This window comes from Serratia marcescens (assembly GCF_029846115.1).
Classification (GTDB): Bacteria; Pseudomonadota; Gammaproteobacteria; order Enterobacterales; family Enterobacteriaceae; genus Serratia; species Serratia marcescens_L.
Genome location: NZ_JARVZZ010000001.1, coordinates 1,895,603 through 1,949,202, shown reverse-complemented (window position 1 = coordinate 1,949,202; position 53,600 = coordinate 1,895,603). Strand labels below are relative to the sequence as shown.

General features: G+C 60.5%; 61 protein-coding genes (2 of these 61 running past the window's edge). 24 read left to right on the top strand and 37 right to left on the bottom strand.

All coding sequences use genetic code 11. The features are described 5' to 3' along the window. From QDT79_RS09045 to QDT79_RS09015, 7 genes are all read right to left on the bottom strand, one after another. Nucleotides 1–779: the 5' end (the start) of a type I secretion system permease/ATPase gene (locus QDT79_RS09045; RefSeq protein ID WP_063991169.1), read on the bottom strand. Its footprint begins 1,000 nt before the window's first position; only the first 779 of its 1,779 coding nucleotides appear in the window; its start codon is at nt 777–779; its stop codon lies off the left edge, out of view. A gap of 72 nt (nt 780–851) precedes the next feature. Beyond that, nucleotides 852–1,421, bottom strand: coding sequence for a heme acquisition protein HasA (locus QDT79_RS09040; protein WP_033647344.1), 570 nt, complete (start codon nt 1,419–1,421; stop codon nt 852–854). A gap of 78 nt (nt 1,422–1,499) precedes the next feature. Next, nucleotides 1,500–4,199, bottom strand: coding sequence for a TonB-dependent receptor (locus tag QDT79_RS09035; RefSeq protein ID WP_308316416.1), 2,700 nt, complete (start codon nt 4,197–4,199; stop codon nt 1,500–1,502). Nucleotides 4,200–4,355: 156 nt separating this feature from the next. After that, complete coding sequence (locus tag QDT79_RS09030; RefSeq protein WP_107227169.1) at nt 4,356–5,309, bottom strand: FecR family protein; 954 nt, start codon at nt 5,307–5,309, stop codon at nt 4,356–4,358. Between the two features lie 76 nt (nt 5,310–5,385). After that, nucleotides 5,386–5,886 carry an RNA polymerase sigma factor gene (locus QDT79_RS09025; protein ID WP_063990895.1) on the bottom strand — a complete coding sequence of 167 codons (501 nt, stop codon included), beginning with the start codon at nt 5,884–5,886 and terminating at the stop codon, nt 5,386–5,388. A gap of 145 nt (nt 5,887–6,031) precedes the next feature. After that, nucleotides 6,032–6,232, bottom strand: coding sequence for a YaiA family protein (locus QDT79_RS09020; RefSeq protein WP_004940491.1), 201 nt, complete (start codon nt 6,230–6,232; stop codon nt 6,032–6,034). 47 nt (nt 6,233–6,279) lie between these two features. Beyond that, complete coding sequence (locus QDT79_RS09015) at nt 6,280–6,684, bottom strand: nuclear transport factor 2 family protein (protein WP_063990894.1); 405 nt, start codon at nt 6,682–6,684, stop codon at nt 6,280–6,282. Nucleotides 6,685–6,780: 96 nt separating this feature from the next. Between QDT79_RS09015 and QDT79_RS09010 the strand changes: the two genes are divergently transcribed. Further along, on the top strand, nt 6,781–7,524 hold the full coding sequence (locus QDT79_RS09010) for a helix-turn-helix domain-containing protein (RefSeq protein WP_063990893.1): 744 nt from the start codon (nt 6,781–6,783) through the stop codon (nt 7,522–7,524). Nucleotides 7,525–7,560: 36 nt separating this feature from the next. Here the strand turns inward: QDT79_RS09010 and aroL are convergent, their stop codons facing one another. From aroL to QDT79_RS08990, 4 genes are all read right to left on the bottom strand, one after another. Beyond that, on the bottom strand, nt 7,561–8,085 hold the full coding sequence (gene aroL, locus QDT79_RS09005; RefSeq protein WP_033637260.1) for a shikimate kinase AroL: 525 nt from the start codon (nt 8,083–8,085) through the stop codon (nt 7,561–7,563). A gap of 109 nt (nt 8,086–8,194) precedes the next feature. Further along, entirely contained in the window at nt 8,195–8,713 is a 519-nt protein-coding gene (locus QDT79_RS09000; RefSeq protein ID WP_308316415.1) for a GNAT family N-acetyltransferase, read from the bottom strand. A 53-nt stretch (nt 8,714–8,766) separates the two neighbouring features. Continuing rightward, nucleotides 8,767–10,890 (bottom strand): TonB-dependent siderophore receptor, encoded by a 2,124-nt coding sequence (locus QDT79_RS08995; RefSeq protein WP_308316414.1) that lies wholly within the window; start codon nt 10,888–10,890, stop codon nt 8,767–8,769. Then, the gene (locus QDT79_RS08990) at nt 10,883–11,998 is read right to left on the bottom strand and encodes an ABC transporter substrate-binding protein (RefSeq protein ID WP_107227164.1); all 1,116 of its coding nucleotides are present in this window, start codon (nt 11,996–11,998) and stop codon (nt 10,883–10,885) included. The genes QDT79_RS08995 and QDT79_RS08990 overlap by 8 nt, the downstream gene beginning before the upstream one ends. A gap of 219 nt (nt 11,999–12,217) precedes the next feature. Between QDT79_RS08990 and QDT79_RS08985 the strand changes: the two genes are divergently transcribed. Continuing rightward, nucleotides 12,218–12,679, top strand: a complete 462-nt coding sequence (locus QDT79_RS08985) for a GNAT family N-acetyltransferase (RefSeq protein ID WP_063990889.1) — start codon at nt 12,218–12,220, stop codon at nt 12,677–12,679. On the opposite strand, the gene QDT79_RS08980 is transcribed toward QDT79_RS08985, so the two are convergent. Continuing rightward, the gene (locus tag QDT79_RS08980) at nt 12,680–13,237 is read right to left on the bottom strand and encodes a class I SAM-dependent methyltransferase (protein WP_033642027.1); all 558 of its coding nucleotides are present in this window, start codon (nt 13,235–13,237) and stop codon (nt 12,680–12,682) included. 241 nt (nt 13,238–13,478) lie between these two features. Next, complete coding sequence (locus QDT79_RS08975; protein ID WP_063990888.1) at nt 13,479–13,763, bottom strand: YdgH/BhsA/McbA-like domain containing protein; 285 nt, start codon at nt 13,761–13,763, stop codon at nt 13,479–13,481. 309 nt (nt 13,764–14,072) lie between these two features. Between QDT79_RS08975 and QDT79_RS08970 the strand changes: the two genes are divergently transcribed. Next, nucleotides 14,073–15,248 (top strand): low temperature requirement protein A, encoded by a 1,176-nt coding sequence (locus QDT79_RS08970; protein WP_063990887.1) that lies wholly within the window; start codon nt 14,073–14,075, stop codon nt 15,246–15,248. 200 nt (nt 15,249–15,448) lie between these two features. Here the strand turns inward: QDT79_RS08970 and QDT79_RS08965 are convergent, their stop codons facing one another. Further along, the gene (locus tag QDT79_RS08965; RefSeq protein ID WP_308316413.1) at nt 15,449–16,810 is read right to left on the bottom strand and encodes an esterase-like activity of phytase family protein; all 1,362 of its coding nucleotides are present in this window, start codon (nt 16,808–16,810) and stop codon (nt 15,449–15,451) included. Between the two features lie 426 nt (nt 16,811–17,236). On the opposite strand from QDT79_RS08965, the gene aqpZ reads away from it, so the two are divergent. Beyond that, complete coding sequence (aqpZ, locus tag QDT79_RS08960; protein ID WP_025301712.1) at nt 17,237–17,932, top strand: aquaporin Z; 696 nt, start codon at nt 17,237–17,239, stop codon at nt 17,930–17,932. A gap of 55 nt (nt 17,933–17,987) precedes the next feature. On the opposite strand, the gene QDT79_RS08955 is transcribed toward aqpZ, so the two are convergent. Beyond that, nucleotides 17,988–18,758 carry a class I SAM-dependent methyltransferase gene (locus QDT79_RS08955; protein WP_063990885.1) on the bottom strand — a complete coding sequence of 257 codons (771 nt, stop codon included), beginning with the start codon at nt 18,756–18,758 and terminating at the stop codon, nt 17,988–17,990. 117 nt (nt 18,759–18,875) lie between these two features. Here QDT79_RS08955 and QDT79_RS08950 point away from each other — a divergent pair, with 117 nt between their 5' ends. From QDT79_RS08950 to QDT79_RS08940, 3 genes are all read left to right on the top strand, one after another. Further along, nucleotides 18,876–19,661, top strand: coding sequence for a helix-turn-helix transcriptional regulator (locus QDT79_RS08950; protein WP_038873182.1), 786 nt, complete (start codon nt 18,876–18,878; stop codon nt 19,659–19,661). Nucleotides 19,662–19,786: 125 nt separating this feature from the next. Then, nucleotides 19,787–20,533 (top strand): DUF2076 domain-containing protein, encoded by a 747-nt coding sequence (locus tag QDT79_RS08945; protein WP_107227163.1) that lies wholly within the window; start codon nt 19,787–19,789, stop codon nt 20,531–20,533. Nucleotides 20,534–20,628: 95 nt separating this feature from the next. Further along, the gene (locus tag QDT79_RS08940) at nt 20,629–21,177 is read left to right on the top strand and encodes a GNAT family N-acetyltransferase (protein WP_063990883.1); all 549 of its coding nucleotides are present in this window, start codon (nt 20,629–20,631) and stop codon (nt 21,175–21,177) included. Here the strand turns inward: QDT79_RS08940 and QDT79_RS08935 are convergent. From QDT79_RS08935 to QDT79_RS08915, 5 genes are all read right to left on the bottom strand, one after another. After that, a complete protein-coding gene (locus tag QDT79_RS08935) occupies nt 21,168–21,419 on the bottom strand; it encodes an ABC transporter ATP-binding protein (protein WP_130018550.1) in 252 nt (83 codons plus the stop codon). The two genes, QDT79_RS08940 and QDT79_RS08935, sit on opposite strands and share 10 nt — an antisense overlap. Nucleotides 21,420–21,505: 86 nt before the next feature. Beyond that, a complete protein-coding gene (locus QDT79_RS08930; RefSeq protein WP_107227161.1) occupies nt 21,506–21,958 on the bottom strand; it encodes a thiol-disulfide oxidoreductase DCC family protein in 453 nt (150 codons plus the stop codon). A 73-nt stretch (nt 21,959–22,031) separates the two neighbouring features. Then, the gene (locus QDT79_RS08925) at nt 22,032–22,361 is read right to left on the bottom strand and encodes a hypothetical protein (RefSeq protein ID WP_063990881.1); all 330 of its coding nucleotides are present in this window, start codon (nt 22,359–22,361) and stop codon (nt 22,032–22,034) included. A gap of 154 nt (nt 22,362–22,515) precedes the next feature. Continuing rightward, entirely contained in the window at nt 22,516–23,142 is a 627-nt protein-coding gene (gene ycaC / locus QDT79_RS08920; protein ID WP_033653308.1) for an isochorismate family cysteine hydrolase YcaC, read from the bottom strand. Nucleotides 23,143–23,260: 118 nt separating this feature from the next. Continuing rightward, nucleotides 23,261–24,142: a pirin family protein gene (locus QDT79_RS08915; protein ID WP_308316412.1), complete on the bottom strand. Its 882-nt coding sequence runs from the start codon at nt 24,140–24,142 to the stop codon at nt 23,261–23,263. A gap of 125 nt (nt 24,143–24,267) precedes the next feature. Between QDT79_RS08915 and QDT79_RS08910 the strand changes: the two genes are divergently transcribed. Continuing rightward, the gene (locus QDT79_RS08910) at nt 24,268–25,176 is read left to right on the top strand and encodes a LysR family transcriptional regulator (RefSeq protein ID WP_063990879.1); all 909 of its coding nucleotides are present in this window, start codon (nt 24,268–24,270) and stop codon (nt 25,174–25,176) included. Here the strand turns inward: QDT79_RS08910 and QDT79_RS08905 are convergent, their stop codons facing one another. Together QDT79_RS08905 and QDT79_RS08900 are read right to left on the bottom strand one after the other, a co-directional pair. Then, nucleotides 25,177–25,560, bottom strand: coding sequence for a VOC family protein (locus tag QDT79_RS08905; protein WP_308316411.1), 384 nt, complete (start codon nt 25,558–25,560; stop codon nt 25,177–25,179). A 2-nt stretch (nt 25,561–25,562) separates the two neighbouring features. Further along, on the bottom strand, nt 25,563–26,345 hold the full coding sequence (locus QDT79_RS08900; RefSeq protein ID WP_308316410.1) for a DeoR/GlpR family DNA-binding transcription regulator: 783 nt from the start codon (nt 26,343–26,345) through the stop codon (nt 25,563–25,565). 33 nt (nt 26,346–26,378) lie between these two features. Here QDT79_RS08900 and QDT79_RS08895 point away from each other — a divergent pair, with 33 nt between their 5' ends. Then, nucleotides 26,379–26,669: a hypothetical protein gene (locus QDT79_RS08895; RefSeq protein ID WP_242512579.1), complete on the top strand. Its 291-nt coding sequence runs from the start codon at nt 26,379–26,381 to the stop codon at nt 26,667–26,669. Further along, the gene (locus QDT79_RS08890; RefSeq protein WP_233221904.1) at nt 26,611–27,135 is read left to right on the top strand and encodes a hypothetical protein; all 525 of its coding nucleotides are present in this window, start codon (nt 26,611–26,613) and stop codon (nt 27,133–27,135) included. The genes QDT79_RS08895 and QDT79_RS08890 overlap by 59 nt, the downstream gene beginning before the upstream one ends. A gap of 35 nt (nt 27,136–27,170) precedes the next feature. Here QDT79_RS08890 and QDT79_RS08885 read toward each other — a convergent pair whose 3' ends face one another. From QDT79_RS08885 to QDT79_RS08870, 4 genes are all read right to left on the bottom strand, one after another. Next, the gene (locus tag QDT79_RS08885) at nt 27,171–27,434 is read right to left on the bottom strand and encodes a putative hemolysin (protein ID WP_004940597.1); all 264 of its coding nucleotides are present in this window, start codon (nt 27,432–27,434) and stop codon (nt 27,171–27,173) included. Nucleotides 27,435–27,483: 49 nt separating this feature from the next. Continuing rightward, nucleotides 27,484–27,972, bottom strand: coding sequence for a YjjA family protein (locus tag QDT79_RS08880; RefSeq protein ID WP_015376789.1), 489 nt, complete (start codon nt 27,970–27,972; stop codon nt 27,484–27,486). Between the two features lie 126 nt (nt 27,973–28,098). Next, on the bottom strand, nt 28,099–28,689 hold the full coding sequence (gene pagP / locus QDT79_RS08875) for a lipid IV(A) palmitoyltransferase PagP (protein WP_049202316.1): 591 nt from the start codon (nt 28,687–28,689) through the stop codon (nt 28,099–28,101). A gap of 174 nt (nt 28,690–28,863) precedes the next feature. Then, nucleotides 28,864–29,325: an adenine nucleotide alpha hydrolase family protein gene (locus QDT79_RS08870; protein WP_107227156.1), complete on the bottom strand. Its 462-nt coding sequence runs from the start codon at nt 29,323–29,325 to the stop codon at nt 28,864–28,866. 674 nt (nt 29,326–29,999) lie between these two features. Between QDT79_RS08870 and QDT79_RS08865 the strand changes: the two genes are divergently transcribed. Then, a complete protein-coding gene (locus tag QDT79_RS08865; protein ID WP_308316409.1) occupies nt 30,000–31,679 on the top strand; it encodes an alpha-keto acid decarboxylase family protein in 1,680 nt (559 codons plus the stop codon). 53 nt (nt 31,680–31,732) lie between these two features. Here the strand turns inward: QDT79_RS08865 and QDT79_RS08860 are convergent, their stop codons facing one another. Then, nucleotides 31,733–32,836, bottom strand: a complete 1,104-nt coding sequence (locus QDT79_RS08860; RefSeq protein WP_060423200.1) for a DUF1615 domain-containing protein — start codon at nt 32,834–32,836, stop codon at nt 31,733–31,735. Between the two features lie 178 nt (nt 32,837–33,014). On the opposite strand from QDT79_RS08860, the gene tehB reads away from it, so the two are divergent. After that, nucleotides 33,015–33,878: an SAM-dependent methyltransferase TehB gene (gene tehB, locus QDT79_RS08855; RefSeq protein WP_107227154.1), complete on the top strand. Its 864-nt coding sequence runs from the start codon at nt 33,015–33,017 to the stop codon at nt 33,876–33,878. Here the strand turns inward: tehB and QDT79_RS08850 are convergent. Both QDT79_RS08850 and ada read right to left on the bottom strand, forming a co-directional pair. Beyond that, nucleotides 33,873–34,586, bottom strand: coding sequence for a 2OG-Fe(II) oxygenase (locus tag QDT79_RS08850; RefSeq protein ID WP_107227153.1), 714 nt, complete (start codon nt 34,584–34,586; stop codon nt 33,873–33,875). The genes tehB and QDT79_RS08850 overlap by 6 nt on opposite strands. After that, nucleotides 34,583–35,638 carry a bifunctional DNA-binding transcriptional regulator/O6-methylguanine-DNA methyltransferase Ada gene (gene ada, locus QDT79_RS08845; RefSeq protein WP_063990871.1) on the bottom strand — a complete coding sequence of 352 codons (1,056 nt, stop codon included), beginning with the start codon at nt 35,636–35,638 and terminating at the stop codon, nt 34,583–34,585. Before ada ends, QDT79_RS08850 begins: the two co-directional genes overlap by 4 nt. 237 nt (nt 35,639–35,875) lie before the next feature. Here ada and leuE point away from each other — a divergent pair, with 237 nt between their 5' ends. Together leuE and QDT79_RS08835 are read left to right on the top strand one after the other, a co-directional pair. Beyond that, nucleotides 35,876–36,514 carry a leucine efflux protein LeuE gene (gene leuE, locus QDT79_RS08840; protein WP_107227152.1) on the top strand — a complete coding sequence of 213 codons (639 nt, stop codon included), beginning with the start codon at nt 35,876–35,878 and terminating at the stop codon, nt 36,512–36,514. A 159-nt stretch (nt 36,515–36,673) separates the two neighbouring features. Continuing rightward, nucleotides 36,674–38,173: an aldehyde dehydrogenase family protein gene (locus QDT79_RS08835; protein ID WP_308316408.1), complete on the top strand. Its 1,500-nt coding sequence runs from the start codon at nt 36,674–36,676 to the stop codon at nt 38,171–38,173. Between the two features lie 33 nt (nt 38,174–38,206). Here QDT79_RS08835 and feaR read toward each other — a convergent pair whose 3' ends face one another. From feaR to QDT79_RS08820, 3 genes are all read right to left on the bottom strand, one after another. Next, entirely contained in the window at nt 38,207–39,106 is a 900-nt protein-coding gene (feaR, locus tag QDT79_RS08830) for a transcriptional regulator FeaR (RefSeq protein ID WP_063990868.1), read from the bottom strand. Nucleotides 39,107–39,244: 138 nt separating this feature from the next. Then, on the bottom strand, nt 39,245–39,886 hold the full coding sequence (locus QDT79_RS08825; RefSeq protein WP_079656244.1) for a DsbA family protein: 642 nt from the start codon (nt 39,884–39,886) through the stop codon (nt 39,245–39,247). 107 nt (nt 39,887–39,993) lie between these two features. Further along, a complete protein-coding gene (locus QDT79_RS08820; RefSeq protein ID WP_063990866.1) occupies nt 39,994–40,398 on the bottom strand; it encodes an Exc2 family lipoprotein in 405 nt (134 codons plus the stop codon). A 192-nt stretch (nt 40,399–40,590) separates the two neighbouring features. Between QDT79_RS08820 and QDT79_RS08815 the strand changes: the two genes are divergently transcribed. Beyond that, entirely contained in the window at nt 40,591–40,839 is a 249-nt protein-coding gene (locus QDT79_RS08815) for a hypothetical protein (protein WP_019454278.1), read from the top strand. Here QDT79_RS08815 and QDT79_RS08810 read toward each other — a convergent pair. Then, the gene (locus tag QDT79_RS08810) at nt 40,836–41,603 is read right to left on the bottom strand and encodes an NAD(P)H-dependent oxidoreductase (RefSeq protein WP_308316407.1); all 768 of its coding nucleotides are present in this window, start codon (nt 41,601–41,603) and stop codon (nt 40,836–40,838) included. The genes QDT79_RS08815 and QDT79_RS08810 overlap by 4 nt on opposite strands. 84 nt (nt 41,604–41,687) lie before the next feature. Between QDT79_RS08810 and QDT79_RS08805 the strand changes: the two genes are divergently transcribed. Beyond that, a complete protein-coding gene (locus tag QDT79_RS08805) occupies nt 41,688–42,068 on the top strand; it encodes a winged helix-turn-helix transcriptional regulator (protein ID WP_038873124.1) in 381 nt (126 codons plus the stop codon). On the opposite strand, the gene QDT79_RS08800 is transcribed toward QDT79_RS08805, so the two are convergent. Continuing rightward, the gene (locus QDT79_RS08800) at nt 42,065–42,646 is read right to left on the bottom strand and encodes a flavin reductase family protein (RefSeq protein WP_107227148.1); all 582 of its coding nucleotides are present in this window, start codon (nt 42,644–42,646) and stop codon (nt 42,065–42,067) included. The two genes, QDT79_RS08805 and QDT79_RS08800, sit on opposite strands and share 4 nt — an antisense overlap. A gap of 174 nt (nt 42,647–42,820) precedes the next feature. On the opposite strand from QDT79_RS08800, the gene QDT79_RS08795 reads away from it, so the two are divergent. From QDT79_RS08795 to QDT79_RS08775, 5 genes are all read left to right on the top strand, one after another. Further along, on the top strand, nt 42,821–44,422 hold the full coding sequence (locus QDT79_RS08795) for an ABC transporter substrate-binding protein (RefSeq protein ID WP_063990863.1): 1,602 nt from the start codon (nt 42,821–42,823) through the stop codon (nt 44,420–44,422). A gap of 230 nt (nt 44,423–44,652) precedes the next feature. Beyond that, the gene (gene cybB / locus QDT79_RS08790) at nt 44,653–45,177 is read left to right on the top strand and encodes a cytochrome b561 (protein WP_079656961.1); all 525 of its coding nucleotides are present in this window, start codon (nt 44,653–44,655) and stop codon (nt 45,175–45,177) included. 53 nt (nt 45,178–45,230) lie between these two features. Then, nucleotides 45,231–46,517: a hypothetical protein gene (locus tag QDT79_RS08785; RefSeq protein WP_308316406.1), complete on the top strand. Its 1,287-nt coding sequence runs from the start codon at nt 45,231–45,233 to the stop codon at nt 46,515–46,517. Continuing rightward, the gene (locus QDT79_RS08780; protein ID WP_107227146.1) at nt 46,514–47,689 is read left to right on the top strand and encodes a hypothetical protein; all 1,176 of its coding nucleotides are present in this window, start codon (nt 46,514–46,516) and stop codon (nt 47,687–47,689) included. The genes QDT79_RS08785 and QDT79_RS08780 overlap by 4 nt, the downstream gene beginning before the upstream one ends. A 16-nt stretch (nt 47,690–47,705) precedes the next feature. Further along, nucleotides 47,706–48,410 (top strand): hypothetical protein, encoded by a 705-nt coding sequence (locus tag QDT79_RS08775; protein ID WP_107227145.1) that lies wholly within the window; start codon nt 47,706–47,708, stop codon nt 48,408–48,410. Nucleotides 48,411–48,413: 3 nt separating this feature from the next. Here QDT79_RS08775 and QDT79_RS08770 read toward each other — a convergent pair whose 3' ends face one another. After that, nucleotides 48,414–49,511 carry a hypothetical protein gene (locus QDT79_RS08770; protein ID WP_308316405.1) on the bottom strand — a complete coding sequence of 366 codons (1,098 nt, stop codon included), beginning with the start codon at nt 49,509–49,511 and terminating at the stop codon, nt 48,414–48,416. Nucleotides 49,512–49,596: 85 nt separating this feature from the next. After that, nucleotides 49,597–50,319, bottom strand: coding sequence for an isochorismatase family protein (locus QDT79_RS08765; protein WP_308316404.1), 723 nt, complete (start codon nt 50,317–50,319; stop codon nt 49,597–49,599). A 115-nt stretch (nt 50,320–50,434) separates the two neighbouring features. Between QDT79_RS08765 and QDT79_RS08760 the strand changes: the two genes are divergently transcribed. Together QDT79_RS08760 and QDT79_RS08755 are read left to right on the top strand one after the other, a co-directional pair. Then, nucleotides 50,435–51,355, top strand: a complete 921-nt coding sequence (locus QDT79_RS08760) for a LysR substrate-binding domain-containing protein (RefSeq protein WP_219229512.1) — start codon at nt 50,435–50,437, stop codon at nt 51,353–51,355. Between the two features lie 462 nt (nt 51,356–51,817). After that, entirely contained in the window at nt 51,818–52,348 is a 531-nt protein-coding gene (locus QDT79_RS08755; protein ID WP_197817022.1) for a hypothetical protein, read from the top strand. A gap of 50 nt (nt 52,349–52,398) precedes the next feature. On the opposite strand, the gene QDT79_RS08750 is transcribed toward QDT79_RS08755, so the two are convergent. Further along, nucleotides 52,399–52,617, bottom strand: a complete 219-nt coding sequence (locus tag QDT79_RS08750; protein WP_015376761.1) for a TM2 domain-containing protein — start codon at nt 52,615–52,617, stop codon at nt 52,399–52,401. A 563-nt stretch (nt 52,618–53,180) separates the two neighbouring features. Between QDT79_RS08750 and QDT79_RS08745 the strand changes: the two genes are divergently transcribed. Further along, nucleotides 53,181–53,600: the 5' portion of a VirK/YbjX family protein gene (locus QDT79_RS08745; RefSeq protein ID WP_308316403.1), read on the top strand. The gene runs 522 nt beyond the window's last position; the window shows 420 of its 942 coding nt (coding positions 1–420); the start codon lies at nt 53,181–53,183; its stop codon lies beyond the right edge, outside the window.

The following is a 53,600-nucleotide window of genomic DNA, read 5'->3' as shown; positions in this document are numbered from 1 at the left end:
GCGCCGCAGCCCAACATCAGCGACTGCAGCGCCAGCCGCACGGTTTTCGACCAGGCGGTGACGGCGGCGATTTTCTCGCTGGCGCGGTTCTGCAACAGCAGGAACTGCTGGTGCTGCCGCAGCCAGCGCAGGCGCAAATCGGTCAGCATCCCCATGGCGGCGATGGCTTCGGCATTGCGCAGGTTGCCGTTGGCCTGCTGCGTGGCGCTCAGCGCGACCCGGCCGGCCTCCGCGAGCGGCGCCTGCGACACCCGCTGGTTGAGCCAGGCCAGCAGCACCAGCACGATCACCCCGGCGCTGGCCAACGCGCCAAGCCAGGGATGGAGCAGAAAAACCACCAGCAGATAAACCGGGAACCAGGGGGCATCGAAAAAGGCGAACAGCGCATTGCCGGTGGCGAACTGGCGCAGGTTGGTCAGATCGTTCAGCGCCTGTCCCGCCAGCGGGTTGCCGGTTTTCAGGTTGGTTTCGAAGGCGGCGTCGTAGACCCGCTGATTCAGGCGCATATCCATCTGGGCGCCGAGGCGGATCACCACCTGACTGCGCACCCACTCCAGCAGCCCCATAAACAGATAAAGGCCGACCACCATCAGGGTCAGCATCGCCAGCGTCATGCGGTTGCCCGACGGCAACACGCGATCGTAGACCTGCAGCATGTACAGCGCCGGGGCCAGCATCAACAGGTTGATCACCGCGGTAAACAGCGCGATGCCCCAAAACCCGCGCCGGTATGCGGCCAGCACGCTCATCACTTCTCCGCGCCTGACGGCGTTTTTCATGGCGTTTTCCATCGGCTAAAAACGAGAAAATGCCCGCCGGGGCGCGCGGCGCCGGCGGGCAAACGGCCGCAATCAGGCCGCCAGCAATTCCGGGCTGTCGGCATGCTGCACGCCCACCGCCGTCGCCGCCGCCACCTGATCGAAGGTGGAGTTGACGCTCAGGCCGTAGTCGTCGAGGATGCCGTTCAGCGCGGTCTCCAGCGCGCCGGTATCGCCGGACATCAGGCCGTACACCACCTGGTGCACCACGCCATCGTGGCCCTGCGCCTGCAGGCTGCTGAGGTTCAGGCCGCCGAAGCTGACGTCAGGCACCTGAATGCTGTACGGTGATGTATCGCCACCGCTCAAACCGTCGCCGAACGACAGGGAATCCAGCTGGCCGTACAGGGTATGCGCCGGTTCATTGAACAGCGTGTAGGTCAGGTTGCCACCCGCCACGACCGACGTGACATGGTTATCCGTACTGGTCACGGCGTATTGGCTACCGGACAACCGGCCGCCGTAGAAGCCACCGCTGTTTGAGCCTTCGACGACATTGCCGTTGGTATGGTTGATATCACCAAATGTCGAAGCCCATTGGCCCAGATAGTCATGAATGCTGTAACCGCCAAAGCTGCTGTCATAGTTAACTGAAAATGCCATTTCTCTATCTCCATTGATGAACGGCGCCCCTTGCGGGGCGGCCCTTGTGCTCAAGGATGAGCAACGCCCTTTTACTGCTTAAAAACGGTATTCCACCCCGCCCTGCACGGTGCGGCCGCGCCCGAGGGTATTGGCCAGCGTCTCGCCGTAGCTGACGACATAGGCGCGGTTGGTCAGGTTCTCCACCGAGCCGCGCAGCGTCAGGCTGTCGGTCAGCTTGTAGCTGGCGTACAAATCGAACAGGGTGTACTTCGGCCAGTCGGCCAGGTACGGGTAGTTGGATGGCACCGAGCTGTCCTGATAGCCCGGCGCAAAGCGCACGGTCACCCCGGCGTCCAGCTTGCGATCGAAGGCGCGACCGCCCAGCGTCACCGAGCCGCGATCGCCTGGCAGGTAGGCGGCGGAGCCGAACTGCGTTCCCCCGTCACACGTGACGAAGTCATTGGAAGCGGCATCCGGCTCAACATAGAAGTTGCCGCGGCGCGATCCGTCGCCGTAGCGCAGACGTCCCCCCAACCAGGCCTTGTTCGAGCAGAACTCGTTTTTACCGATCATGTGGGTATAGGTCAGGTCGGCGTAGAATACCCCTGCGTCATAGTTGAGCTGGTACTCCAGCCCACGGAAGCGGGTTTTAGACAGGTTGTTGACGTAAGCGGCATTGCCGATGCTCGGCTGCACCAGCCCCGGTTTATTGCGGTCTATCGCCAGGTTGATGTAGTTATCCACTTTGGTGTCAAAGTAGGCCACCTTGGCCACCAACCGATCGCCCTCAAACCACAGATCCGGCTGCTGCACGTTGAACCCGACTTCCCAGGCGCGCGAACGCTCGGGCTGCAGGAACGGGTTGGGGTATTGCGTGGAAGAACTGTGCGCGCTGCCGTTGGTCAGCGTTTCGGTGATCGCCGGCGGCCGCCAGGATTTGCCGTAGGTGGTATACAGCTCAAGCCACTCCACGCCGGGGCGCACCGCCACCGCCAGCGTCGGCGACAGCTTGCCCTGATCGCGATCCACGTTCCAATCTTCACGGGTCGTGGTTGAACAGCCGGTCAGACGCAACTCTTTGCAAGGATTGTCAATCGTGTAGCGCTGCCCATCTTTGGCTAAATCCGGATAGCTCAGGCCGGTCTGGCCGCGCAGGCGATAGCGGTCGTAACGCAGCCCCCCCTCCAACGTCAGCCAGCCGTCGTAGTCGTAGGTCAGGTTGGCGAACAGGCTGGCTACCGAACGGTTGCCGGCCGGCGTCACCCCTTCCATGCCTTGGCGGGAAGAGTCGCTGGTTGCCTTGTCGTAATAGAACTCCAGCCCGTAGTTGGCGCGGAAGTCATGCCCCGGCGCCAGGCTGAAGCGCGAGGTGTTTTGCGCCTGCGCGCCGTAGGTACGCAGCCGGGTACGCGTCGCGTAGCCGTTGTCCAGCAGCGAGCTGGTGCTGTAGGTGTCGCTGTCGTCCTGAGTATCGACGTAATACAGCTTGGCCTGAAAATCGAGCCAGTCGACGTCTTCCGGCGCCAGGCTGTAGTCGAACGCCGCGTTGCGTGCCATCACGTCGCTGTAACCGGTGCGCTTCCAGCCCAGTTCATAGGGCGGGCGGGTGCCCAGGTTGGTCAACGTGCCGGCGATCGGCGACGCGGTCTGGGTCTGCAGATAGCTCAGCTGCAGGCGCTGGTTGGCGGGCAGATTCCAGCCCACCTTGGCCAGCCGCGAGTGCATGCGGTAATTTGTGTCGGGGATTTTGTTGTTCTTGATGCTCTCGGCGTAGCGATCGTAATTGCCGGTGTCGTTATTGATGCGAATGTTGCCGATGTCGCCCTGGTTGCCGGGCCAATAGTCGCCGAGGTGGCGTTCGCTGGCAGCCAGCAGGATATCGCCGGTTTCGTTGCCCAATGCCAATATGCTGCTGCCGATGAAGTGGGTGCCGTTGTCGCCGGTGCTGGCGTGCAGCTTGCCGCCCAGCTCTTTGCCTGGCGCCAGGAAATCGCTCGCGCTGACGGTATTGAAGGTGGCGATGCCGCCGAGCGTGCCGGCGCTGCCCATACCGCCGGTGGTGCCCTTGTCGATGGTCACGCCGGACAGCAGTTCGGAATCGATGTACATGGTGCCGTTACGCTGGCCATGGCCGCTCTTTTGAAAATTCTGTCGCATGCCGTCGATGTTCATGTTCACCCGGCCATAGTCTTGTATGCCGCGGATGTTGACCGACAGCGCCGGATCTTGCTGGCTGACGCTGGAATAGGCTCCCGTCGTCTGCTCCAAAATATCGGCCGCGTGTCGCGCCGGGCGGTTGTCCATCTGCTCACGGCTGATGACGCTGACCGAGCGCGGTTCGTCGTAAACCCAATCGTTGGCGTTGATGCCGCCGGCGCCCAGCACCGTCAGGCTATCCAGCGCCAGCGCGCCGCCGTCGCCGTTCGCCGTCGGCAGCCGGCTCAATACGATCTGCCCCTGCGGCTGCAGGCGGAAAGCCACCGGATTGCCGCCGATCAAGCGCCGCAGGCCCTGTTCAACGCTCATGCTGCCGTCCAGCGCCGCCGCCTGCATGCCGTCGAGCTTCACCTCGTCGAAAAACACCTGCATGCCGGCCTGCTCGGCGAAGCGCAACATAGCGCTCTGCAGCGGCTGCACCGCAATGTTGAAATGCTTTTGCTGTGCGGCCTGCGCGCCGCTCGCTTCAGCCTGGGCAGCGAGCGTCACAGCCGGCTGAGTCAACATCATCGCCGCCAGCGCGGCGCGTACCGCCGAGGCCAATCGGCCGGCCGGCGTGGTTCCCTTGTGAATAAGCATGCGTGTGTGTTCCACCCGAAAGAATGTCAAACCAAGTGATAATGGAAATCAATCTCGTTTAAACATAAGGACGTTCCGGGAGGCAAAAACCCGTAAAGATTTTTTACAGAAAGTGAAAATAGCGGCGAAACGGGCATCCCGGCCCGCCTTTGCCGCTCAGTAAAGCAGCGTGATGCCGGGGAGATTCAGCTGGCGGGCGGAGAGTTCCTGACGAATGGCGCCGACGCCGTCATCGAGTTTATTGAGCGCGAACACGCCGCTCACCGTGCGCGCTCTTAGCGCGGGATTGACCGCCACGATGCGGGTCTCGCGATAGCGGTTGAGCTGCGCGAGCGCCTGCGTCAGCGGTTGGCGGTCGATCACCAGCCAGCCGCGTCGCCAGGCGTCATCACCGGCCGTTTGCCGCGTCAGCTGCAGCTGCCCATTGCGGTAATGCGCCGCCTGGCGTTGCGCGACCACCAGCGAGCGCTCACCGCGATCAAGCGTTACCCGCACGCTGTGCTGATGTACGCTGACGTCGACGCCCCGTTCGGTGCGCGCCACGCTGAACTCAGTGCCCAACGCCTGGGTGACGCCGTTTTCCGCCTCCACCCTGAACGGGCGGCTTTCCGCCCCGCCCAACGGCGCGACGATAAAATAGGCGCCGCCGCTCAGCAGCCGCACCTTGCGTTCGCCTGCGGAATACGCCAGCGCGATCGCGCTGCCGCTGTCCAGCGCCACCCGGCTGCCGTCCGGCAGCGCGACTTCGCGCACTTCGCCGCGAACGGTTTGATAATCCGCCTGCAGGCCAATCCACAGATCCGGCCCGCGATAAACGCCGAAGGAAACGGCGATCGCCACCGCCGCCGCCACCGCCCAGCGGGGCCACCTGCGATGGGATGACGTTTTCAGCGCCGCCACCTGTGGTTGTAACGCCCGCCGCTGCTCTGGCGGCAGTTGCCCCAGCGTCGTCCACAGCAGGCGAGCCTGACGCAGCGCCGCCGGATGCTGCGGATCGGCGGCCAGCCAGGCGTCCAACGCTCGCCGCCGATCGGCCGGCAACGCCCCTTCGGCCAGGCTCACGGCCCAGGCGGCCGCCTGCTGTCGCGCCTGTGCGGTTAGCGGTTTCATAATGGCATAGACCTCTGTTTTTTCTGGTTATAGGTTAAGACGTCTGAGCGCGGATAAACCCGTAAAAAAATTGCCATTATTGTTCTTCCATCCGTGCCATCAGCCGCTCGAGCGCGCTGGCCAGGTGTTTTTCTACCGTGCTGAGCGACACGCCCAGCTGCGCCGCCACCTGCGCCTGGGTCAGGCCATCGAGCCGGTTAAGGCGGAAAATCTGCTGCGTGCGCGGCGGCATGTCCGCCAGCGCCTGCTGCAACAGCTGCAGCAATTGGCTGTCGATCGCCAGTTGTTCAAGCGCCGGTTCACCGGAGGGATACTGCGCCAGAATGTCGTCTTCGACCGCTTCGGTCTGCCGCCGCTGCTGCTGGCGCACATGGTCGAGCATCAGATTTTTGGCGGTTTTATACAGGTAGGCCTCGATATCGAGAATGTTACCCTGCGGATACTGCTCGGTAAGACGGGTAAAACTTTCCTGCGCCAAATCCGCGGCCAGCTGAGGGTCGCGCAGTTTGGCGTTCAAATAGGCTTGCAGCGGCCGCATATGGCGCAGAAACAGCGCCTGCAACTCGGAATTGGACATCTCTTTTCCCAGAAGTGAAACACCCAATAGGGGCGATAAAAATCACATAAATGATTATCATTATCAATATTGTTCTGGGAAATATGTGCTAAGGCGGGGGATAAACAGGAAACCGGCCTGGCGCCGGTTTCCGCTGGGCAGCAGGTCAGAGCTCTAGCGCCTCGTCCTCATAGCGGTGCTTGGCGTCGAGCGCTTCCTGCTCGGTTTCATGTTCACTGAGCAGCGTATTCGGCTCAATGTCGTCGGTGCGCACTTCAAAACGGCGCAGATGCAGGTTCGGGTCGCCCCGAAACACCTCTACGACGCGGGCGCTCCGTGGATAAGCAGGTTGATCATTTTCGCGCATGCCGTTCTCCCGTGTGTTTCACACAGTAGCAAGTATAGCAGCCGCCCTCATTCCGACACGCGCGAGCCAAGATCGCGATCGCCGGGGGCGCCCGCCAACAGCTCGGTCAGTTCGTCGCAGGCGCAAATGCGGCCTTCACGCACGGTGAAGTGCGCCAGCACCCGCACGCGGCTGCAGGAGCCGTCGCGCTTTTCCAGCTCGACCAAATGGTGGGTCAGCACCGCCTCGCCCTGCTCCGCCGCCGCGATCACGCTCAGCGTCATGCGGCGAGTTTGCCGCTTCAGCAGCGCCATGTGTTGCTCAAACTGCTCGAAGTTCAGCACCTTACCATCCACCTGCTGGCGGTAGCCTGCACTGAAACGGGCGGCGAGCTGCGTCGGCCGATGTTCCGGGCTGGCGACGACCTGCTGCAGCGTATCGAGTACCAGATCCAGTGGGGTAAGTTGAGTCATCACGTTTCTCCGAAATAGGGTGAACGGCGATCCTATCCCGGTCCGGCGGTGGCATAATAACCACATTAAGACTTTTAATCACGTTAAACGGCCAATATGACGCAGATCCGCAGCCAACGCCTTCAGCATGAAAAAAAACACCTAACGCCCTGGCACCGGCACGAAGGCGGCCAGATCTATCTCTTGACGCGCGGCATGCTGGCAATGGAACTCCCGGGCCGGCAATGGGCAATCACCGGCGGTACGCTGGGCTGGCTGCCGCCGGGATGCGCCCATCAGGCGCTGGCCTGCGGCGACGTGGCGGGCTGGAGTCTGTATCTGCCGGTGGAAAGCGTGCCGGAGATGCCGCCGCTGCCGCAGCTGTTCACGGCCTCTGCGCTGTTGCAGGCCCTGGTGGAGCGCATCGCGCAGTTCCCCGCCGGCCCGCTGAATGCGCCGCAACGGCGGCTGCTGCAGGTGCTGCTGGACGAAATGCACGCGGCAAGCCGCGCCCCTTTGCAATTGCCGCTGCCGCAGGACGCCCGGTTGCTGAACATCGCCCGGGCGCTGCTGAACGATCCCGCCAGCCTGCGCAGCCAGCGCGACTGGGCCGCCTGGGCCGGGCTCAGCACGCGCACCCTGAGCCGCCGTTTTCTGCAGGAAACCGGCATCAGCTTCGCGCTGTGGCGCCAGCAGGCGCGGGTATTGCGTTCACTGGAGGGATTATCACGCGGCGAAGCGGTCGGCGAGGTGGCCGACGCCTGTGGCTATGACAACGTCAGCGCCTACATCGCCGCCTTTCGCCGCCGCTTCGGCGTCACGCCCGGGGCATACTTTGCGCCGGCTCGGCAAACGGAATAAGAAAACGGGCGCCCAGCGCCCGAAGAGAAGAAAGGGTTACTTCACCGTCTCACGCGGCAACACCGCGAGGATTTGTTCCACCACCCGCTGCGGATCGGCGGCGCCGTCTATCACGTAATGCGCGGCGTCCTGATACAGCGCTTCGCGCGCCGCCAGCACCTCGAGCATCTCCTCGGCGATCGGCCTGCCGGTGAGCGTCGGGCGCTGCGCATCTTCCGGGTACTCTTCCAACCGCTGCGCCAACACGCTGGCCGGCGCGCGCAGGTAGATAACGGTGCCGTGCTGACGCATAAACTGACGGTTCTCCTCCGCCAGGATCGCCCCGCCGCCGGTGGCAACTATAGTTGACGGTTTGGTCACGGTTTGCAACGCGATGGTCTCGCGCCGGCGGAACCCCAGCCAGCCCTCGCGCTCGACCATTTCCGCCACGCTCATCTGCGCCGCCTGCTGCATAAACAGATCGGTATCGACGAACTGATAGCCCAACGCCAACGCCAATGCGCTGCCTACCGTGGTCTTGCCGGCTCCGCGAGCGCCTATCATGAACAGGGTTTGTGTCATTACGGGTTGTCCCTTATGCGGTGACTTGAGTGCATTGCATACCAAAATACCGAGCGGGTGCGATGGCGTGGTGGCTGCATCATACCCTGCCCGCTCTGTATTTCAATATTTACGATAGTGTAAATTCCATGGCACAGCGACTGCCGACGGCAAAGCCGTGCGCCAGATCCTCATCCAGGTGCCGCCGCAGGGCAGCCGTGAGCCGCGCGTCGTCGAGCGGCCGGAATCCCAGCCGCCGGTAGTAAGGCGCATTCCACGGCACCTCAATGAAGGTGGTGAGCGTCAGGCGACAGGCGCCCTGCCGTTTGGCCTCTTCCGCCACCGCGCCGATCAGGCGACGGCCGACGCCCTGCCGCTGCCAGGTGCCGGCGACCGACAATTCGGCGATGTGCCAATCTTCCCCCTGATCCTGCACGGCGATAAAACCGGCGCACTCGCCGTTGTCGCTTTCCGCCAGCCATTCACGGCGCTCGGCGATAAACGTGGCATGCTGCTGCGGGGCCATCACCTCGCCTTCGGCGATAAAGCGCCATTCCGGCTGCTGGCGAAACAGCTGCGCCGCCGAACGTTCAACCGACATCAAATGCACAATATCCCGCTGCTGCGCCAAACGAATCTGCAGGCTCATGGGTTCTCCTTAACGTTAGGGCGGTTATTTAAGCAAATTTCACCGCCCGCGGCTTAAAAATCGATACTGCCGCGCAACACCACCTCACGCGGTTCCCCCACCGCCACGCGCAAGTTGCCCCCGCTGGACGGGTAGTAGGTTTTATCGAACAGGTTCTTCACGTTCAGCTGCCATTTCACCCGATAGCCGTTGATCGGCATAGTGTAAGCGGCGAACGCATCGGCAACGGTGTAATTATCCAGGTAGAAGCTGTTGGCGGCGTCACCCGGGCGGCGGCCCACATAGCGCGCGCCGGCGCCGATGCGCACTTCATCGCCGCTGTACAGGCCCAGGCTGCCCAGATTCTGGGTCAGAAACAGCGAAGCGGTATGGCGAGCCACGTTGGTCATCTCTTTACCCTTGTTGTCCGGATCGTCCACCACCCGCGCGTCGGTATACGCATAGGAACCGATCAGGCTCAGCGAATCGGTGAGATTGCCGGCCACGTCCAGCTCCACGCCCTGCGAACGCACGCGCCCGGCGGTGCGCGTCACGGTTTCACCTTCCACCAGCTCATTGACCATCACGTTGCGCTTGGTGATGTCGAACAGCGCCAGCGTGCCGGTAACGCCGTTTGGCAACGCCAGCTTGCCGCCGACTTCCCACGACTTGCCCTGCTCCGGCGGCAGCGAATCAATTTGGGTGGCGATGGAAGAGTTCGGCTTGAACGACTCGGTATAGCTGCTGTACAGCGACACGTAAGGCGTCAGCTTATAGACCACCCCGGCGCGCGGTACCAGCTTGCTGTCCGAGCTGTCGGTATTGGTCTGGAACGGCCGCCCCTTGCCGGCATAGACGTCGAAAGCGTCGTAACGCAGCCCGCCCATCACCAGCCATTTATCGGTCAGTTGGATGGAGTCCTGCATAAACCAACCGTAGCTGGTGAGGTTTTCCCGCTGGTCGCTGTCTTTGGCGCTGACCGCCGTCGACGGCGGCATCAGGCCGTATACCGGATGGTAGATATTGAAATCGCTGTTCTTTTTGCCGCGGATCATGTCGCCGCGGAAGGTACGGTTATCTTCAAAATCGAAGCCGAACAGCATCTGGTGGTTGATGCTGCCCCAGTCCACGTCGCCATTGAGCGTCAGCTGCACCGCGTTGGCGTGGCTGACGGCGTTGGCGGTCGAGTCGGCCTGGCGGCTCAACACGCCGGTCTCCGGGTTCAACGCCGTGGCGCGCGCCTGGTTGTCGCTGTAGCTGTTGCGGCTGTAGGCGTAGGTCAGCGAGCTTTTCCAGCGCTCATTGAGCGTTTGATCGATCTGCAGGGTAATGCTGTCCTGATCGCCACGGGTGGCGTTATAGGCTTCGTCGAAACGGCGATCGCGCGGCGTATTCACCGGTTTGCCGGTGCGCGAATCGATAATGGTGCCGCGATCGAACGGCACCAGATATTCCATATGTTCGTAGGCCAACCGCACGGTAGTGTTCTCGCCGTACCACATCAACGAGGGCGCGATCACCGTCTGGCGGTTGCGGCCAAAGTTGCGCCAGTAATCGGTTTCATCGTGATCGACGATCATCCGATAGGCAAACCCCGACGTGCCGAGCGGCCCGGTAACGTCGAGCTGGCCGCCGCCGCCGTTGAAGCTGCTGCCCCAGCCTTCCACATGGGTATGTTGCTGCAGCTGGGGCTTTTTGGTGATCATGTTGATCATCCCGCCCGGCTCACCCATGCCGTACAGCATCGAGGCCGGCCCCTTGAGCACTTCCACCCGCTCGGTGGTCGGCGTAAAGTTGCGCGCCTGCACCGAGCGCACGCCGTCGCGCAGAATGGAGCCGTCGCGGTTGTCGCCGAAGCCGCGTTTCATGACCGCGTCCTGGGTGCCGCCCAGCGTGTTGGCCTGGGTAATACCGCTGACGTTGTACAGTGCTTCGTCCAGGCTGCTGACCGCCTGATCGGCAATCACCTGTTGCGGCACCACGTCGATCGCCTGCGGTACGTTCAGCAGGTTGGTTTCGCTGCGGGTGCCGGTGACGCTGGTCAACGGCTGATAGCTCTGCACGCCGTCGGCGTCTTTGCGGCCAATCACCACCAGGCTTTCTTCTTTCGATGCGGCTTTTTCCGCCGCCCACGTCGGTGATGTCGCGCAAGCCGCCAAAGGCAATGCGCACCACCAGCCACGCTTGTTGTTATTCATTATCTAACTGACTCCAATAGGTCCCTGAAAAAGGTAACGGCAAAAACTGCTGATAAAGCTGTTGGAAGGTCTGCTGCGGGTTAATGTCGGCGAACAGATCCGGGTAAAACGCTTTGGCGAACATCTCGACCAGCACCACGTGGTACGGGCTGAGGTAAAAATTGTGCCAGACGCTCCAGGCGCGATGGTTTTTCACCGCCTGCAGGCTGGCCAGCATCGGCTGTGTGGCGATCAGCCGCCGGAAGCTGTCGGCAGCGTCATGCTGGCTGACCTGCGGCCCGAGGCGCAGATCGGACAGCCGTTTGCCCTGTGGGCCGGCCATGCCGGTGGCAAGGTACACGTCAGGATTGGCGCTGAGAATGGTTTCCGGGTTCAGTTCGCCATACACCCCTTTCACGCTGGCGTTGGCGATGTTGTCACCGCCGGCGAAGGTCAGCAGATCGCCAAGGTTGCCGTGTGCGGCGGTGGTGCAACAGGTATCGCGCCGCCCCAGATGCAGGTGCAGCATCACTTTGGGCTTCGCCCCCTGATAGCCCGCCAGCCGTTGCTGAACCACCGCCATATGCTGCTGATAAAACGCGATGAACTGCTCGGCGCGCGGCTGGCGATTGAGCACTTCACCCAGCAGCCGCACGCTCGGCACGGTGTTGTTCAGCAGATCGATACGCAGATCGACGTAGATCACCGCCACGCCGGCCTTGTTCAGCGCGGAAACCAGCAGATCGTTGTCGCCGTCTTCACGCGCGTAGCGCGCCAGGATCACCAGATCCGGCTTCAGCTGCAGCAGGCTTTCGATGTTGACCTGGCGGAAATTATTGCCGCTGATAATGGGGATCGCGGCGATCTGCGGGAACTTCTGCGTATAAAGTTGCCAGCTTTGCGCATCGAAACGCGCCAGATCCGCCGGCCAGCCGACGATACGCTGCGCCGGATTGCCCGGCTCCAGCAGCGCCAGCGTATACAGCATACGGCTCTCTCCCACCACGATGCGCTGCGGGTTATCCGGCACCACGACCTGGCGGCCGGTGATATCGGTCACCGTCTTCGCCTGGGCGGAGAACAGGCCGAACCACAGGGAAAGCAGCAGTAAAATGAGGGAATTGCGCATGATTGAGCCGAAACGGGGGAAATAGTGTGCGCATGATAATCACTCTCATTAACACTTGCAATCCCACGCCGCGATTGCCAAAAGAAATCCGGGAAACGGCGCCGGACACGCGGTGAAACACCGTGAAACCGCTGAAATAGCGGCTTTAAAAAGTTAAAAAAATGGCGGAAAAATCGGTTAAATAGGAGGGGAAAACAGCAAAAAAACCGGGAGACCTCCATGACTCAACGCATCATTCCGCTGTCGGAGTGCCCGCAGTTTGCCGATGTGTGCGCCGCCTGGGCCTTCGGCCAATGGGGCTCACAGCGCGGCGGTTCGCTGGAGCGCACCCAGCTGCGCTTCGCCCAATGCAGCCGGCCAAGCGACGATCACCTGACGCTGATGATGATCGACGGCGATCGTCCGGTGGGCATGGCCAGCCTGTGGCCCAGCGACGACCATCAACGCCAGGATCTCACTCCGTGGCTGGCCGGCGTTTTTGTGCATCCCGATCACCGCCGCAAAGGCATTGCCCACCGCCTGGAGATGGCGATCGTCGAAGCGGCGCGACAGCGCCATCACTCGGTTTTGCATCTCATCACCGACAAATCTGAAGCGCTGTACGCCGGCTGGGGTTGGCAGCCTCTGGAACGCCGGCGGCAGCATGACGAAGACGTGGTGGTGATGGCGAAAACGCTGTAGTTAGCGCGGCGTACAGACATACACCAGCGCCGGCGGGAAGTTGCGTACCACCCGCAGGCGCTTCCAGTGAAAATAGCGGGACAGCAATTTTTCCGACAGGTGGCTGTATTGAAACAACACCAGCGTGCCGTTGCGCGCCAGCAGCCGCTGCCGGGCCTGCTGAAGAATGCGCACGCTGATCCTGACTGGGATCGACAGCAGCGGCAGGCAGGAAAACACCACGTCGTAATCCGTGGCCATCCGGGTCGCCGAATGGCCCATCACCTGCAGCCGCCGATCGTCTATCCCGCGCAGCCGATGCACGAAATGGGGTTGGATCTCGAAAGCCTCCAGCGCCGCATCGGCGCGCATCCGCCCCAAAATGCGTTTGGTCAGTACACCGTCCGCCGCCCCCAGTTCCGCGATCGACAGCGCCCGAGTCCATTCAACCTGGTTCAGCATCGCCTGGCACAGCCACGGGGAAGAAGGCGCCAGCGTACCGACGGTACGCGGTGAAGCCATAAATTGCTGCAGGTAAGCGAAGTGATTCATCAGTTGCAGTCGGGTCGCATTTAACATTGAGGCCTCCTTGGGTTAAGCCCTCAATGTGAGCCGAATATCTTAAGTAATCATTAACATGATTCCGAAAGCGGCGGACACAGTTGTAATAAAATGCAACCTCATCAGCGGCAGGCAAAGAAAAACGGCCGTAATAATGACCTGAGAATAAGCCGTTGATGCACCGCCTGTTCAGATAATTATTGCGACCGTTTATTTTATTGGCCGCGTTGCCGCGGCCAGAGCGTAAAAAAGCGAACGCTTAGCGATAAATTTCCGCATTGCCGCGCCAGTTGCTGGAGTCCCCGGGGGTGTCCAGACCGATAATGCGGTAATGGCTGGCGCCATCCGCCGCGGCTTTTTCTTTCAGGGCAGTGACGGCATCATGCGGTGAGCCGCTAATGCCGGAAACCGACACCACGCCGAGGCTTTGCAGATTGGCGGCCTGTTCACTGTTGACCTGTTTCACCGACGACAGCGGCGCGGCGAAAGTGGAGAAGGAAGCGGCGGCGATCAATACGGCTGCGATGCTTGGGATAAGTTTCATGATTGACTCCAGGTGTTCTTGTTTATTAGCTCGTTGTCAGTGATGTTAATTATCCGCTAGCCAATGAAAACGGACGTCATGCAACGTAAAGAACATCAATCATTGTGAGGAGAATAAGGAGGATGTGAGAGCGAGTGTGTATTTTCAGGCAGGAATGACTTTATAAAGCTCACCTTACCGCTATTTGATGAACAATTAAAGACGGGGCGAAAGAAAGAACGCGCGCCGCCGCTATTTAAGATTTTTTACCCGCCGAGGCGCGCTGAGCTACGCTGATTTTGTGGCTTACCCTTTTAAGGAAGAACGCTTATGTCGCAAAACCTGCTGCGCGTGCGTGACGGTCAGGGCGCTTCGGTCTCATTTTCCGAGCTGCTGTTCGATCTGATCTACGTTTTCGCCGTAACCCAACTTTCCCACTATCTGTTGCATCACCTGACGCTGACCGGCGCGCTGGAAACCCTGCTGCTGTGGTTCGCCGTCTGGCTGGCCTGGCAATACACCGCCTGGGTCACCAACTGGTTCAATCCGGATACCCGTCAGATCCGCCTACTGCTGTTCGCTATCATGCTGCTGGGGCTGTTCGCCGCCGCCGCACTGCCGCAGGCATTTGGCGAGCGCGGCCTGATCTTCGCGCTGTTCTATGTCGCCATTCAGGTCGGGCGCTCCGTCACGGTGCTGCGCCTGCTGGCACCCGGTCATCCGTTAAAACAAAACTTTCGCCGCATTCTCGGCTGGCTGTGCATCTCCGCCGTCTTCTGGATCGCCGGTGGGCTGGCGGAAGGCAACGCCCGCCTGGCGCTGTGGGCGATCGCCGTCTTGTGCGAATACGTCTCGCCGATGTTCGGCTTCCGGCTGCCGGTGCTGGGGCGCTCGGACAGCAGCAGCGAATGGACCATCGAGGGTCACCATCTGGCGGAGCGCTGCCAGCTGTTCGTGATCGTGGCGCTGGGGGAAACCATTCTGATCACCGGCGCCACCCTGAGTGAGATAGAAAGCTGGAGCCTGCCGGTGCTCATCGCCTCGTTGGTGGCCTTTCTCGGCAGCCTGGCGATGTGGTGGGTTTACTTCGACACCAGCAGCAAAGCCGGCAGCCACGCCATCAGCCAGGCGGAAAACCCCGGCCAGCTGGGCGCTTATTTCCATTACGTCCACGTCGCGCTGGTGGGCGCCATCATCGTCTGCGCCGTGGCCAACGAGCTGGTGATCGCCCATCCCGACGGCCGCATCCAACACGCCACGGCGGTGGTGCTGCTGCTCGGTCCGGCGCTCTACCTGTTCGCCAACGCGCTGTATAAACGGCTGGTGTATCATCGCTTCCCGCTGTCGCACCTGGTGGGGCTGCTGGCGCTGGCGGCATTGGCCCCCATCGCCTATTTAACCGATCTGCTGATGGTCAATGGCCTGACGACGCTGATCATGGTGGTGGTGGCGGTGTGGGAGAGCATCTCGCGCGGCAGAGCGCCGCAGCGGCACGCGGAAGCCTGAAGCAAACGGGGGCGTCACCGCCCCCGCTGTGAGATTGATGACAAACCTCATGCCATTGCCGGGTTTGCAGAGAGCAGCGGATAAAAAAACAAGGAAAATCAATTTATTGATTTTCGGCTAATGGCCACAAAGGAGGAAAAACCACGTTTTTTCCTCCTTTGTCAACGGCCTGACGGGGGCGCTATCGCCCCCGCTGTTTGTCACTTCAAAGGCTGCGGCAAGGTGAGCACCCAGAGCTCGCTCAGCGATTCCGGCTGCTCCAGCGGGCGCAATTCGATGCGGGCGTCGGTCTTGTCGCCGTCGAGGCTCAACCGCCCTTCTTTCTCCAGCTGATAGTCACCGATTTTCTTGCTCTTTGGCGACGCATCCACCAGCTTCGCCTGCAAGCCGAAATCGTTGTCGTTGATCACCGCCAGCGTGCGATCGTCGATCAGCGCCAATCCTTCCGCTTTCTCCTGGCGCCAGCCCAACTGGCGCAGGTCCGCCACTTCCCGTTTCTGCGCCAGCTTCACGCCGCGTTTGGCGAGATCTTTCGCATCGTCGAACTCCAGCGCTTTCCCCTGGCCGTCAAACGCGCTCAGATCGCTGGCCTGCGCGAGATCCACCAGATAGATCTTGTTGATCATCGTCTTGTCTTTACCGGTTCCTTGCTCAATCAACAGGATGCGCTGATTGTCCAACGCCACGACATCGCCAATCTTGGCGTCTTTGGCTTTTTTATAGCTATCGATATCGATGGGATAGCCGTACATGGCGGTTTTGCCACTGCGCGGATCGAAGCTCACCAGCCGGGTAAACTGCGCCTTGTTTTTGCTTTTGCCATCGACATCCAGCGTGCTCTGCACCGCCGCCAGAATGCGCCCATCCGGCATTCGGGTCAGCCCCTCAAAACCGCGGTTGGGCTGGCGCCACTTCAGGATGTTCGGCAAACCGCTCGCCACCGCCTGCTCGCCGGCCTGCGGCGTTGGGCCGTATTTGGCGAGAATTTTACCTTTACCGTCGACCTGGATCAGAAACGGGCCGTACTCGTCACACAGCCAATAGCCGCCGTTGCCGTCACCGATGATGCCTTCGGTATCCAACCCGCGGCGATCGCCGGACAGTGGTTGCAACGCATCATTCAACGCCACTTCATTCGTGGAACCAATCAGCTCGCCTGGCAGCGGCAGCCCGCTGATCGGCCCTTTTTCGTCATGCAAGGGCCGCGCATTCTCGGCCACGGCCTTGCCGCCGCCAATACGAATGTCCATCAACAGGGGCACGAATTGCGGATTGGCGAAAATCTTGGCTTCTTGCTTGCCCACCGCAGGGGCATCGGCATTCGGGCCGCGATCGGTCAACGTCGTCAGCACCAGATCGTCGCCCTGCTTGCGATTGAACGTCAGCCCTGAGCCGATCCCCACCGGCAGTCCCTGCGGGAAATTCTTGGCGAACGCCCCCTGATAGGCGACGCGTTCCCCACCGGGGAAGCCGACCACATAACGCGCCACCTCAATGTCGGCAGCGTGAGCCAATACAGGAAACAGTGAAGCCAACAGCAGGGAGAGCGATTTTATTTTCATGGTTTTTACCCGAGGTTGAATGAAGCGTTATCAGGCAGAAGAAGATATTAATTTAGCATGACACTTAGATGACAACAGGCCATTCGTCAAATGCACAATCGGTAATAAGGTTGGCTGGCAAATAGAAATTAGCAATTAACCTGAGCGTATTGAATGGAGAAAACCGCTGGAAAAAATCGCCCGAAAATAGCCCATCATTACGCTTAGGGTAAATTCTTATGGCAAAGATAAAAAAAACGGCAAACACGCGCCGGCACGGCAAAAAACGGTGTTTTTCTCATAGACAAAATAAAATACCGGGGATTTAATACCGCCGTTATTCAAGGTGCATTAAGAAAATTCTATAGAATATCTGCATGAACTGAAAAAGCTGTTCTATAGTTTTTAGTGCTAACGCCCGTTAGTCAATTCCGCAGGATGGAATCTATGTCAAAGCGACTTTTTGCCGAATTTTTTGGCACATTTTGGTTGGTGTTTGGTGGTTGTGGTAGCGCAGTATTAGCAGCGGCATTCCCACAACTGGGTATTGGTTTCCTCGGCGTCGCGCTCGCTTTCGGTTTGACCGTGGTGACGATGGCCTATGCCGTCGGCCATATTTCCGGCGGGCACTTTAACCCGGCGATCACCGTCGGCTTATTCGCCGGTGGCCGTTTCGCGGCGAAAGACGTGATCCCTTACGTTATCGCTCAGGTGATCGGCGGTATCGCCGCAGCGGCGGTGCTGTATTTGATCGCCAGCGGCAAAGCCGGTTTCGACGCCACCGCAGGCGGTTTCGCCTCCAACGGTTACGGCGAACACTCTCCAGGCGGTTACTCTCTGCAATCAGCAATCGTGATTGAGCTGGTGCTGACGGCCTTCTTCCTGATCGTTATTCATGGCGTGACCGACAAGCGCGCGCCGGCAGGCTTTGCCCCGTTGGCGATCGGCCTGACGCTGACCCTGATCCACCTGATCAGCATCCCGGTGACCAACACCTCCGTCAACCCGGCGCGCAGCACCGGCGTAGCGATCTTCCAGGGCACCTGGGCGCTGCAGCAGCTGTGGGTATTCTGGCTGGTGCCGCTGGTCGGCGGCATTATCGGCGGCCTGATCTACCGCTGCCTGCTAGAAGACAAAAAATAAGCGCATCGCAGCCGAAGCGTTTCACGGGGCAGCCTTCATCGGCTGCCCCGTTGTTTCAGCCCTTCGTCACTTCAAACATCATGATATCGCTGGTAAAGGAGCCATCCGGCTGAATGGCGAAGTGCGCCGCCACCTCCTGCGACACGCTTTGCTGCAGCGCACGGATCGCGGTCACGAAATGCGCCGGCGTGCGCATACGCGCCACCCAACTGCCAAACTCCAGCATCAATCTATCCGACGTCACCTCGCGCACCACCAGCCCGGCCTCGGTCAATAATGCCAGCCACTCGCCCGGCGCATAGTTGCGCACGTGTGAGGTGTCGCGCAGCACCTCCACGGTTTGCAGGTAGATATCCAACAGCGGATGCCCCGGCGAGACCACGTCCATAAAGATCGCTCTGCCGCCCGGCTTGAGTACCCGCCTGACCTCACGCAGCGCCTGGCCGACGTCGTGCCAGTGGTGCGCCGAATAGCGGCTGATGACCAGATCGAAGCCGGCGTCTTCAAACGGCAAAGACTCCGCCACGCCCTGCTGCAGCTGAATGTTGTTCAGGCCTTTTTCCGCCGCCGCCTGCTCCACCACCGCCAGCATCTGCGCCGACAGATCGTAGGCCACCACCTGCGCCACCCTGGCCGCCGCCGTGAAGCTGGCATGCCCGGCGCCGCAGCCCAGATCGAGCAGGCGCGCGCTGGCGTGCGGTTCCAGTAACTGTGCAAGGCGTTGCAAATCCTTGCCCTGCGCGTGTACCGCGCTGGTTAAGTAGGCGTTGGCCTGCTCGCCGAACTGCCGGTCTACTGCGTTTTTATGGCTGTTGCTGATGCTCATGTTTGCTCCCGTTATTATCCGGCTTGCGCCTGTGCCTGAAGGCTTTCGGCTACTATAATCAGGCTACTATACGGGTACAATATGAGCAGTTATCCTGGTATAAATAGGTACCACGCTATGTCATCAGAAGCCTTATCCGGGCCAAAGGCCCTCGGCGCTTTCCTGCGCGCGCACCGCGAACGCATCACGCCGGAAATGCTCGGCCTGCCCAGTTCCTCGCGCCGTCGCACCAGCGGCCTGCGGCGCGAAGAGCTGGCGCAAATCAGCGGCATCAGCGCCACCTGGTATACCTGGATCGAACAGGGCCGCGAGGTGTCCATTTCCCCCTATACGTTGGCACGCATCGCCAAGGCGCTGCGGCTCGGCCCCGCCGAACGCCACTACCTGTTTACCCTGGCGCGCGTCGCCGACCCCGAGCAGGAAACGCACCGAGAAACCGCCAACGACGCGGTGCTGCAAAGCGTGCACCAGATGACGGTGCCCTGCTACCTGCTGGACGTGACCTGGAACGTCGTCGCCTGGAACCCACAGGCGGCGGCGCTGTTCAGCGGCTGGCTAGATGTGGCCAACAGCCCCAACCTGCTGCACTTCATGTTCTTCCACCCGCTGGCGAAAACGCTGGTCAGCGATTGGGAAGAGCGCGCTCGCCGCGTGGTGGCCGAATTCCGCGCCGAAACCAGCCATCATCAAAACACTGAAGAGATGCGCGCCTTCGTGCGCAACATGACGCACAACAGCGCGGACTTTAATCACTGGTGGAAACAGCATGACGTGATGGCGCGCGAAGGCGGCGAGCGCGCGTTCGAGCACCCTCAGCAAGGTGCGCTGCGCTATCGCCAGCTCACCTTCCATCCGGCGGAGCACGGCGGTCTGAAGCTGGTGATGCTGATCCCGCTGCCGTAATTGGTAACAAATTCATAGACAGGTTTACCCGCCATTTATTTATTGGTTCATGTAAACGCGCTAGGGTGATTGTTACCGATGACAACGATCATCCAGCACCGTTTTTTATCTCCCGAGGTACGCCTATGCAATCCGAAGAACAACGCCTTATCGATGGTCTGTTTGGCCGCCTGAAAGAAGCCGAGACCAAGACGGGCCCACGGGATCTCCAGGCAGAACAGCAAATTAATCAGCATATTCGCGAGCAGCCTTCCGCCCCTTATTACATGGCGCAGGCGATGATCATTCAGGAAGCGGCGCTCAAACAGATGGACCAGCGAGTCAAAGAGCTGGAAGCCCAGGTCGCGCAGCTGCAGCAAACCGCCAACGGCCAACAGAGCAGCGGCGGCTTCCTGGCCGGCCTGTTCGGCGGCGGCAGCCGCAGTACGCCAAGCCCGCGTGAACAGTATCAGGCGCAGCAGCAAAATACGGCGGCCTGGAACAACGTGCAGCAGGGGGGCTACTCGCAGCCGCAGCAGCCTGCCTATGCCCAACCGCAGCAGGCGGCGCCTTCGCGCGCCGGCGGCTTCCTGGGTGGGGCTTTGCAAACCGCGGCGGGCGTCGCCGGGGGCGTGGTATTGGCCGACATGCTGACCGGCATGTTCCGCCATTCGCAGCCGCAGGAAATCGTGAATATTATCGAAGAAACCCCGGCGCCGCTGGACGACAGCGCGATGCGCAATTTCGACGCCTCCAACAACCTTGATACCTTCAACAACGGCGACGGCGGCAGCTTCCTGAATCAGGACAACGCCTTCCAGAATGCCAACGACCAGGATGACACGGACTACGCCGACGACGATTACAACGACGACGACGATTCCTTCCTGTAATGCCCCTATCCCCCTCTCACTCGCAGAGGGGGATTTCCCGTTTCGCCGATCTGGACTACAGTGAACGCTGTCCATTTATCCGGCCAGGAGAAACGATGCAGAGCTTTAATCCTACCGCCCCTTTTTTTAGCGAACGCCTGCAGATGCGGCCGCCGGTGATGGCGGACCTCGAACGTTTCTACGCCATCTTTGGCGATCCGCAAACCCAACGCTTCAACCCCGCCGGCCCGCTCACCAGTGAAGCGCAGGCCGCTTCGGCGCTGCAGGACCGGCTCGCCGGCTGGCGGCAACACGGCTACGGCTCCTGGGCGCTCGCCCTGCGCGAACGGCCGGATTGGATTATCGGGTTTGGCGGGTTGTCCTGGAAACCGCTCGGCGCGCAGCGCACCGTCAACCTCGGCTATCGCTTCGACACCCGCGTGTGGGGCATGGGGCTGGCCACCGAGATGGCGCGGGCTTCATTGCAATACGGTTTTATCGGGCTGGAGGTGGGCGAGATTTCCGCCATTGTGCGCGCAGAGAATCAGGCTTCGTGGCGAGTGCTGGAAAAAATTGGCATGCAGCGTGTGGATACGCTGGATGACGTGCCCGGCGCGGCGCCGAGCCTGGTGTATACGCTAAAGCGCGGCGACTATCAGGGCTGATTGTCGCTGATTTTGGCCAACGCCATGCGGTAAGATTTGACCTTCTGACGCTTTTTCAGCCAGGTGGTGGTAGAAACGATGAACACCGCGCCCGACATCGCCAACACCCCTGTCGGGTGGCCGTAAAACACCATCAAGGCAAAGTACACGGCGGAAACGATCGCCACCCATTTTGCCGTATTGCCCATGTCGTTCTTCTCCTGGGTCAAACGGCGGATGTGCTCTTCTTCACTGATTCCCATACGCGCTCCTTGTTGGCTGATCGTTCCATTATATGGAGCTGGGGTGTTGATATTTCAAGCGGTTGGATGGTAAAGATGCGTAAAGCTCAGGCCGGCGGTTCCCGCCGCCGGGGCAGATAGCGCCCGGGCTGGTCGGTGCCCGGCAAATCGGTGCCGTCGTTACGGCCAAACAGCCGGTAGCGATTGCCGGCGACCGCATCGTAGACCTTGTCCGCCAGCCGCGGCGGCAGGTAACGCGCCAACGCCAGTACGCGGTACGGCCACCCCAATTGACGCAGCGCCTGGAACAGCGCCGCCGAACGCAGCCAATAATGCCCCTGCTCAACATAGACCACGGAATCGTAACGATCGGTCGGCAACCCCAACGCCTGCAGGATCGCCTGCCCTTCGACGGATTGCACCGTCGCCAACAGAATGCGCCGCTGTCGATCGGCGCGAATAAGATACCTCACCAGCCCGTGACACAGATTGCATGCGCCGTCGAACAACAGCGCGCGATCGCCGGGCTGGAGATAGGGCAATGGTGATAAAGGGGTCATCCCGCCTCCCGTTAAACGCACGCCTTAGCCTAACGCGCCTTGAGCGTGCGAACCAGAGCGGGATGACGGTCCGTTAACGCGCAGGCGGGGCGTCAGGCACGGCCACCACCGCGACGCGCACTTCGTAATGTTTGGCGCTGCCCGCCGGGATTACCGCCGTCAGTTTGTTGATGGTTTCCACCGGATTGTCGCTGGCCGAGGTGGCGCAGAACAATTCACCGCCGTGGCAGAACCCCGGCTTGGGCGGGTGCCCGCCCGGGAAAGGCGGCATGCGCATCGGTTCATCCGCCGCAGGCGGCAACGCTTTGGCCGCAGGCGCCTCGGGGGCCGACATCGCGCTCGCGCTGAACAACAGCGCCATGCCCATGCAGGGCAGCGCCAGGATCTTGATTGCTTGTTTCATTGAATTTGCCTCATTTGCCGGGTTCGGGATTACGCTACCCCGCCCCCGGCCCATGAGAAAGCCGCTTTTCACTACCTTTTCGCCCCGCTACGTTTTGCTTACATCCCGCGTCTAACGTGATGAAAGGCGAAAGGTGGGGTAAAGGACCGTCGTGTTACTTACCGTTAGTCAGCGTGTTGTAGCTGGTCATCAGATTGCGGTAGTCCGGGATATGGTTGGAGAACAGCGTGCCCAGACCTTCGATGTCGTTGCGCCAGTCGCGATGCAGCTCGCAGGCGACGCCGAACCAGGTCATCAACTGCGCGCCGGCAGCTTCCATACGGCTCCAGGCCGACTGACGCGTCAGCTCATTGAAAGTGCCGGAGGCGTCGGTCACCACAAAGACCTCGAAACCCTCATTGAGCGCAGACAGCGCCGGGAATGCCACGCACACTTCGGTCACCACGCCGGCGATGATCAGCTGCTTGCGGCCGGTGGCTTTCACTGCGTTGACGAAATCGTCGTTGTCCCAGGCGTTGATTTGACCGGGGCGGGGAATGAACGGGGCATCGGGGAATTGGGCCTTCAATTCCGGTACCAGCGGGCCGTTGGGGCCGTTTTCAAAACTGGTGGTCAGAATGGTCGGCAGATTGAAGTACTTCGCTAAATCACCCAGCGCCAGCACGTTATTTTTAAACCGATCGGGATCGATATCGCGCACCAGCGAAAGCAGCCCTGCCTGATGATCCACCAGCAATACGGCGGCCTGGTCCTTGTCGAGGCGCTTGTAATTTGCAGTCATGGTTTTACTCCTGTGGGGGTTGATGTTGCGGATGAAACGCCCCGCCGCTGGGACGGGGCGTTGAGGTTTAAGTGTAGCGCCTGAGCCGGGGAACACGACCCGGCCCAGACGCCAAGGATCAACCGGCGGTCGCTTCGGCGTTCATGCTACCGAACTTGCCGCTGTTGAAATCGCGGAACGCCTGCTGGATTTCCGCGTCGCTGTTCATGACGAACGGGCCGTAGCCGACGATAGGCTCATCGATCGGTTCGCCGCTCAACACCAGCAGCGCGACGTCGTTGTTGGCTTCGATAGTGATCGAATCCCCCGCCCGGTCGAAACGCACCATTTGGGTTTCACGCACCACCTCTTCGCCATTGACCAGGATCGCGCCGTGCAGCATCACCAACGCCAGCGTATGGCCTTCTTTCACCGTCAGCGTGGTGGTGTGGCCGGCATTCAGCTTCATATCCCACACGTTGAGCGAGCTGAAAGTGCGTGCCGGGCCGGCGTGGCCGCCAAAGTCACCGGCGATCACCCGCACCTGCCCTGCGCCGTCCGCCAGCGGAACCACCGGAATATCAGCGTTCAGCAGCGTCTGGTAACCCGGCTTGGCCATTTTGTCTTTGGCCGGCAAGTTGACCCACAGCTGCACCATTTCCATAGTGCCGCCCTTGCGCGAGAAGTCCCGCGAATGGAACTCTTCGTGCAGAATGCCGGAGGCGGCGGTCATCCACTGGACGTCGCCGGGGCCAATCACCCCGCCGCTGCCGGTCGAGTCGCGGTGTTCCACTTCGCCCTGATAAACGATGGTCACCGTTTCAAACCCGCGATGCGGATGCTGACCCACGCCTCGGGTGCCGGAGGAAGAGCGGAATTTGGTTGGCGCCGCGTGATCCAGCAGCAGGAACGGGCTCATTTCCGCCCCCAAATCGTTATAAGAGAACAGCGAATTCACCAGGAAACCGTTACCGACCCAATGCGCTTCCGGGCTGTTGTGAATACCGAGGATTTTTTTCATCTTGAACTCCCGTTTCAGACCTCACGGCCTTAAGTTGATGGCAGAAGTTTAATCTGTCGGAGTTTGCTGCAGTAGTAGGCAAGATGTACACTCAGCGTTCTACTGGTAGAACGATAAGGGATACGATGCTGACCGATCTGAACGATCTGTTTTTTTTCGCCAGCGTGGTCGATCACCAGGGATTTGCCCCCGCCGGCCGGGCGCTGGGCATTCCCAAATCCAAGCTCAGCCGCCGCGTGGCGCTGCTGGAAGAGCGGCTGGGCGTGCGCCTGATCCAGCGCTCGACGCGGCGTTTCTCGGTGACCGAGGTCGGCCAAACCTATTACGCGCACTGCAAGGCGATGCTGGTGGAAGCGGAAGCGGCGCAGCAGGCGATCGAACAGACGCGCGCCGAGCCCTGCGGCACGGTGCGCATGTCGTGCCCGGTGGCGATCCTGCACACCCGCGTCGGCAGCATGGTGGCGGCCTTTATGGCCGACTATCCGAAGGTGACGGTGCATCTGGAGGCCACCAACCGCCGGGTGGACGTGGTGGGCGAAGGGTTGGATCTGGCGATCCGCGTGCGGCCGCCGCCGCTGGAAGACAGCGATCTGGTGCTGAAGATCCTGGCGCAGCGCACCTGGTGCGTCGCCGCCAGCCCGGCGCTGGTGCGCACCCTCGGGCCGGCGCGCACGCCGGAAGACCTGCGTAAATACCCGACGCTCGATCTCGGCCCGGCGCGCGGTCAGCACCAATGGCGGCTGACCGGCCCGCTGGGTGAGCGGGTCGAGTGGGAACACACGCCGCGGCTGGTCACCGACGACATGCTGATGCTGCGCACCGCCGCCATCGCCGGCGCCGGCATCGTTCAGCTGCCGGCGATGATGATGCGCGACGACATGCTGCGCGGCGAACTGGTTCAGTTGCTGCCCGGCTGGCAACCGCAGGGCGGCGTGGTGCATGCGGTCTACCCATCGCGCCGCGGTTTGTTGCCAGCGGTGCGGCTGCTGCTCGACTACCTGGGCGAGCAGTTCGCCAGCATTGAAGAAGAGTGATCAGGCGGTGATTTCGATCGCGTTGCCGTCCGGATCGCGGATGACGGCCTCATAGAAGCCGTCGCCGGTCCAGCGCGGCGCGGACAGCAAAATGCCCTCCTGCTGTGCGCGCTGCGCCAACCGGTCGACCTGCTGTTCATCCCCCAGCGACAGCGCGATGTGCGCCCAGCCCACCCGTTCCTCCTGGGCCGGCGCCGGCAACAGCGTCGGCACGCGCATGATCTCCAGCGTCGGCCCGGTCGCCAGGCTGACGAAGCGGGAAACGAACCCCGGCCGGTTGCGGCTGACGTACTCCTCGCCCGCCTCACCGTTGAAATAGCGCTGCCAAAACGCCAGCTGCGCGTCGATATCACGGGTCCACATGGCAACATGGGCTATTTTCATCATCATTCTCCGGTCGGTAAATCGCTGTGCCAAACCTGGCCGCCGCCCTGCGCCACCTGCAGCTCGAGCTGCGGGTGCGCGCCGCGCGCCGTCACCAGATGATCCACCCGCCCGGCGGGCAGGAAGGGGTAAGGGGCGTAGGTATTGAGCTTGTCGCGGGTACACAGCACCGCCACGCTGCCGGCACGCGTCAGCAGCCGCTTTTTGAAGGTGGCGTCCTGGTAGCTCAGCGCGGAGAAGCCGCCGTCCGGGGCGTAGGCGCAGATGCCGGTGAACACCAGATCGAAGTGGAAACCGTCTATCTCTTCCGCCGCTTTGGCGTCCACGCAGCCGCCGACCTGCGCATCCAGCTCACCGCCGATCAGGATGGTGCGGATCCCCGGCCGTTCCAGCATTTTGCCGGCGATGCTCAATGCATTGGTCACCACCGTCAAACGCCGATCGCGCGGCAACAGATCCGCCAGATACAGGTGGGTACTGCCGGCATCGAGGAAGATCAGCTGCTCTTCACCGATCAACTCCAGCGCGGTCTGCGCCAGCGCCAGCTTCTCATTGCCGCTGAGCGCCATGCGTGCCGCAACGGGGCCCTCGGCCGGCGTCGGCGCCAGCGCGCCGCCATAGATGCGTTTGCACAGGTTCTGCGCCGCCAGCTGGCGCAGATCGCGGCGGATGGTCGCTTCAGTGGTATTCAACCGCTGCGCCATCTCCGGGGCCAGCACCCGCCCCTGTTGGCGAAGCGCATCGAGAATGGCCTGGTGGCGCTCATTCGGTAACAGTTTGGACATCATGTCAATCCGGTGACGCTAAAGTGATCACAAATGTACACAAACAAACAAAAACGTACAATACAGAGCGAAAGAAAAATCGCCGGGCAGGATTTTCGCCTGCGGGATGTTGGCTATACTGAGGCAAGCGAAGTTACCGCAGACGTAACGGCTTGGACGCTAAGGGAAAACGATGTTATTGACGATCGCAAGGTGGCTGTTTCAACTCCCCGGGAAGCTGTTCGGGCTGATTTTCAAAAATCGCCTGAGGATATTTTTGTTCTTCATGCTGATCGCCGTTGGGGTGCTCGGCGCCAAGCGCTATTTGCGCGCCCACCAATCTGACGACGAGTTCAGCCTCGCCGCCCCCACCGATTATAACCGCGCAATAAAGCGCGAAATGCCGCTGCGCGAGGCGCGTGAACAGTGCGGCGGTCCGCTGCATGACAATGCCGGGCAGCCGTGGCCCGCCTCAGCCGGTTATCTGCATCAGCCGACGCGGCTGCCCGCGACCGGTCTGCATCGGCTGACGCTGGATAACCAGGGCAACGATTTCGCGGTGCTGGTCAAGCTGGAAACGCCGACGGCGCCGCAACAGCTGGCGGAAGTCTTTATTCCACCCGCCGGCAGCTTCGAGATGAAAATCAATGCGGACGCGGAACACGTCATGAAAATCAAGAACATCAAGACCGGCTGCATGTTCCGCTCCCGGCCGTTCAACCTGGATAAACAGAGCGATTGGCGCATGCCGCTGACGCTACAGAAGGACGGCAGCCTGCAGCTGCAGCCGATAGGGGATCGCCAATTCTGATCGGGCGCCGGGCGGAAAAGCCGGCGCCGCGAGGGTTACTTTTTCACCGGGTGATCGCGGCGGAACAGTTCCCAGCTTTCAATTTCCTGTCCACTCGGCAAGGTGCAGGTGGAATACTGGCCTGCCGCATTCTCTTTGGCATTCAGCTTGCCGCCGATTTGGGTGCAGTACACGTCGGCCGGGTTCGCCATGCCGATCGGTTTCACCTGCGGCGGTGGCGGCGCATCGTTGGATTTCACGGAACACCCCTGCAACATCGTCATCCCTGCCAACAGGGAAAGCATCAACGTTTTTTTCATTTTTCCAGCTTATGCAAAAAGAACGGCGGAGCGCTCCGCCGTTCGCTCATCATGAAATAAAGGATTTGCCCTGTTTCAGCACCAGATCGCAGGCTTTTTGCTTCACCTTCTCGGTGATCTGCGAGGTGCCCAGGCTGTTCAGATCCAGGCTCTTGCCTTCGCCGGTCTGCAGCAAGCCGCCCAGGCCCTGCTGATAATCCTGACTCTTGGCGTTTTCGGTGCTGGTGATGCCCAGCTTGCTGAGCAGCTGATCTTTCACCCCTTCGGCGCCGTTAGCCGACAGCACGTTGTTTTTCACGCAGTACTGCAGGATACCGGCGGCATTGGTCATGCTGCTGGAGCTCAATGCCTTGTCGCCACCGTTCAGCAGGCCGGTCAACGAGGAAAGCGACATGCCGCCGCTGCTGTCGCCGCCCGACTTGCTCAGTTCGCCCGCCGCACTGCTGAGGGAATCCATCAGCCCGGCGGCCTGGGTGGCGCCGCTGGCCAGGGTAGCGGACAGCGCCAAAGCCAGCAGTAAACGATGTTTGGTGATCATAGTGGTGAAACTCCTGTAATAACGGCATGCGATCGGCGCAGCGCGCCGGGATACCCTTCCGACGCCAGCGGCGGCGACAAGTTCCTTTTATCTCTCCACCGCGCCGTTTTTCGGAATTCAGGAAGTTTAGAACTGCCAGCGCAGCCAGGCGAAGAACACGTTGCCGTTGTTATAGGTGCCGGGAATGTAGGTCGCCTGGAACGTCAGCCGCTGATAGCCGATAGAGGCCAGCGGCAGCGGCGCCGGGATGGGAATGTATTTCCAGTTGTCACGCGCGGTGACGCTGGCGGTGAAGCCCAGGCCCAGGCGGAAATCCTTGTCATCCAGCGGGCGCCAGATCTTCTCGTAGGCGTAGCCGCCGATCGGCTCCCACTTGTTGAAGGAGTCCTTGAACGCCATGATGTAGATGCCGTGCCAGTCACCGTCACTGTCGTAGCGGGAGATGCCGTAACCGGCGCCCCACGGGCGCTCGTTGTACTTATCGATATGTTCATCATCGTAAGTCCAACGGTTGTGCCAGGTGATGGCCGGGATATAGAGATCGTGGTTAGGCGAGTTGTTCCAGGTCTCCGCCACGTTATGGGTAAAACGCTGCCATAGACCCGGTTTTTCAGCCTGCGCGGTATTGCCACTTTCTGTACCAACCTCAGCGTAAGAAGGCAGTGCAGGAAATATCAACGCCAGAGAACATGCCAAAAGAGTCCGTTTGAGAAACATCGTAAAGCTCCTGTAAAAATACGGCCGCAGATTTTTACCGATAGCCCAGGCAAGATCAAGCTGTATCTAATTTATCCAACGCCCGTTGTGCTTTGGTTAAGTTTAGCACCGGAAAATTCCCAATAATTCATAACAAACTGTACCGATATCCGCATGCTATCGCCTTTAGGACGGCTAAACCGTGGGAAAAGTCCGCTTTGTCGCACGCGACTCGCGGGCAAGATGCTTGACCAACACATCGACATCGAGACGGTTCACAAACTCCAGAGAATATGAGGAATAGAGACCGAACACGCGGTTTTGGTGCCCGACCACCACCAGATCGATGCCGGCCTGATGAATGAAATCGCTGACGTCCTTAAAGCGCCGGATGGTGACGATTTGCTTGACCGCAATCGGCGCATCGACGGCGCTCACCAACCGGCTCAGCATCGCCTTGGCGGCGATCACCTCCTGCGCCTGGCGATCTTTGACCAGCGCATCGCTGCCGTACTCCAGCTCCGCATAGTCGGCGTTAAGGTGGCCGACGGTGATGGCAATCGGCAGCCCGCGCACCATCGCCACCGTTTGACGCAGCAACGGCAGCCCATCGCGCTCATCGTGAATCAGTACCAGAATATGTCGATAGCTTTTCATCGCTCTTTCCCCCGTTGGCCAGTGCCACTGGGGCACGACCCTCTCTGGTAGGTATACGCCATCTGCGCGCACGTAGAGAAAAGTTTACGTATCACTTCCCACGGAATGTGATGGCCACCACGTTATATTAACGCCCGCAACGGCGTATTTTAACGCCGGCCCGACGTGGCGCGCACTGCGGCCCCCGTAAAGCAAAGCTGACGAAAACGGGCGAACAAAAAACGCCTGTTGTTAATTTTTTGTTTTTTATTGGTTACTGGATGGTTTCATGAAATAAGCGTGCGGCGGATCACCAAAATCCCCCTTTACGTCAGCTTCGGTTTTTCTTTTCCAGACCCACAGCCGGGTGCTACCAGGCAGGATTTAACGCAGCGTCAAAAGTACCGGATGATTCGCCCTGCATCATGATAAATGCCAATGCGCCGCCGCTTTTCTGTCGATATACCGCCAATGAAAAATACCGTCTCTTCCCAATATTCAATAACCCTACTTTTTATGCATTACTCAATCGCGTAAAGCGCCGAATACAAACCGCCTATTTACCGCCTGCCAGCCGTCTCTTGAACAAGCCAACGCTTTAAATAACTGTTAATGCTAACGACACAACATCGCCAGCAATTTATTTTTGCTGATTTTCGCCTGACAAAATAAAGATAAATAATCCGGAGCAATCAATGAAAATAACTATCGGGTCATTCATTCTGCAACAGCTGCACGCCCTGAAGGTCGATCGTATTTACGGCGTGCCCGGCGACTATAACCTCAGCCTGCTGGAGCTGCTGGAAAGCGACGACCGATTGGCGTTTATCGGCAACTGCAATGAATTGAACGCCTCCTACGCCGCCGACGGCTACGCCCGAATGAAAGGCGCCGGCGCGCTGATCGTCACCTACGGCGTTGGCGATCTGGCCGCGCTGTCCGGCATCGCCGGTGCCTATGCCGAATCTTCGCCGGTGATCTGCATTGCCGGCACGCCGCCGCTGCACGCGATGAAGAATCATCAGCTATTGCACCATACCCTAGGCGACGGCAATTTCGACAACGTCATGAACTGTTTTAAACAATTCACCGTTGCTCAAGCCTTGATTACGCCGGAAAATGCCGCGCAGGAAATTCCGCGCGTTATTTCCCGCGCCTGGATAGAGAAGAAACCGGTCTATTTACAGCTGCCTTCCGATATTTGCGACGTCGAAATTGAAATCACCGCAGCCGCAGCGGCGCCGCAGTTGCCGGCCAGCGATAAATACAATGTGCAATTAGCGGCGATGGCGCTGTTAACCAAAATAAAACGCGCACAGCGCCCGATCATGTTGATCGACCAAATGGTGGATCGCTATCAGCTGCAGCAGCGGGTTATCGAGGTCGCTCATCGCTTTGCCATTCCGCTGACCAATATGCCGACCGCCAAATGCATTATTCCGGAAGATACCGCCGGTTGGATGGGCGGCTACAGCGGCAACCTGTCGCGCCCCGAACTGTATGAACGCATGGCCCACTCGGACTGCGTGCTGAGCTTCGGCGTGCGTCTGGTGGACTCCACCACCGGCTATTTCTCGCAGCAAATTCCCGCCGCCGCTCAGGTGGATATCCAGCCGTTCTCGCTGAAGCTGGACAACACCTCCTACCCGGCGGTGGCGGCGGCGGATCTGCTGCAGGCGCTGCTGGATCTGAGTGAAGACGCGCCGGTACAGCCCCTGGCGCCGCTGCCCGATCCACGAGAGAAGCTGGCGACGCCGAGCGATACCCCCATCGACCAGGCCTATCTGTGGCAACGGATCCAGCGATTTATCCGGGCAGATGACGTGGTGGTGGTGGAAAACGGCACCTCGGGCGCCGCCATCGGCGGCATGCGCATGCCCGGCGGCGTCAAGGTGGTCAACCAACCGATCTGGGGTTCGATCGGCTATACCCTGCCGGCGCTGCTCGGCACCCTGATGGCGGCGCCGGAGCGCCGGCATCTGCTGTTCATCGGTGACGGCTCCTTCCAGCTCACCGCGCAGGAAGTGTCTACCCTGCTGCGCTGCGAGCAAAAGCCGATCATCTTCCTGATCAACAACGACGGCTACACCATCGAGCGTTATATCCTCGGCGAAAACTCGTCCTACAACGACATCGGCCCGTGGGACTACGCCAAACTGCCGGCGGTGCTGAATACTCAGGCGCAGCCGTTCAGCGTGGCGGTGGAGACCACGCAGCAGCTGGAAATGGCCCTGGAACGCGCCTCGCGGCAGGATCGGCTGGCGTTTATCGAGGTGAAAGTGCCGATGATGGACACGCCGCCGGTGATGAAAGAGTTCTGCAACCGCTGCAACAGCTTTAACTTCGGCCTGACCAACCCACGCCGCAGCGCCTGAGGCGCTACCGCGCCGCCGGTGGTTCAGGCCACCGGCGGCATTTTTTTATGTCGTTACCCGCCGGCGCGCGCCATGCAACGCTGGCGGCGTTCGTCCACCCGCTTGGCGAACCAGGCGGTGGTCAGCTTGCGGGTGATTTTCGGGCTCTCCAGCTGGATACCCGGCAGCATCTCACGCGGCAGCTTGCCGCCCGCCAGCGCGTAGACCTTCTTATACAGGTCGGTGTCGGCAAAGCCGGCCGTGTCGCCTTTCTCGAGCGCCCGGCGAATGGCGCTGTCGCTCATGTTCAGGCGCTTGCCGAGCGTGCGCACCGCCAGCTCGGTCGAGCCGGGCTTGTCGCTGCCGAAATCGATCAGGTCGCCGTCCAGCGCCAGCGGAATCGCGCTCGCCCGGCTGACCGCGTTTTGGAACGCCGCGTTGCGGCTGGCGTACCAGCCGGCGTTGAAGTCGGCAAAGCGATAAATCGGCCGGCTGTAATCGACCGGATACCCCAGCAAATGCATAATGCCGAAGTACATGCCACCGCGCCGGCTGAAGACTTCGCGGCGAATCGAGCCGTCGATCGGATAAGGGTACCCTTTGGCGTGCGCCTCGGCGAAGGCGACGCTCACCTGCATCGGGCCGCCGGTATGTACCGGGTTTAAATGCCCGAACAGCTTCTGCCCCATCGGCACGCGGTCGATCATGTCATCGAAGATATCGCTCAGATCCTTCTCGGTACGCACCTTATCCAACCGCTCGCTGTAGCTCTTCCCGTTCGACGACGAGATCTTCAACGCGGTGTGCACCAAAAAGTTCGGGATGTGCATCTGATCGGCACGGCGATCGATCTCCTTCCAGGCGATCTTCGGCAGCCCCGGCACCTGCGGGTTGGCCTGGAACGTCGACTCCTGTTCGGTCACCGCCAGCACCGAACACAGGTTCTCATCGCTCGGCTCGATGCCCTGCGCGGCGAAGGCGGCGGTAATATCGGTAGCCCAGCCCTGACGATCGCCGGCGTTGGCCGGGATCAGCGTCATCAGTCGGGCTTTGACGTCGGCGGGGCGCGCCGCCGGCGCCGTGGTGGGGGTTTTACTGGTACAGCCCGCCAGCGCCAGCAGCGCGGCCAGGCTCAGCCAACGGAAGGGCGTCGGGTGAAATAAACGAGGTATCGGCATCTTTTCCCTGAACGTGATGACATGAACAGCACTGAAATTAGCCCAGCCGCCGCGCACAATCCAGTATAAAGATATCGCCGCGCCTTCCCGTCAGGCCGCTATGTTCAAACGCCCCATAAAGATGTATTTTATATACATCATATAAATCACTTTGCTTGCCCAGCCAGAGGAGCCCCTTATGGAGCAGCAGCTGCTTTGCTACAAAACCCTGCCGGAATGGAACAGCGACACGCTGCCGGAGGCCTTCCGCCAGCGCCACAACACCCAGAGCGGCACCTGGGCGAAGCTCACCGTCCTGAGCGGCAGCCTGACGTTCGCCATGATGACCGAGGACGGTGCCACCACCGAGACCTGGCAATTCAGCCCCGAAAGCCAGCCGCCGTTTATCGCACCGCAGCAGTGGCACCGCATCGTTTCCTTCTCGGACGACATGACCTGCCGGCTGGCGTTTTACTGCACGCCGGAAGATTACTACCACAAGAAATACGAACTGACGCGCACCCACTCCGAAGTGATCGAGGCGGCAGTGCGCATCGCGCCGGGCAAGGCGCTGGATCTGGGCTGCGGCGGCGGCCGCAATTCGCTCTATCTCAATCTGAAAGGTTTCGACGTCACCGCCTGGGACAAGCACGCGCCGTCGATAGACCGCCTCAATCAAATCATCGACGCCGAGCAGCTGACCCGCCTAAGCGCCGGAGTGCAGGATCTCAATACCCACCGCTTCAGCGGCGAATACAACTTCATCCTGTCCACCGTGGTGATGATGTTTCTCGAACGCCAGCAAATTCCGCATATCGTGCAAAACATGCAGGACAGCACCGTGCGCGGCGGCCATAACCTGATCGTGGCGGCGATGGATACCGAGGATTATCCCTGCCCGCTGCCGTTTCCGTTCACCTTCAGCCCGGGTGAGCTGAAACGCTATTATCGCGACTGGGAGATCCTCAAATACAACGAGGACGTCGGCCAGTTGCACAAGACCGACGCCGCCGGCAACCGTATCTCGCTGCGCTTCGCCACCCTGCTGGCGCGCAAGCTATAGCGCGTCGTGAAAGATCACCCCCAGCGTGTGGCGTTGGCCGGCGTGTATCCGGCTGACGCCGTGGCGCAGATTGACCCGATAGTAGCCTTTCACTCCCGCCACCGGCCGATGATGCACGGCGAACACCACCGCGTCGCCCTGCTGCAGCGGCACCACTTCCGGCCGGCTCTGCATCCGCGGCCGTTGTTCGGTCAACACGAATTCGCCGCCGGTGAAATCCCGTTCGGGGGCGGAAAGTAAAAACGCCACCTGCAGCGGAAACACCCGCTCGCCGTACAGATCCTGATGCAGGCAGTTGTAATCTCCGGCTTCGTAACGCAACAGCAGCGGCGTCGGCCGCCGTTGGCCAGCCCGGTGGCATTCGGCCAGGTAGGCCTCGTGTTCGGCGGGATAGCGCGCCGCCAGGCCCAACAAAGTGTTCCAGCGGTTGGCCACCGGCGCCAGCCGTGCATACATCAGGCTGCGCACCTCGGCCACCGGAAGCGGCAGCGGATAGGCGAAATACCGGTACTCGCCGCGGCCAAAACCGTGCTTCGCCATCACGATGCGGCTGCGGAAATACGCATCGTGCGGGTAGAGCGCCGCCAGCTCGCGGCACAGGTCTTGGGTGAGCATGCCTGGCAACCGCGCGCAGCCCTGCGCATCGAGTTCGCGTTCAATCGCCGCCCAGTCCAATTCGGCCAGCCGCGCCGCCAGCGGGCCGCTCATCGCTGCGCCTCTTTTTCCAGCAAGGCTTGCTTGCGTTCGACGCCCCAGCGATAGCCGGACAAGGCGCCGTCGTTACGCACCACCCGGTGACAGGGGATCGCCACCGCCAGCACGTTGGCGGCGCAGGCGCCGGCCACCGCGCGCACCGCTTTGGGCGCGCCGATGCGCCGAGCGATATCGGCATAGCTGACGGTTTCGCCGACCGGTATCGTCTGCAGCGCCTGCCAGACCCGCTGCTGAAACGCGGTGCCGCGAATATCCAGCGGCAGCGCCAACCCGTTCTCCGGCGCTTCAATCAGCCCCACCACCTGCGCCATCAGCGCTTCATACTGCGCGTCGCCGCCGATCAGCTCGGCATTGGGAAACTTGTCCTGCAGATCCTGCACCAACCGCTGCGCATCGTCCCCCAGCAAAATGGCGCAGATGCCCACCTCGCTCTGTGCCGCCAGGATCTCGCCCAGCGAACAGCGCCCGACGGCGAAATGGATGCGCATACCTTTGCCGCCCGCCCGGTAGGCCTTCGGCGTCATGCCCAGCGCGGCGTTGGCTTGCTGGTAGAAGCGGCCGTTGGCGCCATAGCCGGCGTCGAAGATCGCGTCGGTCACCGTATCCTGCTGCGTAAGACCGGTGCGCAGCCGTTGGCCGCGCTGCGCGTCGGCATAGCCTTTCGGCGTCAGGCCGGTGATCGCTTTGAACAGCCGGTGGAAATGGTATTGGCTCAACCCGACGTGGCGCGCCAGCGTCTGCAGCGACGGCGCTTTCTCCGCCCGTTCGATATAGCGGCAGGCCTCGGCTATCTGCCGCGCATGCTGCTCCGTCAACGGCGTCAGCCCCTGGCGGCAGCGTTTGCAGGGCCGATAACCCGCCGCCTCCGCCTGCTCGGCGTCGTCGAACAGCTCCACGTTTTGCCGGTTCGGCTGGCGTGACGGGCAAGAAGGCGAGCAATACACACCGGTGGTTTTCACCGCGTAGATAAAGCGGCCGTCGGCGTGTTTGTCGCGGCTGACGATCGCCAGCCAGCGCGGATCGGCGCTGTCGATTACGTTTTTCATCATCCGTTCCTCACTGGGGTTTCGATGTTAACCAGCATAGTGACGGGCCGTTGGCGAAACACGCCGACTCTTGCTTTTTAATTCAGCGCCGACGTTTTCAACAATGTTTCGACAATTTTTAACCAACAACATGAAGTTTATTACGTTGCCAACCCGGTTGCACAGCGTTAGGATCGCGGCCGGCCACGGGCGTGGCCAGTGTTTTTGCCTGTTAGTTGCGCGCATGGAGAGGTTATTGTGTTAGAGAGTTTTGGCGTCCTGAATTTATGGACCTATTTGGCCGGGGTGGTCTTCATCATCATTCTGCCGGGGCCGAATACGCTGTACGTGCTGAAAACCGGCGTATCGCGCGGCGTGCGTGCCGGCTATACCGCAGCGCTGGGCGTGTTCATCGGCGATGCGATCCTGATCTTCTGCGCCTATATCGGCGTGGCTTCGCTGATCCGCACCACGCCGTTCCTGTTTACCCTGGTGCGTTTTCTCGGCGCGATTTACCTGCTGTTCCTCGGCGCAAAAATTCTCTTCGCCACCTTCGTGCAGAAGGCGCAGGCGCAACAGCAGCAGATTGAGGGCGGCCACAGCATTCTGCGCAAGTCGCTGACGCTGAGCCTGACCAACCCGAAAGCTATCCTGTTTTACGTGTCGTTCTTCGTGCAGTTCATCGACTTCAACTACGCGCACACCGGGCTGTCGTTCACCATTCTGGCGCTGATCCTCGAATCCGTCAGCTTTATCTACATGAGCACGCTGATCTTCTCTGGCGCAATGTTGGCGCATTTCTTCAATCACAAGAAAGGCCTGGCGAAGCTCGGCAACGGCCTGATCGGCCTGCTGTTCCTCGGTTTCGCCACCCGTCTGGCGACCCTGAGCTCGTGATCCCTCCCGGCCGGCACCCGCCGGCCGCGGTTTACCCTTCCGTCACGGCAAAATGACACGCAGGGCAAACCGAATGTCAGGCAGACCAAAGCCGCCGCTTTCCCGCTGATCTAGACTTGCAGGGTTAACGATAACCTGATGAGCCTGATCGGAGGATGTATGTCTGACAATACCGTAGCCGTGCTGGATAACGTGTCGCGTTTTCTCGATCGTCAGCATGAGCTGTATATCGATGGCCAGTGGCGCGCGTCCGCCGCGGAAGGCCGCCTGGCGGTGTATAACCCCGCCAATGGGCAGCAGATCGCCACCACCGCCGACGCCAACGAACACGACGTCGCGCTGGCGGTGCAGTCCGCCCACAAAGCCTTCAGCCAAGGCGTCTGGGCGCAGCGTCTGCCGGTAGAGCGCGAACGCATCCTGCTGCGCTTCGCCGATCTGGTGGAACAGCACGCCGAGGAGCTGGCGCAGCTGGAAACCCTGGAGCAGGGCAAATCCATCAACATCGCCCGTGCTTTCGAAGTCGGCAGCACCCTGAACTGGATGCGCTACACCGCCGGGCTGGCGACCAAAATCACCGGTCAAACGCTGGACGTCTCCATTCCGATGCCGCCGGGCGCCAAATATCAGGTTTATACCCGCAAAGAGCCGATCGGCGTGGTCGCCGGCATCGTGCCCTGGAACTTCCCGCTGATGATCGGCATGTGGAAAGTGATGCCGGCGCTGGCCGCGGGCTGCTCCATCGTCATCAAGCCGTCGGAAACCACCCCGCTCACCCTGTTGCGCATCGCCGAACTGGCGAGCGAAGCCGGCGTGCCGCCAGGCGTGTTCAACGTGGTCACCGGCCGCGGCACCGTGTGCGGCAAGGCGCTGACCGAACATCCGCTGATCGCCAAGGTCAGCTTTACCGGCTCCACGCCGGTGGGCAAAAGCATCGCGCGCGCGGCTGCGGATCGCCTGACCCGCGTGACGCTGGAGCTGGGCGGTAAAAACCCGGCCATCGTGCTGAAAGACGCCGATCCGCAGCAGGTGATCGAAGGCCTGATGCTCGGCAGCTTCCTCAACCAGGGGCAGGTGTGTGCCGCCAGCTCGCGAATTTATATCGAAGCGCCGATTTATGACCAACTGGTGGCCGGATTCGAACAGGCGGTGAAATCGCTGTCGGTCGGGCCGGGGATGGATACCGGCGCGCAAATCAACCCGCTGGTGTCGCTCGCGCACCGCGACAAGGTGGCGGCCTACCTGGACGACGCCCGGGCGAAAAACGCCGAGCTTATCAGCGGCGCGGCCGGGCCGGACGCCAACGGCTTCTACATTCCGCCAACGCTGGTAATCAACCCGGACGATCGGCTGAACCTGACGCGCGAGGAAGTGTTCGGCCCGGTGGTCAACCTGATTCGGGTGGCGAGCGCCGAGGAGGCGCTGAGCAAGGCCAACGACACCGACTTCGGGCTGACCGCCAGCCTGTGGACCACCAGCCTGCAGCAGGCGATGGCGCTGACGCCGCGCATTCAGGCCGGCACCGTGTGGGTCAACACCCATACGCTGATCGACCCGAACATGCCGTTCGGCGGGTTCAAACAGTCGGGCAGCGGCCGTGATTTCGGCCCGGATTGGCTGGACGCTTACACCGAATCGAAATCGGTCTGCATCCGCTATTGAGTGAAGCGGCGCGGGCCGGGCCCGCGCCCTGACTTACTGATACTGCCGACGGTACTCGCTCGGCGACATGCCGAAACGCTGCTTGAAAGCGGTCGAGAAATGGCTGTGATCGGCAAAACCCCAGTCGAGGCCGACTCCGGCCAGCTTCTCCTGCCCGGCGGCGCTGCGCAGCGCCTGCGCGCACAGATCCAGCCTGCGGTTCCGGATGTACTGCGCCACCACCAGCCCCTGACGGGCAAACAGCCGATACAGGCTGCGCAGTGACACCCCCAACTCGGCCGCCACCCATTCCGGGCGCAGCTGCGCCGACTGAATATGCCTGTCGATCAACGCCAGTGCCTTGTCGAAAACCGGCTGTAGCCCCTCCGGGCGCGTCTGTTCGAGCGCCAGCGCCGGGCGCAGCAGCGCCGCCAGCGCATTCAGCACCGCCTCGCTTTCCGCCGCGGCGAGCTGAGGATCCTGCATGCTGCTCAGCACCAGCTGGCGGCTGAGGCGCACCGCGCTGAGCTCTGCTCCGAGACGCTGGGCACAAGGCGGCGGGACCGGCAGGCAACCGCGCGGCAACAACAGGGAGATTTGGCGCGAATCGCGCTGGAAGGTAAAGCTGCTGGGCCGTGAGGCGTCGATCAGCGTGACATCGCCGGGAGAGAGCACCGTCTGGCGATCGCCCTGCTCCATCAACGCGCTGCCGCGCAGCTGGAAGACGGTAAAAAAGTGCGCGCCGTCACTGCGGGCGATCTCGCGCGGCGTGCGGTACAGCCGGGCCTGAGACACGTCGACCACGCTCAGGCGCAGGGCATGGGCGCGAAACTCCTGCATCGCCCCGCTGAAGCCCGGCCCCAGCGTTTTCGCGCAGAATCTGCCACAGGCGGTGTTGATTTTCCCCAGCCACTCTTCGAAGCCGACGTCCCGGAGCGTTGCCAATACCGTCATGATCTCTCCCTTCAAACAGCAGCGGTGCTGCGCCGTTGAACAGAAAACCACCATAACAATCCGTTAACACACAATCAATGGCGAGCCGGGGATTTGGCGCCGCGATCACAGATCATCGGGCGCCGGGGAGGAATCGCCTTAAGGCTGCGTATCCAACAGGTAGCGCACCACCGCCGCGTACTCTTTGGCGTAGCCTTCGACGCTGGTGCTGGCCATGCCGGCATTGTCTATCTTGTATTTGCCAGCCACGTAGAACGACGGGGTGCCGCGCACCTCGAACGCCTTTACCGCTTCGTTCTGCTTGGCGATCAACCCTTTGACCAGCAGGCTGTGGCGCGCGTTTTCATAGGTGGCGGCATCGATGCCGGCCGCCGTGAACACCCGCTGAATATCTTCGGCGCTATTGACGGCGCGCTGTTTCTGCACCGCGTCGAACATCGCCCCTTCAATCTTGTCTTCTACGCCCAGCACCGTCGCCACCGCCCAGGCTTCGGTCAGCTCATTGCCCAGTTTGCCCATCAGGCTGACGTGATACTTCGTAACCTTTTCGCCGGCGGGCAGCGCCTGCGCCACGGTGCTGCCTACGCGGTAGGTTTCGGCGAACTGATAGCAAGGGCCACAGTAGAAGGAGAAAAACTCCACCACCGCCGGCGCGGTGGCCACCGGTTTATCCAGCCGGGTATATTGCTCGCCCGCACGGTAATCCGCGGCCTGGGCCGCGGGCAACGCCAACATCAATACGACGGCGGCGGCGAACGAACGCTTAACGTTTGCCAACATAAACACTCCTGGTTTCGATTATGAACATCATCCTTAGCGGCGGTTTTTATAATCAAATAACCGGCAGAAGGCCAGTGTTTATTACCTTCTGTTTATGTGGGATTCAGTCAACGGCCTTCGTAACCGTCCCAATAGGCGCCCACCGCTTCCTGCGACAGCACCTGGCGGCGTTTAGGATTGTCGGAACCGCTGTAGGCGCGATTGATGAAAATGGTTTTGTGTTCCATGTTCTGCTGGAATTCCGGGCTGGCCAGGTAATCGGCCTTTTTCTGCGCCTCGCTGCGCGCCACGCCCGCTACACGGTCCTTTTTCCCCTGCTGGTAGAACTGTTCGAACATCGGCACGGCGTTTTTAATGCTGCCGTTCACATCGGTGCGGAATTGCGGATCGAAGTCGTCGCGGGTTTGATAAACGTAGTGTTTGGCATGCTGCTCGGCGCTGCTGAGGTGATGAGTGCAGGCGCTGAGCGCCAACAGCGGCAACAACAGCGCCGCGCTTTTCAGTCTTTTCATGTCGTCTGTCCCTGTCAGTGAGGAAGGTTCCTTTAGCGCCACGAGCATAGCGCCGGCCCCCGGTGAACGTCAAACGACAAATCGTGCATCACTTTGTTTTATATTAATATTATATACATTGATTGGTATTCATTGCCTGAAACACTATGCTTTAACAGACAGGGTAAACACTCACCGACAGCGAGGCGGCCAATGAAACCGATCGACAAAAACGTGGGGGAGTACGACCTCACGGCGGAAAAAAAAGCGGGCATGATCACCGGCACTATCCGCGGCGAACTGCCGGACAGCGACGCCAATCTGCCGCTGCTGCCCTTCTCCGGCACCTTCGCCGGCCCGAGCGTGGCCGAAGCCATCGCCGATATCCAGCAACAGTTCCCCGACATCGAACCGGCGATTATCGATGACTTGCGCGAGGAACTGCTGAAGGCCGGGTTCTAAACCGGATCGCGGTGCCGCACGAACGGGCTGTAGACCGGCGCGTCGGGCTTCAGCGCCAGATCGGCGTCAAAATCGTTATTGCGGTTGAACGGCACCGCCGGCCAGGCGGCAAGATCGCTTAAACCATCCCGATATGCCTGCGTCACCTGCGCCAAAGCGGCGTTCTGCGCCTGCAGCGCCTCTCCCGTCAGCCCGCCGCGCACGCCATAGACCAGGAACGGCTCCAGCACGCTAAAGCCGATATAGTGCAGCGCATGCATGATTGGCCACAGCATCAGCCGCATATCGCCGTCGCGCCCGTCCGGGGCGCAGGCCTGTGCGGAGGCGCCGGCGGTCACGGTCAGCAGCGCCCGCTTACCGCGCATCACGCCGTTCTCATGGCGGTGGCGGCTGTCGTAGATCCCGCCGTAAACGAACACCCGATCCATCCAGCCCTTGATGATGGCCGGCGCGCCGAACCACCAGAAAGGGAACTGCAGCACCAGCGTATCCGCCCAGTGCAGCAGCTCGATATGCCGCCGGATTTCCGCCGGCAGCGCCTGATTCGTCCAGTGATGGCGCTGCTCCTGCATCGCATCGAACCTGTCCGCCTGCTTTCTGCTGGGGTAATGACCGGCGCCCTCGCGCGGATCAAACTCCTCCTGATACAGATCGACCGTCTTCACCTGATGCCCTTGCGCCAGATAAGCCTGCCGCGCCTGTTCGGCCAAATGGGCATTGAAAGAATGCGGCTCGGGGTGAGCCAGCACAATCAGCACGTTCATCCTGTGTCTCCCGTTGTAAGGTGGTGCTGTTATGCTGTGGCTTTATCGCCCCCTTGGCAATTACGCACCTGAAGGTAACCCCCCATGGCTTATCCCGGCGACGTCTATTCGAGCAAGTGTTCCGCGCGCGATGCGCTGGCGCTGATTTCCGGCAAGTGGGTGATGCTGATCCTGCCCGCGCTGGCGCAACGGCCGATGCGCAACGGCGAGCTGCTGCGCCGCATCGACGGCATTTCACAGAAGGTGCTGACGCAAACGCTGCGCCAGCTGGAACGCAACGGGCTGCTCGAACGGCTGGATTTAAGTGAAAAGAATCAGGCGCATGTGGAATACCGGCTCAGCGCCGTCGCCTGCTCGCTGGTCGAGACGCTGACGGCGCTGGACCGATGGGCGGAATACCATTTCCCCGAGCTGGACGCCGCCCGCGAGCGCTATGATGCAGACCGCAAGCGCGCGGCCGATTAAAGCGGTTTGGCCCGCAGCGTCTCGCCGCTGCGCACGAAGTTGCCCGCCCCCAGATGATGAAGGGTGTGCAGTTCCGCATTGGCGGCGGTGAAGTTCCAGCGCCCCTGTTGGAACACCCGCTCGTCCGCCGCCGCGCTCAGCACCTCGCCGAAGCAGGTGTCGTATTTTTCCTGCGCGCCGCTTTCCGGCAGTAAGCGGCACTCCAGCCACGCCACGCAGCCCTGTTCGATCAATGGCACCTGCAAGGTGGCGCTCGGCGCCGCGGCGATGTGGAAGCGGGCGAACTTGTCGTCATCCAGCCCGGACACGCTGCCGACCGCGTAGGTGGCGTCGATGAACATGGCTGCCGGCACGCAAATGCCGAATGCGCCGCTCTCCTCGATCATTTGCCGGCTGTGCGCCCCTTTGTCCACCACGATGGCGATGCGCGGCGGGCTGAACTCCACCGGCATCGACCAGGCGGCGGCCATCACGTTACGTTTGGCGCCGTCACGGCTGCGGCTGGTGATCAATACCGTCGGGCCGTGGTTCAGCAGGCGGCTGGCATGTTCGAGGGCGACAGGGCGAAAGTGGCTCATCGGGAAATCCTTGCGAGTGAGTGATTGCCCCGCAGTGTAGATCTACGCCGTAAAGGCAAGCAATGTGGGGCGCACAGAATGCGCAGATGAGACGCTTGTTCCCCGTCTCGCCATCCGTTATCTATAGTTAAATCAATTCGCCGCTAACGGCCCATTCCACCTGAGGATCTTGCCTTGACGTTTTTAAAACACCCTATCGCTGCGCTGGCGCTGGCAAGCGCCGGCCTGCTGTCGGCGGGCGGCGCGCTGGCCGCTTCCGATGCGCTGGTGTACTGCACTGTCGCCTCGCCGGAATCGTTCAACCCGCAGCTCTCCAGCTCCGGGCCGACCTTTATCGCCACCTCGCAGGTGCTGTACAACCGCTTGGTGACGCTGCGCGAAAGCGATAAAACCCCCGCCCCTTCGCTGGCCACCGAGTGGAGCGTCAGCCCGGACGGCAAGACCTACACCTTTACCCTGCGCCAGGGCGTGAAATTCAACAGCAATAAATACTTCACCCCAACACGCGATTTCAACGCCGAAGACGTGGTGTTCACCGTGATGCGGCAGAAGGATCCCGCTAACCCGTATCACAAGGTCTCCGGCGGCAACTATGAATACTTCACCGACATGGGCCTGGATAAGCTGATCGTCAAGGTGGAAGCGGTGGACGAGCATCACGTGCGCTTCACGCTGAGCCAGCCCAATGCCGCCTTCGTCGCCGACTGGGCGATGGATTTCGCCTCGATCCTGTCCGCCGAATACGCCGACGCCATGCTGAAAAAGGGCACGCCGGAATACGTCGACAACTGGCCGATCGGCACCGGGCCGTTCGCACTGCAGCAGTACAAGCAGGATTCGTTGATCCGCTACATCGCCAACCCGCACTACTGGCAGGGCGAAGTGGCCAGCAAACACCTGATCTTCTCGATTACGCCGGATCCGCAAACCCGGCTGGCCAAGCTGAAAACCAATGAATGCCAGATCATCCCCGCGCCGCTGCCGGAACAGTTCGCCGCCATCAGGGCCGACGGCAATCTGCAGTTGCACGACATTACCGGGCTCAACGTCGGTTATCTGGCGTTCAACACCCAGAAAAAACCGTTCGACAACCTGCTGGTGCGCCAGGCGCTGAGCTATGCGGTGGACAAGAAAGCGATCGTCGCCGCAGTGTTCAAAGACAGCGGCACGCCGGCCAACTCGCTGCTGCCGCCGGGTATGCTGGGCTACAACGATAAACTGCCGGAGTACGCCTACGATCCGCAGAAGGCGCGCGAGCTGCTGAAGCAGGCCGGGCTGGAACAGGGCTTTGAGACCGACATCTGGTCGATGCCGGTGCAGCGCCCCTACAACCCGAACTCGAAGCGCATCGCCGAGATGATCCAGAGCGACTGGGCGAAGGTGGGCGTGAAAGCCAAGATCGTGACCTGGGAGTGGGGCCAGTATCTGGCCGGGCTGCGCAAAGGCGAACAGCAGAGCGCGCTGTACGGTTGGGTGTCGGACAACGGCGATCCGGACAACTTCGCCACCCTGCTCGGCTGCGCCGGGGTGCAGAGCGGCGCCAACGTGGCGCGCTGGTGCGATAAGGATTATGACCGGCTGATCCAGCAGGCGATCCAGGAGAACCAGCCGCAGGCGCGCGCCAAGCTGTATCAACAGGCGCAGGTGATCTTCGCCAAACAAGCGCCGTGGCTGCCGCTGGCCACCGGCAAAGTATTCTACGCCACCCGCAGCAATCTGAGCGGCTATGTGGTGGACGTGAACGGCAGCGATTTCGCCAAGGCCAAGTTGAACTGATCCCGGGCGCCGCGGCGAGGGCTGCGGCGCATTAACTTCGCAACTTACGATGCTCGCTGCCTCCCCTGCCACCAGGCACTTAACCCACTAAATTCATAGCTTAATAAGCGGTGTAACCCCTGGCATTTTGCTTAAACTGCACACGGGCGCTTTCCTCGCCTGTAACATTTCGTTACCATCGGCACACAGACCCTTTAACATCAAAAGGTAACCCGGTGCAGAACACCTACATGCCGTGGCAAATTCGCCTGCACTGGCTGGTGGCGATCCTGCTGGTCATCACCTGCGTCACCATCGAGCTGCGCGGCTTTGCCGAACCGGGCAGCGCCCCCTGGTACGTACTGGTTGTCACCCACTTCAGCTGCGGCGTAACGGTGTTTGCGCTGATGATCGCCCGCCTGTTCCTGCGCTGGCGCCACCCCTCGCCCGCCATCGCGCCCAAACCGCCGAAGTGGCAAACCGGCCTGGCGCACCTGACGCACACCCTGATTTACCTGCTGCTGCTGACGCTGCCGGTGCTGGGGGTGTACTCGCGCTATCTGGGCGGCAAGGAGTGGTATCTGTTCGGCCTGCCGATGCCGTTCGCCGACGTGGCCGATCGGCCGCAGGCGCGGATGATTATCGGCTGGCACAAAACGCTGGCGTCATTCGGCTACTGGCTGATCGGCCTGCATGCCGCCGCCGCGCTGTTCCACCACTATATCGTCAAGGACAATGCGTTGGTGCGCATGCTGCCGTTGATGAAAAAGCGCTGAATACCCGGCGCCAGGGATGAATTTTCGGGCCACGCCCGCCGACAGGGAATGACATGCAAACCCAATTTTTTCATGTGACCGTCGAACAATGCGCCTGCCAACAGACGGCGCCCGATAATCTGGTGAGGATCATCGCCTCCGGCCAGACGTTCTTTTTTTATCGTGACGACTTCAGCGACAGCGAAAATCTGCTGGCCAGGCTCGCCGCCGGCGATCGGGTGAAGATCGGCGCCCACCGCCTGCGGGACGGCAGCTACTGGCTGCACTGGCTGCTGCACGGCACTAAAGGCCGGCTGGAGCCTGACAGAACGCTGAAATACAAGCTGAAATACTTTGCCCTGCTGCTGCTGGGCGTCGTGCTGGCCGGCGGTTTCCCGGCGGGCTTTTTCATCATGGACCGGGAAGATTCCTGGCTGACTATTGTCCTGTTCTTTATCGCCATTATCGCCGGCCTTATCGGCATCGGCCTGGTGCTGTTCGTCGGTTCGGAGCTCCTGTTGATTGCGCACCGCGGCCGCAGGCGCCTGCTCAGGGCGCTGGATCGCGTGCTGCAGGGGCAAGACGTCACGCCGCCCGGCTCGCTCAGCCTGAAAATCCCAGGCATCAGATACCGGGCCGTCAGTGCAGAGGCCGCGTCAGAGCCCACAACGCAACAAACCGAGTTCCCCCTCCCTGACGGCGTCGAGGCCTCCGGCATCGAGACGGTCAACGCCCTGAGCTACGAACTCTGCCACTATGAGATCCCGCGGCAGGTGCAGTATTTGGACACTTATGCGTGGCGCCAGAAGGAGACGCACTTCGCGTTGACGACCCGCGCGCTCAACGTCCCCAATACCAAACTGCATCCGGTATTTCGTCGGCAACATCCGCTTTTCATCGCCAAAGGCGATCCGCTGCAGGTGCTGTATTGCGAGAGCGACACCGTCCCCGAGCTCCCTACGGTGCGTGGGATCATCAACCATCGCGATCGCCAGACCTATCTCATCGGCGGCAATCGCTACTTCACCGAAGCCGGCCTTAACCTGAGCGCGCGCGTTGTCTTCATTTTGGGCGCGATCGTGACGTGCTTTGTGCTCGGCCTGGCGGTGGTGGATAACGCCGATACCCCGGTGGGCTTTTACCTGGATGCCTGGACCCTGAAGCGTCTCGGCAGTGAATTGCCACCGATTCTTCTCTTGCTGATGCTGATGGTCAGCGGCCTGGCGCTGCTGATCGAGGGCTTCGCCCAGATCTGCCGCTTTTACTCTTTTGACCAGCACCGCACGTTTAAGACGTTCAAATACCTGCGCCATCTGCGCCGCAGGCTATGGCGGCAGGAACAGGTGACGGAGCTGAAATGATGACGTTAACGCTTTATAAAAGACCCCTTATTATCCTGACGCTGTTTTTGGCCAGCGCGCTGGGCGTCTATTTCCTCGCCCCTGAGCAACGCTATGCACAGTGGCAATGGACCCAGAGCGACGAGGCCTTGCCGACGATAGCCCGTTACGATCTCATCCACAGCTACCCGGCGCAGGACGGCGCTCTGCTGCTCATCAGCAAAAGGAGTGAACGCGGGGCCTACAATAGCTTTTACGGCTGGGCGGCCAACTACCTCAGCCAGGTGTTATTCACCGGCCCTAAGGGGCTGCAGATGCTGGGGCAACTCGACGAGTTGATCTACGATGCGGTTTGCGTCGAGCAGGAGTGCGTGCTTTTTCTGTCCAAGGGGCGCAGGCTGGTCGATGTGCAACGGGGCACCATCGGGCCACTGATCCCCTGGCCGGAGGGTGACGACAACCTGCCTTCCTTTATCGGCGGCAAGCTGGTGGCGCTGCCGGGGAAACGCGCGCTGTATTTCATCAGCACCGAAGGCGTATTCTACAGCCCGGACTTTGGCACCCATTGGCAGCAAACGCTGGATCTGCCGGCACAGCTGGACGCGCGGCAGCTGCTGGGCTTTGAGCGCGGCGAGGAGGACTCACCGACGGCTAACGCCTCCGGTAAGCGCAAATCCATGCCCGAGATCTTTACCGCCGTTGATGGCGAACGCGTGCTGTTCTGGATGAACCCGGTGCTCGGCTCCGGCGCCTTGCATATTGCCGTTAACGGCAAAACCGGCGAGGTGGCCGAACTGCATTGGCTCGCGGTGCGCGTGAAGGAAAGCGCGCAGGCTCCGGATGGCGGCATCTACCTGATCGCGCAAACGCTGGACAGAGGGCTGTATCAGCTTCTGCGTTATCAATCTGACGGGCAGCTGACGGTGCTGTTGGAAAACGGTGATAAATCGCTGTATCAGCTGTGGGCGGGCAACGACAAGCTGGTCGCCCAAACGGATAACGGCGATGCGCGCCTTTCGCTGATTTTCGATCTGCGCTCATCCGACGTGCGCTACCGGCAGCCGTTGGAGTATCGCTACAACGGGCGCGACGACGCACGTCAGACCGTGATCGAACCGGAAAGCCACTATGGCGATGACGGAGAGACCCCGCCACTGCCCTACTTCGTTCGCTATCGCTCCACCACGCCGTGAACATAAGGAACTTGCCATGCTGTTAGGTTATGGCGCCGGCGCCGCGGGGCTGCTGGCGCTGTTGTTGGCCCTGCTGCTCACCGGCATCCTGATCGCCTGGTGGGGATGGCGCTACGCTTCTGCCCGCTGCGGCCGCCCGCGACCGCCGCTCTCCTGGGGCGGCTATCTGCTGGCCTCGGCGCTGGCAGTCTACCCGGTGGCGTGCGCGCTGATGCTTATCGGCATCGTCATCCAGGATTTCAAGAGCCAGCGGGCGGAAGATCGTTGGAATCAACGCAGCTACCTGACGCTCGACGAAGCAAAGCCGTTCGGTGAAACGACGCTACCGAAAGGCAGTTGGGTAAACCGCCAGGAGCCACGCCTGCCCGGCACCGAAGACAGCCCTATCACGATGGACGGCGTGACCGCCGTGCGTTTTCCTCAGCCGCAAAGCGTGGCCGGCGTGCCGATCATCGCCTTCGAGGTTTTACCGCCGGTGATGGAGCTGGCGAGCGCGCACACCTTTACCCGCCCAAGCGGCCAAAGGGTACGCTGCGAAGCCGGTTGGCTGGTCTCTTTCTCTTTACCGCCGGATAAGCCGACCCCGCAGTGGGAAGAGTGGCAGGCCGGGCTGCCTGCGGCGGCGTTTCGGCCCAGCGACTGGATCTTTAGGGAGTGCTTCTCCGGCAGCCCGATCGCCTTACTGACCTTGCACAACGGCGAAGTCAGGGTGCTGCCTTAAACCTTACGCCGTGGCGTTGGGCAAGCGCACGGTCACGCGGTTATTGGCCGTGGGCAGCTGCAGCGGCGTTTCCTGCCAACTCACCGCGATAACCAAGACCGGCGGCGCCGCGACACGCGGCGCACGCCCGTCGGGCTCCACGCCGTAGGCATCCCATTCAATCACGAACACACCGCCGTCTTGCGGCTCGACCCGCTCGACGAAAAAAGTGGTGTCCGAACCGCGCCCGCCCGCCGGTTTGTGTGCGTAAGAGAGCAGGCTGAACCACTCGCCGGCGAAGTACAGATGGTACAGGCCATCGACAATATGCTCGCCGTGGAACTGGCAGCCACCGACGCTCAAGCCGTCACCCGCCGGGGATCCCGCCACGCGCTCAAGATCGCGCACGAAGCGATCGGTTGGCCGGTTATCCAGCAACAGCTCATAAGGCGGCGCGTGCAGCAGCGCGGCAGGATCGTCCGCATGGCGCAGATCCGCCGGCAACATCGAGCGCGCCGCCAGCGCGCGGCCGTTGGGTAAGGCGATCTCCAGACGATCGGCCGGATCCTCTGTCCACAGCGGCACCCACAGACCGCGCACCGCATGCAACGGCGTGGCCTCCGCCTGCCGGCATTTCGCCCGCAGCCGCGCCAGCGCCTCGGCGGAACCGGCGGCCAACGCGTCCTGCTCGCGATCGGTCAATGCAGGCAGCGCGTACATCACCCGGGCGGCAGGCTCGTACACCGTCAGCCCCTCCCCCTCGCGGCTACGGGTCGGGATCAGGCGCAGCTTGCCGCTGTCCACGTCCTGCGGCGCGGCACAGGCGCTATGCACAATCGCCCCGTCACGCAGCAGCAGCGTCCAAAAATTGGGGCCGCCCATACCCAGCTCCCCCACGCCGCCAATCCGCCGATCGCTGTCGCCGGCGTGCGCCATTTCAATCGGCTGCGAGCGCCAGTCGGTCTTACGCCACTCTGCGGCCTCTTCGGGGTCTTGCGCGCTTTTAGCGGCGTACTTCACCCATTGCAGCACGGCAAACAGCGCGATGCACAGCACGCCGAAAACCGGGTGATCCTGCCAAATCAACAACCAACCGACGATCAAAAGGGCCCAGGCGGCCATGGCGATATCCTTTTCCAAGAGAAAACCGCCTGATTCTAGCGCAGGCGGTTAGCGGGGTTGAAAAATATCGCCATCAGGCCAAGCGCTATTTGCCCTTGGCCTGGAACAGCTGGTTCACCAAAGTCGTCGCCGGCATATCCAGCGCCCCGTACAGTTCACCGGCTTTGGCATCGCCATTATCCCCCAGCCACTCTACTCCCACCGTACCGTAATCCGTCGGGATCACTCCGGCCTGAATCAGCCGAGCCATCCCCGCTTCATGCTTGGACTGGTTGAAAGTGCCGGAAGCATCGATCACCACATAGGTGTCGTACCCCGCCGCTTTGGCGGTGATCGCCGGGAACCCGGCACACACTTCCAGCGATACGCCGGCGATCACGATCTTTTTGCGGCCGGTGGCCTCGACCGCTTTGCGCACGTTTGCGTCGTCCCAGGCGTTGACGCTGTGGCGATCGATAATTTTCACACCCGGCAACGCAGCCTTGAGCTCCGGAATGATAGGCCCGAACGGACCGTTGGCACCGGTCGACGTCACGACCACCGGGATCCCCATCACCTGGGCCGCTTTGGCGAGCGCCACGACGTTATGTTTCAGCGTCGCGCTGTCCATATCACGCACGCCGGTGATCAGGCCGATCTGATGGTCAACCAACAACAGTACCGAGTTGTTGCGATCCAACAGCTGCAAAGGGCCAGACGCCTGCTGCGTCTGAGTATGTGGCTGCGACGCAGTCGGCGCGGCGAAGGCCGGCTGCGCCGCCCCGGCCATCGCAATGGCCAAGGCCAACGTGCGGTAAAGGGTTTTCATGATGCTTATCCTCATTTCAACAATGGTGTGCCTGCAGGATAAAACCGCATCAATGAGGGTTAAATAGGCGACAATAGAAGCTATCATTGCAAAAATGATCACAATGAGGTGCGCGATGTCTGTTTTTCCGCTCGATCTCAACGCCATGTATTTTTTCACCCAGGTCGTTGAGCACAAAGGATTTACCGCTGCCGGCAAAGCGCTGGGCATCCCAACCTCTCGCCTGAGTCGCCAGGTGGCGCAATTGGAACGCCAACTCAACCTGCGGTTGCTGCAAAGAACCTCGCGGCGTCTCCAACTCACCGACGTCGGCCACGAGGTCTATCAGCACTGCGTCGCAATGATGCAGCAAGCGCATCAGGCCCAGCAGGCGGCCTTGCGCACGCTGGCCGAACCGAACGGTACCGTACGCTTCAGCGTGTCACCGCTGCTGGCGGACGAAGTGATCGCATCTATTTTGCCGACGTTCATGGCGCGCTTCCCCCGAGTGAACGTGGAAACGCACGTCACTGCCCGACGGGTAGATCTGTTGGAAGAAGGGCTGGACTTCACCCTCCGCGGACTTGGCATCGCCAACGAGGCCGCAGGGCTCATTCAACGGCGGCTCGGCACCGCCAAATGGCTGCTGGCTGCCAGCCCGGCATGGCTGGCGCGACACGGCGCCCCCGCAACGCCACAGCAGCTGAGCGATATGCCCTGCCTGCTTTACCCGCCACAGCAAGGCGCGCCGGGCTGGCGGCTCTACGGGCCGGAAAACGCCGTGATTAACGTGCCCTTCTCGCCCCGGTTAAGCAGCGATAATTTGCAGGTCATCCTGCATGCCGCCCTTGATGGACAAGGCATCTGCGGTATCCCCTACTATGCCTGCCGCCAGGCGCTCGCGCGGGGGGATTTACAAGAGGTGCTCAGCGGGTGGCATCCACAAAATGGCGAGCTGGTGCTGCTTTACCCATCACGGCGTGGTGTGCCACCGGCGGTAAAAGCGCTGATCGAATTTTTTTGCCGGGAAATACCGCCGCTGCTGGACGACCGCTAACCGCAGATAAAGGTGATTATTCCAAACAAAGTGAATAATAAGCCTGGCAATATATCCATATTACCCTCGACGTTATTTATGTAACTGCACGAATCACATAAATAACGCTTCACAGAGTGTTTCCAACGTAAAAAAAATAACTCCCTGCATATCAATAAAATACTTACAACCAGATTAAAAATGAAAGATGAATGCAGAAAAAAACCGCAATAATTTGTGTATATTCTAAACATTGGCTATGTTTAGACATACTATTTATATGCAGGTAAAAACGCTGAATAAAAAAGAGAAAGGCGTTTAGCAAAGTTAAATAAACCCCGCTAGCCACGAGGGTGGAAAAACCATTTTACAACAATATTCCGAGGGGATCTTATTTCCACGGAATGGGTAACCTTGCGTTTGATCAAGCCAATAGGCTACACACCGCAATTAATATCATTATTAATATTCCGGAGAGCGACAATGAAAATCGTTACAGGCATCATCCTTACCTCTATGGCCGCCTTCAGCGGCGCGGCTTACGCGGCCGATGCGCAACCTACCACCGGCAGCGCGGAAGTGACGCTGGAACACGTGCACGCCGTGATGGAAAACGGCAGCCCGGCACCGCAGCACGACGCCGCCTGCAAGAAAGAACTTTCCATGCCGGAATCGAAATATATGGGCATGAAGGTTAAAACCGATTACACCATCAACAGCAGCACCATGATGATGTCGGCCAAATCGATGTTCCCGTCGCCGAACGACAAACAACCGATGGAACTGACCGTCGATCTCTCCGCACTGGGCCTGGCGGATGTGTATGCCTTCGGCGCCTTTAAACCGGCCGCATTGCCGCAGGCCTATATTTATTTCACCATCGACAAGGATTTTAAAAATCCGGTCAGCACCTTTATGATCATCAACCAAGGCAAGCAATATAACTGCGTAATCTCCAGCTCGAATAAAATGATGAGTGAAGAAATGCGTGGCAAGATGATGAAGAAACAGTAGCGGAATGAAAAACGGCGCTTCCCGCAACAGGAAGTGCCGTCAGCAAAGCCTTAAATCAGACCAGGATTGTATTTCTGGTTGAACTTCTCTTCCGATTGGAACAGATAAATAATGCCTTCGATAAAACCGACAATCGCCGGGATCCCCGTCCAGCAGAACAGCAGGTAGAACAGCCCCCACCACTTCATGCCCAGGTAAAACTTGTGAATGCCCAGCCCACCCAGGAAGATGGCCAGCAGGGCCGCCGCAAGCTTGTCTTTTCTGCTCATAGTGCACTTCTCCTTACTTCTCACCGAACCACCGGCATGTCCAAAAAACGGATGCCGCTCCACAGAGCGCCGCATCGCAATGCTTGAGGTGAAAACATTCATCCATCAAGACTCAACAGGAGTAATTATAACAGCGGATGATTAAACGGTTGTTTAACCGGCGAAACAGTGAGCGGAAGGCAAACAGCAAGAAGGATGTCGAAGACAGATACCCCGGCAAAAATTTATCGGTGTTCTGACTCGTAACTTAGACATCGCGTCAATCCTGCAAATCTTCACTTTTTCTGCCTCATTACTTTAAGGATGACGTTTTTCATCATACTCCCCATCCATAAGCGTTAATGATCAGCTTCTAGAATATATCAAACGGTTATGTCAACATCAGGCAGAAACGCCAACATGTTGTTAAACATAATCGACACTGCCGACCGATTCCGAGCATAAAAACCACCCATCTTCATAAAACCTTGATAACTACCAAACAGTAAATTAACAGTTGTCGATTAACATAGTCTAAGTACCGAAATATTGCACTAACCTTAAACACGAAAGAAATAGCAATCTTGGAAAACAACTTGAAAGAAAACATCCTATACGAATTAATTTCCGGCAAACTAGTTCCTGGCCCAACATGGAAAAAAAAGAGTTTCAGGGCGAAGTTCTTAGTTCGGATTATTTTATACTATTCATCTACGAAGAAAATACTTTCAGCGATATCTCAGCAGGATAAACTCAGGCGAGTTTTGTATTATCAAGACACATTCCCATGTAAAACGCACCGGCAATACCTGACGCGCAACCTCAATGCCAAACAACGTGCATCGGCAATTGTCAGCCATTATCGGTATGTGTCCTCTCTCAGTAACAAAGCACTGTCCAGCGCGCTGATATCGCGTGAAGAAACGATTTTGGCGGAATTCACCGGCAGAGAGGAGGCTCGTTTTACCATTTCAGCCTCTTGTGCGCACAAAGCAGAACGAGAA

What these genes read in the sequence shown, in the direction of transcription:
- QDT79_RS09040 (WP_033647344.1), bottom strand. Translation starts at nt 1,421, where the DNA reads ATGGCATTTTCAGTTAACTATGACAGCAGCTTTGGCGGTTACAGCATT.
- QDT79_RS09035 (WP_308316416.1), bottom strand. Translation starts at nt 4,199, where the DNA reads ATGCTTATTCACAAGGGAACCACGCCGGCCGGCCGATTGGCCTCGGCG.
- QDT79_RS09030 (WP_107227169.1), bottom strand. Translation starts at nt 5,309, where the DNA reads ATGAAACCGCTAACCGCACAGGCGCGACAGCAGGCGGCCGCCTGGGCC.
- QDT79_RS09025 (WP_063990895.1), bottom strand. Translation starts at nt 5,886, where the DNA reads ATGTCCAATTCCGAGTTGCAGGCGCTGTTTCTGCGCCATATGCGGCCG.
- QDT79_RS09020 (WP_004940491.1), bottom strand. Translation starts at nt 6,232, where the DNA reads ATGCGCGAAAATGATCAACCTGCTTATCCACGGAGCGCCCGCGTCGTA.
- QDT79_RS09015 (WP_063990894.1), bottom strand. Translation starts at nt 6,684, where the DNA reads ATGACTCAACTTACCCCACTGGATCTGGTACTCGATACGCTGCAGCAG.
- QDT79_RS09010 (WP_063990893.1), top strand. Translation starts at nt 6,781, where the DNA reads ATGACGCAGATCCGCAGCCAACGCCTTCAGCATGAAAAAAAACACCTA.
- aroL (WP_033637260.1), bottom strand. Translation starts at nt 8,085, where the DNA reads ATGACACAAACCCTGTTCATGATAGGCGCTCGCGGAGCCGGCAAGACC.
- QDT79_RS09000 (WP_308316415.1), bottom strand. Translation starts at nt 8,713, where the DNA reads ATGAGCCTGCAGATTCGTTTGGCGCAGCAGCGGGATATTGTGCATTTG.
- QDT79_RS08995 (WP_308316414.1), bottom strand. Translation starts at nt 10,890, where the DNA reads ATGAATAACAACAAGCGTGGCTGGTGGTGCGCATTGCCTTTGGCGGCT.
- QDT79_RS08990 (WP_107227164.1), bottom strand. Translation starts at nt 11,998, where the DNA reads ATGCGCAATTCCCTCATTTTACTGCTGCTTTCCCTGTGGTTCGGCCTG.
- QDT79_RS08985 (WP_063990889.1), top strand. Translation starts at nt 12,218, where the DNA reads ATGACTCAACGCATCATTCCGCTGTCGGAGTGCCCGCAGTTTGCCGAT.
- QDT79_RS08980 (WP_033642027.1), bottom strand. Translation starts at nt 13,237, where the DNA reads ATGTTAAATGCGACCCGACTGCAACTGATGAATCACTTCGCTTACCTG.
- QDT79_RS08975 (WP_063990888.1), bottom strand. Translation starts at nt 13,763, where the DNA reads ATGAAACTTATCCCAAGCATCGCAGCCGTATTGATCGCCGCCGCTTCC.
- QDT79_RS08970 (WP_063990887.1), top strand. Translation starts at nt 14,073, where the DNA reads ATGTCGCAAAACCTGCTGCGCGTGCGTGACGGTCAGGGCGCTTCGGTC.
- QDT79_RS08965 (WP_308316413.1), bottom strand. Translation starts at nt 16,810, where the DNA reads ATGAAAATAAAATCGCTCTCCCTGCTGTTGGCTTCACTGTTTCCTGTA.
- aqpZ (WP_025301712.1), top strand. Translation starts at nt 17,237, where the DNA reads ATGTCAAAGCGACTTTTTGCCGAATTTTTTGGCACATTTTGGTTGGTG.
- QDT79_RS08955 (WP_063990885.1), bottom strand. Translation starts at nt 18,758, where the DNA reads ATGAGCATCAGCAACAGCCATAAAAACGCAGTAGACCGGCAGTTCGGC.
- QDT79_RS08950 (WP_038873182.1), top strand. Translation starts at nt 18,876, where the DNA reads ATGTCATCAGAAGCCTTATCCGGGCCAAAGGCCCTCGGCGCTTTCCTG.
- QDT79_RS08945 (WP_107227163.1), top strand. Translation starts at nt 19,787, where the DNA reads ATGCAATCCGAAGAACAACGCCTTATCGATGGTCTGTTTGGCCGCCTG.
- QDT79_RS08940 (WP_063990883.1), top strand. Translation starts at nt 20,629, where the DNA reads ATGCAGAGCTTTAATCCTACCGCCCCTTTTTTTAGCGAACGCCTGCAG.
- QDT79_RS08935 (WP_130018550.1), bottom strand. Translation starts at nt 21,419, where the DNA reads ATGGGAATCAGTGAAGAAGAGCACATCCGCCGTTTGACCCAGGAGAAG.
- QDT79_RS08930 (WP_107227161.1), bottom strand. Translation starts at nt 21,958, where the DNA reads ATGACCCCTTTATCACCATTGCCCTATCTCCAGCCCGGCGATCGCGCG.
- QDT79_RS08925 (WP_063990881.1), bottom strand. Translation starts at nt 22,361, where the DNA reads ATGAAACAAGCAATCAAGATCCTGGCGCTGCCCTGCATGGGCATGGCG.
- ycaC (WP_033653308.1), bottom strand. Translation starts at nt 23,142, where the DNA reads ATGACTGCAAATTACAAGCGCCTCGACAAGGACCAGGCCGCCGTATTG.
- QDT79_RS08915 (WP_308316412.1), bottom strand. Translation starts at nt 24,142, where the DNA reads ATGAAAAAAATCCTCGGTATTCACAACAGCCCGGAAGCGCATTGGGTC.
- QDT79_RS08910 (WP_063990879.1), top strand. Translation starts at nt 24,268, where the DNA reads ATGCTGACCGATCTGAACGATCTGTTTTTTTTCGCCAGCGTGGTCGAT.
- QDT79_RS08905 (WP_308316411.1), bottom strand. Translation starts at nt 25,560, where the DNA reads ATGAAAATAGCCCATGTTGCCATGTGGACCCGTGATATCGACGCGCAG.
- QDT79_RS08900 (WP_308316410.1), bottom strand. Translation starts at nt 26,345, where the DNA reads ATGTCCAAACTGTTACCGAATGAGCGCCACCAGGCCATTCTCGATGCG.
- QDT79_RS08895 (WP_242512579.1), top strand. Translation starts at nt 26,379, where the DNA reads ATGTACACAAACAAACAAAAACGTACAATACAGAGCGAAAGAAAAATC.
- QDT79_RS08890 (WP_233221904.1), top strand. Translation starts at nt 26,611, where the DNA reads ATGCTGATCGCCGTTGGGGTGCTCGGCGCCAAGCGCTATTTGCGCGCC.
- QDT79_RS08885 (WP_004940597.1), bottom strand. Translation starts at nt 27,434, where the DNA reads ATGAAAAAAACGTTGATGCTTTCCCTGTTGGCAGGGATGACGATGTTG.
- QDT79_RS08880 (WP_015376789.1), bottom strand. Translation starts at nt 27,972, where the DNA reads ATGATCACCAAACATCGTTTACTGCTGGCTTTGGCGCTGTCCGCTACC.
- pagP (WP_049202316.1), bottom strand. Translation starts at nt 28,689, where the DNA reads ATGTTTCTCAAACGGACTCTTTTGGCATGTTCTCTGGCGTTGATATTT.
- QDT79_RS08870 (WP_107227156.1), bottom strand. Translation starts at nt 29,325, where the DNA reads ATGAAAAGCTATCGACATATTCTGGTACTGATTCACGATGAGCGCGAT.
- QDT79_RS08865 (WP_308316409.1), top strand. Translation starts at nt 30,000, where the DNA reads ATGAAAATAACTATCGGGTCATTCATTCTGCAACAGCTGCACGCCCTG.
- QDT79_RS08860 (WP_060423200.1), bottom strand. Translation starts at nt 32,836, where the DNA reads ATGCCGATACCTCGTTTATTTCACCCGACGCCCTTCCGTTGGCTGAGC.
- tehB (WP_107227154.1), top strand. Translation starts at nt 33,015, where the DNA reads ATGGAGCAGCAGCTGCTTTGCTACAAAACCCTGCCGGAATGGAACAGC.
- QDT79_RS08850 (WP_107227153.1), bottom strand. Translation starts at nt 34,586, where the DNA reads ATGAGCGGCCCGCTGGCGGCGCGGCTGGCCGAATTGGACTGGGCGGCG.
- ada (WP_063990871.1), bottom strand. Translation starts at nt 35,638, where the DNA reads ATGAAAAACGTAATCGACAGCGCCGATCCGCGCTGGCTGGCGATCGTC.
- QDT79_RS08835 (WP_308316408.1), top strand. Translation starts at nt 36,674, where the DNA reads ATGTCTGACAATACCGTAGCCGTGCTGGATAACGTGTCGCGTTTTCTC.
- feaR (WP_063990868.1), bottom strand. Translation starts at nt 39,106, where the DNA reads ATGACGGTATTGGCAACGCTCCGGGACGTCGGCTTCGAAGAGTGGCTG.
- QDT79_RS08825 (WP_079656244.1), bottom strand. Translation starts at nt 39,886, where the DNA reads ATGTTGGCAAACGTTAAGCGTTCGTTCGCCGCCGCCGTCGTATTGATG.
- QDT79_RS08820 (WP_063990866.1), bottom strand. Translation starts at nt 40,398, where the DNA reads ATGAAAAGACTGAAAAGCGCGGCGCTGTTGTTGCCGCTGTTGGCGCTC.
- QDT79_RS08815 (WP_019454278.1), top strand. Translation starts at nt 40,591, where the DNA reads ATGAAACCGATCGACAAAAACGTGGGGGAGTACGACCTCACGGCGGAA.
- QDT79_RS08810 (WP_308316407.1), bottom strand. Translation starts at nt 41,603, where the DNA reads ATGAACGTGCTGATTGTGCTGGCTCACCCCGAGCCGCATTCTTTCAAT.
- QDT79_RS08805 (WP_038873124.1), top strand. Translation starts at nt 41,688, where the DNA reads ATGGCTTATCCCGGCGACGTCTATTCGAGCAAGTGTTCCGCGCGCGAT.
- QDT79_RS08800 (WP_107227148.1), bottom strand. Translation starts at nt 42,646, where the DNA reads ATGAGCCACTTTCGCCCTGTCGCCCTCGAACATGCCAGCCGCCTGCTG.
- cybB (WP_079656961.1), top strand. Translation starts at nt 44,653, where the DNA reads ATGCCGTGGCAAATTCGCCTGCACTGGCTGGTGGCGATCCTGCTGGTC.
- QDT79_RS08785 (WP_308316406.1), top strand. Translation starts at nt 45,231, where the DNA reads ATGCAAACCCAATTTTTTCATGTGACCGTCGAACAATGCGCCTGCCAA.
- QDT79_RS08780 (WP_107227146.1), top strand. Translation starts at nt 46,514, where the DNA reads ATGATGACGTTAACGCTTTATAAAAGACCCCTTATTATCCTGACGCTG.
- QDT79_RS08775 (WP_107227145.1), top strand. Translation starts at nt 47,706, where the DNA reads ATGCTGTTAGGTTATGGCGCCGGCGCCGCGGGGCTGCTGGCGCTGTTG.
- QDT79_RS08770 (WP_308316405.1), bottom strand. Translation starts at nt 49,511, where the DNA reads ATGGCCGCCTGGGCCCTTTTGATCGTCGGTTGGTTGTTGATTTGGCAG.
- QDT79_RS08765 (WP_308316404.1), bottom strand. Translation starts at nt 50,319, where the DNA reads ATGAAAACCCTTTACCGCACGTTGGCCTTGGCCATTGCGATGGCCGGG.
- QDT79_RS08760 (WP_219229512.1), top strand. Translation starts at nt 50,435, where the DNA reads ATGTCTGTTTTTCCGCTCGATCTCAACGCCATGTATTTTTTCACCCAG.
- QDT79_RS08755 (WP_197817022.1), top strand. Translation starts at nt 51,818, where the DNA reads ATGAAAATCGTTACAGGCATCATCCTTACCTCTATGGCCGCCTTCAGC.
- QDT79_RS08750 (WP_015376761.1), bottom strand. Translation starts at nt 52,617, where the DNA reads ATGAGCAGAAAAGACAAGCTTGCGGCGGCCCTGCTGGCCATCTTCCTG.